This is a genomic window from Lentilactobacillus sunkii DSM 19904 (assembly GCF_001435575.1).
In the GTDB taxonomy this organism is placed as follows: Bacteria; Bacillota; Bacilli; order Lactobacillales; family Lactobacillaceae; genus Lentilactobacillus; species Lentilactobacillus sunkii.
On record NZ_AZEA01000001.1, the window covers coordinates 1 to 57,671 of the forward strand.

Sequence of the window (57,671 nt, forward strand, 5' to 3'; positions counted from 1 at the left end):
AATTCATCATAAGCTTAGTCTGTTTCAGCTATGTGAAAGTGGATTGATGGACGTTGCTCGTCCGTCAGTTCATTTTTTATTTCCACAACAATTAATCCAATCCTCAACACCACCCAAGTTTTCCTTTCAGCTGTCTATTGTTCCACTCTGCACAAAAGGGGTGTAAAATCAAGTTGATAGAAAGATAAGGGGAGGCTTTACAATGTTTTCATCTAAACACAGCAGTTGTACCACGATTCTAGTCGGCAAGAAGGCCAGTTATGACGGCTCAACCATCATTGCCCGAAACGAAGATGCAGGGGATGCCGTCAACCCGAAAAAGTTTGTGGTTGTTGAACCTGAAGATCAGCCACGTTCTTATCATTCAAAGTTAACCAAGTTCTCTGTCAAATTACCAGATGACCCATTGAGATACACGTCAGTGCCCGATGCTGTCCCGGACAAGGGTGTTTGGGGAGAAGCCGGCATCAATGCCCATAATGTGGCAATGAGTGCCACAGAGACGATTACAACCAATTCCAGAGTGATGGGTGCCGACCCGTTTGAAAAGGATGGTTTGGGCGAGGAAGATTTGCTCACCATTACTTTACCTTATATCAATTCTGCCAAAGAAGGGGTTCAACGGGTTGGTGAACTCCTCGAAAAATATGGCACTTATGAATCAAACGGGATTTTGTTCTCAGACGTTAACGAAATTTGGTATATGGAGACTGCTGGCGGCCATCACTGGGTTGCTCAACGAATTCCTGATGATGCCTATGTGATTGCGCCTAATCAGACCGGTATCCAAGAAATCGATTTTGATGATCCGGACAGCTTCATGTATTCAAAGGATTTGCGTCAGTTTGCTCAAGATCATCATTTGAATCCAACCAACCACTTCAACTTCAGACATATATTTGGTTCGAATACGCAGCTTGATCGTCACTACAACACACCAAGAGCTTGGTACGGTCAACGTTATTTTGATCCGGAATCTGTTGAAGACAAGACACCGATGAGCAATGATCTGCCATTTATCTGTCACGCAAATCGAAAGATCACTATCGAGGATATTAAATTCGTTTTGGGTTCTCATTACGAAGATACTCCTTATGATCCATTTGCCCCTGGTGCCGACTACAAGAAGATTCCATATCGACCAATTGGGATTAATCGAAACCAGGAATTGTCAATTCTTCAATTGCGTCCTGGAATGCCTTCGGGTTATTCTGCCATTCAATGGCTGACATTTGCTTCCAACCCATTTAACACGCTGACACCGTTCTATACCAATGTTGTCAACACGCCGGACTGCTACCGGGATACGACCGGCACGCTGGACAGCCACAATGCATACTGGGCAAACCGATTGATTTCCTTAATCGCTGCTGATCATTATCAGGAGGTCATGCAGGATATTGAAGATTATCAGCTCAAGGAAATGGGATATGCCCACGAACGAATTGCTGAAGTTGATAAGCTGATGGCTGAACGAGAAGCCTCAGGGTCTCACGTTGTCAGAGCCCTTGGTCAAGCCAATGCTCGAACTGCCGATCACATTATGGCCGACACAGAAGCATTGCTTACCAAGTTGGTTGTTAAGGCCAGCCAGGATATTCCTGGTTCGTTTAACCGTGAACACTATTAATGTTTGCTGGAAGGGTGATAATTACGTATAAAAATCTTGTTATCCGCACGACGGTTGGCTTTTTGGCATTTATTGGATTGGGTGGAATTGTTGAAAAGACAGTTTCAGCCGAACCTTATGTCCAAAGAACGACGGCTAAGATGATCAAGTCAAATGGCCAAACAAATTTATACTTCAAATTTCAAAAACCTTACCGAGCGAGGTTGATCCTTCATAAGACAACAGGTAATTATATTAAAAAGACTGTTACCCTTCCAAAGGGGACGATTGTCAGTGGTGTTCCGGATCGTGACGGACACAAATTTACAACAATTCATAACGGCGCAGTTGATGTTAGTTACCAGTTAAAAAAGCGGGTTGTAAAAGGTTACCAGAGTGCCACATTAAATTTTGCCGTGAAGTATTCGTCTGGTATCCTGCGACAGGTTAAGAAGCCGGCTTACTCGTTACCATATGGTCACAATATACTGTGGACTGGTAAGCCTGTTAACTTGTGGCCCAAAAGAGCCGTTACAAGCCCCAGTCAAATTAAAATTACCTCTGATGGCTATGTTGAGTCTTATCACTACCATTCTGTTACCGCAGGCGATACAACGATTAATTATCAGGTTAAGCCAAATTCATCAGTTAAAATCAATCACGTTCTAAAACGCGGATCTAGTATATATTTTTACTACCGTGATCATTTGAAAGGGGTTAGCGACAAACGCGTTCGAAAAGCAGGCCCATATCAATATCGATTGACCTTGACGAACAAGCACACGCCGTATGCTTTCGGTGATCCCGATAATGACATGTTTCAATATGCCAGCTTTTACTCTGTTGGCAATCGATCATATTGGACTGTCGATGGGGCAAGTGATGTATATGATCCTGCGACGGGGACTGATTAAGTAGATAAAAAGCCACGCATTTTCGCGATTGCGTGGCTTTTTGTCAAAATTTTTAAAAACAGTCATTGTCTGATACAGAAAAGGTTTCGGAAAATAATCATTCCGAAACCTTTTCTTTTTTGTTCTTGTGTATCAATCGACAAGATACATTAAGTGTTTAATCTTACTTAAAGATTCATATCTTGGGTAAAGTTAATTGGCGAAAGATCGGTCGAGTTCGTAATCACATCACTGATCAGTTTGTTGTAGGCTTCCAAACCGATTTGGGCGTTCTTGAAATTAACTTTGGTCAGATAATCGCCCAGTTCGACATTTGATAAGCCTTCGATTGACGCATCGGCGTTTTTAACAGCCTGCTGGAATTTCACGCGCAAATCTGCTCGAGTGTCGTTTAATTTTGGCCCGAATTTGACGAAGTGTGGGTCAACCAGGACGCCTGCAAGCTTGTAAGTCCAGTATGCCTGGTTAGGTGCATAAGTACCGGTCGCGTTTTGATAGCTTTCTGGAGTATCGTTTGCGCCAGCATAAAATGGCACAAAGCTACTTTGAGCACCAACACCCATCGATAACCACTGGATCCCGGCGGCAGGGGTAGGCATATTTGGCCGAATTTGGAGGATATGGGCCTCTTGAGTCTTGGCGAGACTAATTGGTCGGTACAGATGCTTCTCGTGCTCAGAGCCTTCACCAATGGGGTCAAATGGAGTTCCCTGATAATGAGAACTCAAGAAATCCTGAACATCAAAGAGACTCAGCTTTCGGTTGGCTTTATCAATGAATGGGATGTCCTGGCTTGTTGGTTCATAATTCTCCTCAGGATTAAACATTTTATGGCCATACCAAACCCGTGGTGTGTTGTAGTAAGTATCGGATAAATCGGCGGTACCGAATGTTTCTCGAAAATTAAAATGGTGTTCCGAAGAATTTTGACTTGGATCGAGATGGTTTTCCTTAATAAATTCTTGAATGTTTGTCGACCACATAAAATTATCGGGGTCATCAAAGTTAACATCTTGGATGGCGCTTTGATTGGCAATTACTGCATAGCTGTCATCGGGAATCCTTTGGGCTACCCAATTGTGTCCACCACCGGTTTCCATATACCATGCTTCATCGTGATCCGCGAATAAAATACCGTTGGATTCAGAAGTCCCATAATATTCAACAATTTCTCTCAGACGTTTAACGCCTTCACGGGCAGTCTTCACGTATGGAAGAACAACAGTGACCATCGCTTCTTCGCCGATGCCGTCTTCTACCAGGGGATCAGCACCCAATGCAAGCTTGTTGGTATAGGTACTTTCAGTCGCACTCATGGCAACGCCTGCTTCATTAAACCCATCTTCTTCAAATAAGCCGAACTTGTCGGTCCATTCGGGAGTGGCGGAATACTTCAGGCGGATCTTTGGCAGAGACATTTTAAAACCATTGTCTTTTGAAACAAATTCTTGTTCATCATCAAACTCTTGATGTTGATGGATGACATAATTTTTTGGCCAGGATGATTTACTGTCTTCGTTTCTGGCAATCATAATTGAGCCGTCAATACTGGCGTCTTTGCCGACAATCATACTGGTACATGCTGAAAAGTTTTTGTAAGGTATCATGTTATAATCTCCTGTTCACTGGGAATATACTTCTGTAATTGTATCATTTTTTGTGCCTGAACGGGTTATGAGACATTTGAAGGTGGATGAACATATTGCAGGGCAAAAAAATTTACGGTATACTTTCTCCATTCAAATAAATGGAGGAATTCAAATGCCAATTGTAGATATTCATTTAATTGCCGGCCGTTCTCAAGATCAGTTGAAGGGCTTGGTTGAAGACGTTACCGCTGCTGTTGTTAAAAATACCGGTGCACCTGCAGAACACGTTCACGTTATTTTGAGTGAAATGGAAAAGAATCGTTACAGTGTTGGTGGCGTTTTAAAAAGCGACGAAAAATAGAGTGATTTAAAAAGATTTGCAAATTAATTATTGCGAGTCTTTTTTTCTGTCGTTGGTTTTTATTTCTGATCATCGAATTTCTTTTGCTTTTATAAAATTTTGCTGAAGATTGGTTTGGCAATCGATATTATTGTATACTTAACAAAGACAAAAGGCGTATAAACGCACGAATAATAAGAATGGAGACCTTTACATGAATGATCAGCAATACATAATGTCCATTGATGAGGGAACAACGAGTACCCGGGCAATATTGTTTAATAATGATGGTGATATCGTTGGTAAAGCACAACGGGAATTCCACCAGTATTTTCCAAAATCCGGCTGGGTTGAACATGACGCCAACGAGATTTGGAATGCGGTTCAGTCAGTAATCTCAGAGGCATTAATCAATGCTGATGTTCAGCCATATAAAGTTCGAGGGATTGGTGTTACCAATCAACGGGAAACCACGGTTATTTGGGATAAAAATACCGGCGAGCCGGTTTATCACGCGATTGTTTGGCAGTCTAAGCAGACCGCGGCATTAGCCAATCAGTTGAAAAAAGACGGCTATGATGACATGATCCACGAAAAGACTGGGCTCATTATTGACTCGTATTTTTCGGCAACCAAGATTCAATGGATTTTGGATAACGTTGAAGGTGTCCGCGAAAAGGCTGATAACGGCGAGCTCTTATTTGGGACAATTGACACGTGGGTTCTTTGGAAGCTCACCGGCGGCAAGGTTCACGCTACCGACTATACTAACGCCAGTCGAACGATGTTGTTTAACATTCATACTTTGAGTTGGGATAAAGACATTCTGAAATTACTCAATATCCCTGAAAGCATGCTCCCTGAAGTTCATTCTTCATCAGAAATATACGGTTACACTTCTGGATATTCATTTTCTGGTGTTCAAGTACCAATCGCTGGCATCGCAGGGGACCAACAGGCTGCTCTATTTGGCCAAATGGCGCTTCAGCGTGGCATGATCAAGAATACGTATGGAACCGGTGCCTTCATTGTCATGAATACCGGTGAAAAACCAACGCTTTCCAATCGGGGACTTTTAACCACAATTGCCTATGGTATCAACGGCAAAGTCAATTATGCCCTTGAAGGAAGTATTTTCGTGGCTGGTTCAGCGATTCAATGGCTTCGGGATGGGATGGAAATGGTTAAATCATCCCCCGATTCCGAGCAGATGGCAATTGATGCCAAGAGCAGTGACGGCGTCTATGTTGTCCCGGCATTTACCGGTCTGGGTGCACCATATTGGGATCAAGATGCCCGTGGTGCCGTGTTTGGTTTGACCCGAGGGACGACTAAGAATCAATTCGTTAGAGCCACTTTGGAATCATTGGCTTATCAGACCAGAGATGTTGTTGACACCATGGCTGCCGAAACCGGGATTGATTTGAAGTCTCTGGCTGTCGATGGAGGAGCTGCCAATAATAATTATTTGATGCAGTTCCAGGCTGACATTTTGGGAACGCCGATTCACCGAGCTTCAATTGCCGAAACAACGGCATTGGGTGCTGCCTATCTGGCCGGTTTGGCTGTTGGGTTCTGGGATTCGATTGAAGAAATCCGACGAACAGTCAAATCACGAGATGATTTTGAGCCAAAGATGGATGAAGAAACGCGAACTCAATTATACTCTGGTTGGCAGAAGGCCGTTCAAGCAACCATCCAGTATCATCCAAACGAAGATTAATTCACAACAAAAAAGCGATTGAACAAAACAACCAAGTTTTGTTCAATCGCTTTAATACTGAATTACTGTCCAACCGCAATATCCATGTGATCTTCGAAGTAATTGGCAATGCCGTCGTCATCATTGGTAAAGTCGGTGACATCATCTGCCAAATCTTTAATTTTATCAATTGCGTTTTTCATGGCAACGCCGGTACCCGCATACTGCATCATCGTGAGGTCGTTTCCTTCATCCCCAAATGCAATAATGTCTTTTTGAAGAATACCATAGTAATCGGCTAAAAATTTCAAACCGGTTGATTTATGCACGCCTTTGGTGGCAATTTCCACAATTGGATTTGGGCCACCCCAAGGAGATACTTCGACTTCATCACCAAATTGTTGTTGAACGAAGTTGATGAGGCCGGCTTTAAGTTCAGGTTCCACTTGAACAGTGATACTGATCGGGTTTTCCTTCAAACTTTTCCGATTTAGAACCTGGTTGGTTTCCAAAGTACTTGGGAAAAAGCCAAAACCGGTACTTAACCCACGGTTAGCTAGAAACATGTTGCGGCCTTCAACAGCAATCAGTGAAAGGCCAAGCGGTTTGCTCTTTTCCAATAGTTCCGTCACAATTTCTTTATTAATGGTGTACTGGTATTCACGATCCCACTCTTGATGTGGTAAAATGCCAAGGTTGCCATTGAAATTGATCATTGGCGTTGTTAGATTTAATTCATCATAGAAGTTTTCTGAGAGCCTGTTAGGACGGCCAGTTACGATACTGACTATGTATCCTTGTTGTTCAGCTGCGTGGATGGCTGCAGCAGTCTTTGGACTGATTTGACTATCATTATTCAGCGTTGTGCCATCCAAGTCGAGTGCGATTAGTTTTTTAGTAATTGTAATCACTCCTTACTAACATATCCATTCATATTATCTGAAAAGTTATAATCCGTCAATTATTAAGATCCAAAAGGGAGAGTCAAATGAAATTACCAACCGAATTTGTAAATAAATATCACAAACTGATGGGGGATCAAGAAGCTGCCGAATTTATCAGTAGTTTTGACCAGCCAACCACCCCAGGGTTCCGGATCAATCCCTTAAAAGCGGTTCAACCAAGTGACTTGGATCTGAGTTCGCCAACCGAGCACTGTCAGTTTGGATATCATGGACAGGTCAGTGGGAAGACCGTTGACCATCAAAGCGGGGCAGTTTATAGTCAGGAACCCAGCGCCATGTATGTGGGCGAAGTTGCTCATCCCAAGTTGGGGGAGAAAGTTCTTGATCTATGTGCCGCGCCTGGTGGGAAAACAACTCATCTTGGCAGTTATTTGCAAAACACTGGTCTTTTGATTGCCAACGAAATTGATAGCAAGCGTGCCAAAGCATTGGTCGAAAACGTTGAGCGATTTGGGATGACCAATACAATTGTGACCAACACCAATCCCGACCGAATGGCGGCCCAACTACCGGAATTTTTTGACCGGATTTTAGTCGATGCACCCTGTTCTGGCGAAGGGATGTTCAGGAAAGATCCAGACGCCATCCAATACTGGAGTTTGGATTATCCGGTTGAGTGTGCGGAACGTCAGCGGACAATTTTGACTCAAGCTGTCAAAAATTTGAAGCCGGGTGGTGAACTTATCTATTCAACATGTACGTTTGCCCCAGAGGAAGATGAGCAAATCATCGCTTGGCTGGTGGAGACCTATGGTTTTGAAATTCAACCAATCAAAAAGTATCCAGGGATGGATGACGGCCAACCACAGTGGGCTAATGGTAATCCCGATCTGGCCAAGTGTGTCCGAATTTTCCCTCATCATTTTGATGGTGAAGGACACTTTATTGCGAAATTAAAGAAACCGGAAGTTGAAGAGCAATCCAAAGAACCACGACGTTTTCGTGGCATTGGTAAGAACATTGAAATGCCGACAAAAGACCAAAATCAATTATTCAATGAATTTGCAAAATTGGATTTGAATGGGACCCATTTCCAAAAATTGGTGGTCTTTAAAGACAATCTATATTCCATTCCAGAAGAGACTCCTAATCTAACCGGCATCAAGATTGTTCGACTGGGGCTGGAAATTGGCGAATTCAAAAAGAACCGTTTTGAGCCGAGTTATGCGTTGGCATTGGCCATGCACCCGGAACAAGCTTTGCGAAATGTTACAATTGATATTGAAGAATGGAAAAAATATGTCCATGGCGATACTTTTACAGTTGATCCAAAATTAAAAAAAGGCTGGTATTTGCTGGTGTGTGAGCAACAGCCGGTTGGATTTGCTAAAGTCGTGAATGGAACGGCGAAGAACTTCTTTCCAAAAGGTTTGAGATTTTCCGTTTAAAAGACAAAGGAGCTGTGACAAAACTAACGTTTTGTTCACGGCTCCTTTTGCGTTTTTATTTTATATAGTCATAACGTGTTCCAAAAGGCCACTTCCTATGCATAACTACGAATAACTTTCCGAGCTTTCAGCTCAAAAAGTTATCCTAGGTTATGCTATGGAAGTAAAACCGCCTTTTGTCGCACTCCCCTTTAATAGTCTAGATTTCTTTGTTTTAAATAACTCAGTAATTCAGGGGTAAGGATCAACCGTTTTTCTTGCAGGTCGGCGATTGTCCGACAATTCAGCATGACCATAATCGATTTCAAACCGGATTGCCATTCGTTAATATCACGAATGATCTGGTCATTGTCTTTATGAATAATTTCGTGAAGAAAATAACCGGCAACTCCAACGGCAGATGCACTCAAGGCAATACACTTGGCTGCGTCCAGTGGTGATTTGACCCCGCCGGATGCAATAACGGTGAGTTGGTTCATAAGCGAACGGGATTCCAATAAAGATTCCACGGTATTGAGCCCCCAGTCTTCAAGATAATTCATATCTTTAGAAGGCCGGCGGAAATTTTCAATGGCAGCAAAGTTCGTTCCGCCATGACCGCTAACGTTGACATATTGAACGCCAAGCGATAGTAATTGCTCGATGGTTTCTTTACTCATCCCAAAGCCGACCTCTTTCACAATGACCGGGACCTGAAGGCTTGAGACAATGTTTTTAATATTTTTAATAAAATGAAATTCCCGATCGCCCTCCGGCATGATCAACTCTTGAGCCGTGTTGACATGGACTTCCAACGCATTGGCGGAAATGAGATCAACTGCTTTTTGAGCATCTTCAACGCCATGATTAGCACCGATATTTGCAAACAGGATACCATCTGGATTTGTTTCGCGAACAATCGTAAAAGAATCACTCACGGTCGGGTCACTTAAGCCAACACTTTCGGAGCCGACAGCCATGGCAAGTCCACAAGATTTCGCAATTTCTGCCAAACGGTGATTGATTTCTTTGGTATGGGCACTGCCACCAGACATTGCTTCGATATAGAAGGGGATTTTTAAAGTAAGAGGGCCAATTTTTGTGGATAGGTCAATATCATTCAACGCATATTTTGGCAGACCTGTACTGACAAATCGCAGACCGTCAAACAGATGATTGTCGGCGTAAAACTTTTCAGCCAAGGAAACATGTTCATCTTTTCTGTGTGAATGTTGTGAAATCATGGGCTACTCCTTATCCAGGTCGATAACAGGGTGAACGCTGAGCGCCAACTGTTGGATACCGTTTTGCTTCCAATGTTCGATCATTGATTCAATATCAGTATCTTCATCGGCAACCACAATTCCACAGTCACCACCGCCGGCACCGGATGATTTGGCAGCTGCTGAATGAGCCACAGCGATATCACACATCTTCTTCAAAATGGGCGTTTCAATGGGTACTTTTGTAAATTCAGCCAAATGCTGAAGAATCTCGCGATTACGTTGAATACCATGTTTGATTACTGACAGACTGCCATCTTTAAAGCCGTCGATCAATTCGTCCAAACATGCTTTACTTTCTGCTAAAAATTGGGCGTAAGTTTCATGTTGGTTACTTTTTTGGATGGCAACCTTATCTACTAAATGTGAGGTAGAAGCAGGGGAGCCGGTCCAGCCAATAATCAGTTTCAGATTTTTGGGTGGTGTTAACTGGGTAATCATCAAGTGTGGCCACGGCTTATTCACAAGCTCAGTTAAATCTTCTTGTGATCTGGCTGCCATTAACCAGTTACGGTCAAATGACCGATAAGCAATCCAGCCACCATAAACACTGGCAGCAATGTCACCCAACGAACCATTACCCTGAACATCCAGGTGGGCGATGGCTGATAACTTGAATAATTTGGCCTTCGTTAACGGTAATTTGTAGAACTGACAGAGGGCTTTGACTGTCGCAACGGTGACGGCAGCTGATGAACCCAAACCGTATTTCTTGCCGTTTGGACTGTCCAAATCGCTGTTAATCCGGAGATCATAAACTTCCATTGCTCTACCAAGTGATTGTGCGTACTCCTCGGTAAGTTGAATGGCGGAAATTATGTAGTTAAATGTATTATCACGATTGTCCAGTATCATTTGATCGCCACGACGGCGCCAATAAACGGAATCCTCACGATACTGTTTTGAAACGATGCTGCCATAAGATTTACTCCGAGAAATTTCTACTGTTACAAATTGGTTTAAAGCCACAATAATAGAAGGGTAGCCGGTTTCGACCACCGCATATTCACCAGCGATATATAATTTTCCCGGCGCTTTAACCTTAATCAACGGATCATGTCCTTTCATACTTACAGATATTTTATTCCAGGTCCCGGTTGAGCAACAATCACTTTATCCGGACCAAATAGTTTACTGAAGGTCGTGGTGATTTCTTTAACATTTTTAGTTTGGCAGATCACCTTAACGTTTGGCCCGGCGTCAATCGTATAGTAACACTCGATTCCTGAATGTCGAAGCCGTTTTACTTCATTCATTGCATCCAAAGTACTGCCATTAAAATACAGAAAATCAGGGTCGGAACTGAGTGTCAGCGCATGCATCCGCATGGCGTTCAATTCGCTGATTGTCCCAAAGCGGGTGAAATCATCTTGGTTAATGGCACTTTTAATGCTTTGAAGATCTGATTCAACCACTTTTACCCAAGTTGGGTAATAGGGAGAGGTTGTGACAGATAATGCCATTCCGCGACGGCTTGAAATTGGTTTTTGGTGTTTTTCAATTGTTAAGGCCACCACCCGAATGTCACTTAGATGAGGCGTATCAATCGGAACTGCGTATGAATCGGCATCATCTGTTCCGCGCTGCCACTCCACAAAGCCGCCAAAAATTGAACGGCAGGCAGATCCGGAACCACGCCGCGCCAATCTAGAAAGTTCCTGATTATTCAGATTCATTCCAGCTGCTTTACTTGCCGCAGCTGCCAAAGCGGCAAATGCTGAAGCTGATGAAGCCAACCCTGCAGCGGTCGGAACGTGGTTACGGGAAACAACCTTGGCATTCAAATGCGCACCTGATTTTTCACGGACGATTTCAAGAAAATCATGGACCCGCTGCCAGCTGTTGTTTGCCGCAGACTGATCATCGATGGAAACTTCATCACGGTCCAAGTTCTGATCAAAATTGACGCTGGTTTCAGTATAAAATTGATCAAGGGTCAGCGATAAGCTTCCTGTGTATGGGATAATGAGGTTTGCATCCCGTTTTCCCCAATATTTTATTAAAGCGATATTTGTATGGGCAACTGCTGTCACCACATTATCTGACGAGGTTGTCATGGGCTTCTCCTGTTGAAAATTGATAATTCTTAAATGATTGAATCCAAGTTTGGGTGGCACCTGCTTTTCTCAATGCAGTGGAAATCTGTTGGGCGTCGGCCTGGTTTTTAGCCAGTGCGATCACACAGCCGCCAAGGCCACTGCCTGTCAGCTTTGCACCCAACGCGTGATTGTCGTTGGCAACCCGACAAAATGTATCTAGGGTCCGGTTGCTGACTCCAAGCCTGCTAAGGTCGTGTTGGGATTGATTCATCAGCTCACCCAACAATTCATCGTCTGCAGTTGCCAGGGCATCACGAGCAGTTTCGGCAATGCTGCCAAGATGGTCAATTAACGGTTCAGCATTCTCTGGTTCGTCGACGATGTTGTTGTGTACCAGAGAAACAGCTTCTGAGGTCTTGCCTTTGATGCCGCTGTCGGCGATGACCAGGGATGATGTCGGCAGATTAAAGTCGATTTGTTCATTGATTTCATTTTTAATAAACCAGATTGGCATATTGGAGCTCGCAGTTGCCGAGTCCAATCCACTGGGATTTCCGTGGGTAATTTTTTCTTCAATATTGGCTAATTTCAGCAGTTGATCTCTGGTTAAGTTAACTTCAAAAAAGGCAAAAAAAGCCCGCACAATTGCAATTGCGGTTGCGGCCGACGAACCCATTCCGCGTTCAGCCGGCAGCTTGCTTTGAATGTCAAGGTCAAAGGCCACATTCTGGGCACCAAACAAATTGATCAGATGGCTGATCAGCGTTTTGACACCGAGCAGGTTTTCTTCCAGTTCGTCAATCGGACCATCAAAGTATCGACAATGGATTTGGTGGCCGTCAGTTATTTTTTGAATAGTGGCAGTAACGTCCACTGAGTAGATTGGAATGGCGATTGCGGGTTTGCCATAAACGACGCTGTGCTCACCAAACCAAATTATTTTCGCATAACTTTTTCCAGTTGCTTTATTTTTCAACTTTATCCGCTCACTTTCAACATTCCAATTTTATCATAGTTGACTGTTTCGAGAACGTTTTAACGATATTTTTAGAGATTCATAAATAATTCCCCGTCTTTCCATGGTAGATTATCACATCTCGCTTGTAGTATGATTAAAGTTAGTGAATATTTAATAAACGTCAGCTAATAAACACAGATTGGTGAATGACATGAATTCAAAAACCACCTTTGCAGTTGTTGACATCGAAACAACCGGAACGGATATTTCCGCTGATAACCGGACAATTCAGTTCAGCTGCTGCTTGGTTTCCAATAATAAAATTATAAAAACTTTTGTAACCGATATTAATCCACAACGCGAAGTGCCCAACCGGATTGTTCAACTAACCGGGATTACCAATGAACGCCTTAAAAAAGCCAAAACTTTTGATCAGGTGGCCGCAACCCTTTATTCTTTGTTGAATAATACTGTCTTTGTTGCCCATAACGTCAATTTTGACTTTCCATTTTTAAACGCCGAATTTCAAAGGGTAGGGTATCCTGAATTACAAATTGAGGCAATTGATACCGTTACTTTAAGTCAAATTCTATTGCCGACTCTTTCCAGTTACCGGCTGCAGGATCTCAGCGCCTACTTCAATATCGAACATGACCATCCCCATACTGCAGACAGTGACGCATCTGCAACGGCCAAATTGTTATTGATTCTCCTAAGACAAATTCAAATGCTGCCAAGAATAACTTTGGAGCAGATTATCAAAATCAATCCATCACTGCCTCAAGATACGATGCAGGTCTTTTTGGACGCTGATGAAACCAACCGCAGACGAGCACATACACCCAAACTGCCGGACCAGCTGCGAATTTCATCAGGCTTAGTCCTTCGAAAGCATGAAACACTGGATGCCAGTGACGAACAAAGCAAAAAAAATTTTCGATACCCAAAAACCAAAAAAGCGAAACAAAAAATTCTTCCCGACAATTTGGAGTCTCGTCTCGAACAAAATAAGATGATGAATCTGATTTATAACAACTATGCGGATCCCGCCCATCATGCTGCTAAGACTTTATTGATTGAGGCACCGACTGGAATTGGTAAGAGTCTGGGATACTGTCTGCCATTAAGCTATCTGGTTACCCGCAAGAAGCCTGCTGTTATCAGTACATCAACGACTTATCTGCAGTTTCAGCTACAGAATCAGACGCTTCCATTATTAAATCAGGGGCTCCCATTCAAAGTTCGAAGTGTTATTTTGAAAGGTGCCAGTCATTATATAGACCTATATAAATTTCGTAATCTGCTGTTTGTGCCGGACAGTTCCAGCCAAACGGCGTTCATCAAAGCTCAGATTTTAGTATGGCTGACAGTTACGACAACAGGAGATCTGGATGAACTCCACTTAAACGTGGACCAAACCCCGTTTGTTTGGAAAATTCAGCATACGGGCGTTAAGTGGCTTGACCCAAATGAGCCGTTTTACGACGATGATTTTTTGCGGTACAACCTGAAAAAGGCGGATAGTGCCGACTTTGTGATTGTCAATCATAGTTACCTGATCAAAAATTGGCAGTATTTTAAGGATCTACCAACCAAGCCGTACTTATTGATTGATGAAACCCAACAATTTTCAGAGACAGCTATCCGTAACAATCAGGAACGAATCAACCCATTGTCATTGATTACTGCAATCAATAAAATTTTGGGCAATATTAACGGAACCCATGAAGACAATATCAAAGAAATTGTTGAAGATGATGCTATTTTAGATCATGCGATCAATGAACTGGACACCGAACTTAGACAAGGCAAACAGTTGGTATCACAGGTTATCCAGAACTTCTTTTCGATGGTAGTAAAGGGCAAACGGCTTCATCGAAATGCCGACTTCTTTGAACGTTTGATTCCGATTAATGAGATGAAAGCTGTGATTGATGCTAATCGGGAAGTTGTCGACCGGCTGCATGGGCTCCATGATCGATTGGACCACTTACTTGCGACATTGAATGCGCAAATTGATCATAATGCTGACGTGTATACCAATCATGACTTTTTAAACATTTATTCTTTCTTTGAAAACTACAACGAATTTAATCATCATTTGAAATTACTGCTGGCGATCATTGACGTGAACGATCAATCAATTGAGCAGCATGTGACTTGGGTAACCGTCAACAGTGTCAAAGACGTTAACAGCCTGACACTGAACCGGGGGATCTTAAAAACTGAGGATTATTTAAAGGGCCACGTATATTCTGCTTTTGAGCCGGTCACTTTTACCGGGGCAACAATTTTTTCTTCTCGGCGCTCACAGTTTATCTATAATCTGCTTGGCATTGATCGGGATGATGCATCTATTAAACGTCTCAAAAGTGATTTCAATCCTCAAGATCAGGCCCGATTGTATCTGGTAACGGACGACGATGATCAACAATTTGCGACCAATTCAGATACCTATCTTCAAAAAGTAGCTGCAGATATTGAAACCATTTATAAAAACGAACCAAGACAGACGATGGTCCTGTTCAATTCACTTAACGCAATCGAAAGGACTTATCATCTACTTCAGGAGAGCGGCTTTACCGCTACGCATTTTGTGCTGGCACAGGGGGTTCATGGAACTGCTTCGAAGATTAGCAAGCAGTTTGTTCACCATGAACCGGCAATCCTTTTGGGAGCCAATACGTTTTGGCAGGGAGTTGATTTTCCAAAAAACTTATTGGAAAATCTGATCGTTGCGCAGTTGCCGTTTGATACGCCATCTGACCCGTATAATCACGCACTGTACTCGATTGAACGCAGCAAGGGTAAGAATCCCTTTTACAGTATTACACTGCCAAAGGCGACACTCAGGCTCCGTCAGGGGATGGGGCGCCTATTGAGAACCAAAGAGGATTTTGGAACGATCTTTATCTTGGATCCGCGGCTGTTGTCTAAGCGATATGGCAGCACAATTCTGGCCAATCTCAGAAATGATATTCCTGTTATCAAGGGCAACATCGAGAAATGTGTTTTAGACATGGTTAAGTTTTTTGAAAGCAGGAATTAATGTGCTTCTGTCGCTCGGTTTATTTGCTATAATTAGAAATAACGAAATTTGAGAGGAAGATAACATGCAACGGCATCGAAGAGTTAAAAAACAATCATATGTTAAAATTTCCTGGATCGTTATCTCCGTTATTTTAATTCTATGCTTCTCCTTTTTTATTATCATGCATACAGCCGAGCGACCAATGACGATTGCCCGGGCTCAGACTGAAACGATTGCAAAAAAGTATGCGGGCGTCCGGGATGTCAATTCGTTTTATACTTCAAATCTGGGTAAAACTTATTACTCTGTTTCCGGAGTTGATAATAAGAATAAAAATGTTTTTGTGATTGTCGCCAAGAAGGGCGGTACGGTGACCGTGATTAACGCTGCCAGCGGCATTAGCGAGCAGCAGGCAAAAAATGTCATTTCGCAGCGCAAGCATCCCTCCAAGTTCAATGGAATCAGCTTGACACTCATCAAGTCCAAACCGTACTGGGTTGTCAGCTACATGAATTCCAAAGGCCGGCTCTGCTTTACCACGATCAGCTTCAAGAATGGAACGATTTATAAGTCGATTGAGAATATTTAACCGTAATGAATAAGGAAAGGATACTTCAATGAAATTTTCTGACAGGGCGATGCGGGTAACACCTTCAGCGACCGTGAAGGTATCAAATACTGCTAAAGCAATGATGCGTCAAGGAATTGACGTTATCAATTTGGGGATTGGTGAACCGGATTTTACGACTCCCAAAATGATTGCGGATGCTGCAGTTCAGGCGATTCAATCCGGTAAAACCAGCTTTTACACCCCAGCCAGCGGGTTACCGCAACTAAAAGAGGCGATTGCCAATCGAATCAAAAAAGATTATGGCGTTGTCTATCCTGCCGATCAGATCAGCGTAACCAGTGGGGCCAAAATGGCGCTCTTTGTGTTAATGCAGACATTGGTTGATGACGGTACGGAAGTATTGCTTCCCCGGCCAAGCTGGGTGAGTTATAAGCAACAGGTTTCACTAGCTGGCGGCAAGCCGGTTCTGGTTGAAACCGGAGCTGACTTTAAGATTAATACTGATACGCTTGACGCCGCGGTTTCCCGCAATGCTAAAGTGCTGGTCATCAATTCACCGCAGAACCCAACCGGAACCGTTTATTCAAAGGATGAGTTAGCTGTCATTGGTCAATGGGCGGTTCTTCATAACATTACTTTGATTGCTGACGATATCTACGGCAAACTGGTTTATAATCAAAATCAGTTCATTTCGCTCGTTCAGATTAGTGATGAGATCGCTGCTTCAACTGTCTTGGTGAATGGCGTATCAAAAGCCTATTCAATGACCGGTTGGCGGATCGGGTACATTGCCGGTGCTCCTGAATTGATTAGTCGGGTGAATTCAATTCTGTCTCATTCAACCGGTAATCCGGCGACGGTTAGCCAATATGCAGCAATTGCTGCGTTTGAATCGGATCAGTCGGAAGTTGAAACGATGAGACAGGCTTTTGAAGAGCGGCTGAATACGATTTATCCGTTGGTTCAGCAGATCCCGGGTTTTAAATTAACAGCGAAGCCGGAAGGGGCCTTTTATTTGTTCCCGGATGTCCGTGAGGCTGTCAAGTTGGCAGGCGTTGATTCGTCGGGTGACTTGGTCGATCTTTTGTTGGACAAAGCTCACGTTGCTGTGGTCGATGGGGATGCATTTGGTATGCCCGGCTTTTTAAGAATCAGTTATGCTGCCAGTTTGGAGAACTTGTTAACGGCAGTGGAACGGATGACTAAATTTATGAATCAATTTGTAGAAAAACAAGTATCTGGAGGAATCGAAATTGAAACAGATTAACATGGTTGACGCCCCAAAGTATGTGAACGAAAAAGTCAAAATTGGCGTTTGGCTCACTAACAAACGTTCCAGTGGTAAAATTGCCTTCTTGCAGCTGCGCGATGGTTCAGCATTTTTCCAAGGAGTTGTTGTGAAAAACAATGTAACTCCGGAAACGTTTGAACTTGCAAAAGAAGTCAAACAGGAAACAAGTATGTGGGTTACCGGAATTATCCATGAAGATTCCCGTTCAAAGTTTGGCTACGAAATTGAAATTGAAACGATAGAAGTTATTTCTGAAACGCATGATTATCCCATTACACCCAAGGAACATGGGGTTGATTTTCTGATGGACCATCGTCATCTTTGGTTGAGATCCAGTCGCCCACACGCAGTGATGCGCATTCGTAACGAAGTCATTAAAGCGACTTATGATTTCTTCAATGACGAGGGATTCATCAAAATTGATGCGCCAATTTTGACTGGTAGTGCACCGGAGGGCACAACAACCTTGTTCCATACAGAATATTTTGATCGGGATGCCTATCTTTCACAAAGTGGACAATTATACGAAGAAGCTGGTGCTGAAGCTTTCGGCAAAGTCTTTTCATTTGGACCGACTTTCAGAGCTGAAAAGTCTAAGACCCGTCGCCATTTGATTGAATTTTGGATGATTGAACCTGAAATGGCCTTCATGCATCAAGAAGAGAGCTTGGAAGTTCAAGAGCGTTATATCGCCTATTTGGTCACCAGAGTTCTTAAAAACTGTGAGATGGAATTAAAGACCCTTGGCCGTGACCCTGAAGTCCTCAAGAAATACACGGTATTGCCTTATCCACGAATTAGTTATGATGAAGCCATTGACATGCTTAAAAAGGGTGGCTTTGATCTTGAGTGGGGCGTTGATTTCGGGTCGCCGGAAGAAACTTTCCTGGCTGATCAATTTAACCAGCCTGTCTTCGTCATCAATTATCCAAAGGCAATTAAGCCGTTTTATATGAAGCCGCATCCAACTCGGGATGATGTTGTTATCTGTGCCGACCTGTTGGCTCCTGAAGGATACGGTGAAATTATCGGCGGTTCGGAAAGAGCCACCGATTACGATTATCTGTATGATCAAATCGTTAAAGCCGGATTGGATCCAAAAGAGTACTCATGGTATCTGGACCTGCGTAAATATGGCAGTGTTCCTCATTCTGGGTTTGGATTGGGTCTTGAACGTGCTTTGACCTGGATAACCGGTGAAGACCATGTTCGTGAAGCAATTCCATTCCCAAGACTGCTTAACCGGATTTACCCATAAATTGAATGTGTAAAATTATTTTGTGATGATCCGAGGTGATTTGAATGGATGATTATGCACATCATATTCTTGATGATGGACAGACAACAATTAACAATTACTTGTTGAATCATTATCACAAGATTGGCATCAGCAATCAGGAACTGTTTATTTATTTGTTGATCAAGGGCAATCATGATCTGCTCATCCCGATGCCGGAAATGGCTGATCTCCAAAAACAAACCGGTTATTCCGAACAACAGTTATTTAATTTATTTCATCAAATGATTGAAAAGAAACTAACCAGAATTACACAGGTTTCAATTGAAGGCCAGCAGGTCGATGCCTATGATTTCACGCCGATGTATGAAAAGCTCGCACTTGTAAAGAGCTCTGAAACTGATGATTCATCGGACTCGCCGGCAACTCATAAGATAGTTGACAGCACTCAGCGACAGGCAGTTTTTGAAAGCATTGAAAAGGAGTTCGGTCGAACCTTATCGCCGATTGAGATGGAGTCCATCAGCCAATGGCTGGACATCGACCATTACTCACCGGAACTTATCCTGATGGCATTAAAAGAAGCTGTTTTAAATCAAGTTTATAATCTTAAGTATATGGATCGGATTATCAGCAATTGGTATAAGAAGAATCTGAAATCACCCCAGCAAATCGAAGCGTATAAGAAGACTCGTCATAATAATCAGTCAACCGACATTTCCAATGAATATGACGGTCCTGACATTCCATTTATTAATTTATCTGGAAATTCTGATAAATAGTAAAAGATCGACAAAAAAATTGTCGATCTTTTTTCGTATATAAAAAACGATAGTCAAAACCGAACCTCGTTTTGACTATCATTCATTAACAATCTATTTGGTTCAGAATAATTATTGTGTGTTGTTATCGCCGTTATCGGTTGTGTTACCGCTATTATCAGTGGTTCCTCCACCGTTATCACCAGTATCCGTTGAGCTGGAGGTAGATGAATCGGTTCCTGAACCACTATTACCACCGTCGCCACTAGGCTTTTGTTCGGATGGGGTTGATTCAGAGGTACCACTGGTGCTTTCAGAGCTACTTGAACTTTCATTCTCTTTTGGCTGAGTGACAACCGCGGAGCTGGAACTCGAACCGCTCTGTGTCGTATAACCGCTGGTGGTTTGGTTGGAACTGTTATCAGTGACGGTTCCAGGATAGCCGGCAACATAGTATTCTGTCTGACCGCCACGATTGGTTGCCACAACGTCACTTGGCTGTGTCCAGTCGCTATTGGGTTTATTTTCTGATATATAACCCATGACATTCTTATAAATTTGTTGGGCAATTGTTGTTTGGGCCGATGTTACATAGGAGTTTGCTTTAAACTGATGATCATAACCTGTCCAAACAGCCAGGGAATAGTTTTTGGTGTAGCCCGAGAACCATGAGTCCATGGTTGACATTGCAGGAACTTTGTTTAAATAGTCATCCGGATATTGGGTTGTCCCGGTTTTTCCTGCTTCATACAGGCCTGAAACTTTCGCTGCTGTTCCGGATCCATCTGTACTGGTCATAACACCTTTGAGCATATTGGTAATCATAAACGCGGTAGCAGGCGACATAGCCCGTTTACCTTTTTTATGATATTTATGAGTCACGCCGTTTGGCTGAACGATTTTGCTAATAAGATAAGGTTTGTAGTACGTTCCGCCATTAGAGAATGCGGCGTAGGATGCAGCCAATTGTTCTGAGGAAATATATAAACCAATTCCGTTTTGAATTTCCAATGGTTTACTAAAAGACATCCCCAGATTCTTCAAAAATGTGGTTGCCTTAGGAACACCAACGTTCTCAAGCGTTCTAATGGCTGGAATATTTCGTGATTCAACCAAGGCTTTTCTCATGGTGATGGTTCCCTGATACTTGTTATCAAAATCATAAACCGATTTATCCGTACCTGGATAAACATAAGGCGTATCCTTCACAGGCTGATAAGTTGGGTACTTGAGGTATTGGATCGCTGGGCCGTAATCCATGATTGGCTTGGCAGTTGATCCTGATGACCGGCCCGTCTGAACTGCGCGGTTGAGCCCAAAGGCGACTTTAGTCTTTCGGCCACCCTGCATTGCGACAACTCGCCCATTGTTCACATTAACCACTGTTGCCCCAACCTGAAAACGATTGTTAGGGTAGGCAATTGTTGGATCGTTGTTGCTGACTTGGTAGAGCTTTTTTTGGGCACTCATATTCAAATTAGTATAGACCTTCAGACCACGGTTGGGTTTATAACCTTTTTCTTCCAATTCTTCGATGGTTTGTTTTAAATAAGAATCAATATACTTCGAAGTTTTTACTGAGGTTTGAGCTTTCGAATGAGTCGAAGAAAGGTGACTCTTTACACTTGTGTTTTTTGCATTTTGGGCTTGCTGCTGAGTGATCGCTTTGGTTTTAACCATGGCATCCAGGACTTCGTCCCGTCGTTTCGTTGCATACTGAGGATATTTATACGGATTGTACAAGGTTGGCGATTGCGGCATCCCGGCTAGCAATGCAAATTCGGGTAGTGTGAGGTGCTCAAGTGTCTTGTTATAATAGTATTCAGCCGCTGTCTGCATCCCATAAACGCCATTGCCCATATAGACCTTATTAATGTAAAATTCCAAAATTTGGCTCTTGGAATAACGGTTTTCCACTTTAATTGCCAACCAGGCTTCCTGTGCCTTGCGTTTTAAAGTTCGGTCGCTGGCAGCAGTAGAGAAGACTGAAAGCTTGACCAGCTGTTGGGTAAGGGTACTTCCACCTTGAAGCCCTAAAGAAGATCCGGTCAAATTTGACACAGCAGCCCCAACAATTCGAATGGGGTCAACGCCATGATGCTTATAAAAACGTCGGTCTTCAATAGAAACAACTGCCCGTTTGAGGGTTCTGGGGATCTTATTTGATTTAACGTAGTCCCGATTTTGACTTCCCAATCGTGAAATCACTGTTCCGTTGGCATCGTAGAACTTGGTCGAGTTGTCGCTGGTTAAAGCGGAGTGGGTAATTCGAGGAGCACTGGCCGCATAATATGTAAATAGACCGGCACCAAAAAGAAACAATGCTCCTACTAGGATTAAAGCCCATTTAAAAATTCTACGAAATGGACCTTTTTTATGGGTGTTGCTGAACTGTCGGCCACGTCGTTTTTCAGCGCGGGAGTTCTTAGGATTGTTCTGTGACATAGGGTTCTCCTTCATAACTTATTCGATGAAAGAATCAACCGCCTGAAGATATGGCAATAACGGATTGATCCTGTATTGGATCAAGGAACCTTTTTGCTCAATGATTTTTCGCGGAATGGATTTACGACCGCCGTTTGACTGACTGTCCCAATATTCTATCAAATCAGTTGCTTTGAGTACATAGACGGTCTGGTCAGAAATGAACTTGATCACGGCAAAACAGATTCCCTGCTGTTCAAGACATTGTCTCATATGTTCAACTTGGTGTTTGTGGAAGTTTTTGAGTGGGAACGATGTTTTATTCTTGGTTTCTTTGGCATCAAAATCAATGTACTTTCCACGGTAAACACCATTGTAGTCGGTAGTTGAGGCTTTACGAAAATAAGCCTCTTTAATTCGGGCAGCACTTCTCTTTGGATAATCAACGGAAACAATTTGAATTGGCGTCGGCTTTTTATGAATAACCGCAATTCCTTCACGTAGGTAGTATGCATTGCTCCTGTTGATTTCGTCTTCCAAAGTCATTCCCCGATTTGAAAAATCAATCGAGTCATTGTGCATCGACGAAGAGGCTGGCTGTTCATGGAACTGATTTCCATTCGGGTATCTAATCGTCATTGGACTTTAGCTTCCTTTGTTGTGAATAGTTATATTGTACTTCATTTAACTTAATAATAACTACAATAATGTTATTATACCAAGTAGAGTGTCTATTTAAAATCTTTTATCATAAGGGTGATATCATGAGCCGTTTGTGGATAACCGGCTACCGCAGCTATGAATTAGGAATCTTTAAAGATGATGATCCAAAGCGAAAAGTCATCGATTCGGTTTTAAAAAGCGAAGTATCACAGGCGATCGTCGATGGAATGGATTGGCTGATTTCCGGGGGTCAGCTTGGGATTGAACAATGGTCCCTGGAAATGGGGCAGGGTCTGAAGAAAGAATACCCCGGTGAATTTCAAACGTCAATGATGCTGCCATTTGCCGAGTTTGGCAATAACTGGAATGAAAACAACCAGGCCAAGCTTCAAGCGCTTAAAACCAAAGTAGATTTTTCAGCTTCAGTGTCTGATAAGCCTTACCAATCACCCCAACAGTTAAGAAATTACCAAGAATTCATGCTAAGTCATACTGATCAAGCATTATTGATATATGATTTAGATAATCCAGGGAAATCGCAATACGATTATGACAAAATAAAAAAATTTGCAGAGAATCATCCATATCCGTACAAGCTGATTACTTTCGACGATTTACAGAGCGCTGCGGATGAATATCAGGAAAACTTGAATAATAGTGTTCAAGATGACTAATTTATGATATTATTTTAGGTGGTTTGTTGCAAATAGTGAGGTGTAACCCATAAATGGAAAACATTAATTATACTCCGAAGGACATTCTTCAAAAAGAGTTCAAACAAAAGATGCGTGGATATGATCCCAATGATGTCGACAGTTTCTTGGACGACATTATTAAAGATTACGAAACTTTCAACAAAGAACTCCAGTCTCTCAGTGATGAGAATGAACGCTTAAAAGTCCAAGTTGACGAATTAAACAAGCAGATTGCTGTTTCAGGTTCACAGCCAATGCAGTCAACCGGCACTGGTACAGCTCCAACCAGAACTGCACCAAGCCAACCAATGTCAAGTGCCACCAATATGGACATTTTAAAGCGTCTTTCCAATCTCGAAAGACGTGTCTTCGGATCACAGCTTGATAATAATACCAATGATTCACACAGGCTTTAAAGCTTGCATATAACTAACTGGTGTAAATCCTGAGTAATTGCGGTCGTATTTTTACGGCTGAGGAAAGTCCATTCTCGCACGGGCTGAGATGCCCGTAGTGTTCGTGCTCGGTGAAAAAATAAGCCGGGGGACTCTTTGTGAGTTACGGCGGATATTAAGGCTAAGGCTTTGCTATGCTTTAATTCCCTAAGGTGCCACAGTGACGAACAGCATAGGAAACTATGCTGATGGAACGCGGTAAACCCCTCGAGCGGGAAACCCAAACTTTTGGTAGGGGAGCTTCACACACGGTAAATGAACCAAGTGTGGGGGAGAAGTATTTCGGTATTTCTCAGATAGATGATTACTACTTGTTACATCGTCCTGGGATGTAAGAAGCACAAAACATGGCTTACAGGGATTTACACCAAACAGGTTGAGTGGGAGCTTGCTCCCACTTTTTTGTTACCCAGAAAATGAAATGAGATGGATGATATGAAATTTAATTTAATCGCTACCTGTGCTGCAGGAATTGAAGCACTGGTCGGCAAAGAAATGCGCGATTTAGGATATGATGTTCAGGTTGAAAATGGCCGGGTAAGATTTACTGGTGACGAAAAAGATATTATTAAAACCAATCTTTGGTTGAGAACAGCTGATCGAATCAAGATCATTGTTGACGAATTTGACGCTCAAACATTTGATGAACTTTTTGAACAAACGACAGCAATTGCCTGGGACAAAATGCTGCCCATGGACGCAGCTTTCCCAGTTGAGGGTCGATCCCGCAACTCAAAACTTCATAGTGTTCCTGATTCTCAGGCAATTGTTAAAAAAGCAATTGTGAACGAATTGAGCACTGCCTATCACCGTCATACCAGACTTCCTGAAACCGGCGCCGAATTTCCACTTGAAGTTGCCATTAATAAGGATCACGTCATGCTCACGATGGATACGACTGGCTCAAGCCTTTTCAAACGGGGTTATCGAGTGGAGAAGGGAACTGCCCCTCTTAAAGAAAACATGGCTGCAGCCCTGGTAATGTTGACCAGCTGGTATCCTGACATGCCATTTTTAGATCCATTCTGTGGTTCAGGGACCATTCCAATTGAAGCGGCCATGATTGGTCGTAATATTGCCCCTGGATTTAACCGTGACTTTATTTGTGAGCAGTGGCCCTGGATCGATGGCGACATGGTTCAAAAAGTTCGGGACGAGGCTGATTCCAAAGCCGATTACGATATCGAATTGGATATCTCCGCAAGCGATATTGACGGTAATATGATCGAAATATCCAAACGCAATGCCGAGGAGGCCGGCTTATTGGCCGACATTCATTTTAAACAATTGGCGGTTGCTGACTTCAAAACTGACAAAGTTAATGGTGTTATTGTCGGAAACCCACCATATGGTCAACGAATGAGTGATGAAGAACACGCCCATGAATTGTACAAACAAATGGGGAAAGTCTTTAATCCGTTAACCAGTTGGTCAAAATATTTCTTAACCTCTGATTTGGATTTTGAAAAGTATTATGGTGCCAAAGCTACTAAACGACGAAAACTGTATAATGGTTCGATAAGAACGGACTATTTTCAGTTTTGGGGTAAAAAAGTTCGAGATTTGCGCAGCTTGGACCAAATTCAGGCGAAATAAGCGCCAATATATGCTAAAATAAGAACAACTTGGTGAAAAGAAGTGGGCAGATGGTTAGACACATTGCAATAATCGGTGGTGGTATTATTGGAGCGACTGCTGCCTTTTATTTGAGTTATTTGCAAGGCAACAAAGATGTTCAGGTGACATTATTTGATGATGGTCATGGTCAGGCAACCAAAGCTGCTTCAGGTATTATTTCTCCCTGGCTCTCAAAGCGGCGAAATAAGCGCTGGTACGCGTTAGCCAAGCGAGGTGCGGAATTATACCCAAGCCTGGTTAAAGCAGCTCAGCTGAGCGATAAGGCCTATCGTAAAACCGGTACGATCGTTACGCGGAAAGCTGAGACAGATTTACTGAATCTTTACCATGAAGCTCTGATTAAGGCTGAGCATACACCAGCAATGGGCCAGGTTGAATTACTTGATTCCAAGACAGTTCAACGAAGAATGCCTATCCTAACTCATGCCCCTGCAGGAGTTATGGTGAGCGGAGGGGCGAGAATTGACGGTGCTGATTTTGTGACCGAACTGCTGAAGCGCGCAGAAAGCAACAACGTTGAAGTTGAACGTGAACGAATTTCGGTGTTGCCGGATGGAACTATCAAAAGTTCATCTGGAGTTCAAAAATATGATGTTGTCATTGTTGCCACCGGAGCATGGATGCGCGAAACACTGAAACCTCTCGGATTGGATGTTAAAGTACGACCTCAAAAAGGCCAATTGATCGATATGACAATTCATACCGCCATCAAATGGGATAATATGCCCGTCATGATGCCGGAAAGCATGAGCGATATCATCCCATTTAATGGTGGTAAATTGGTTGTTGGTGCAACTCACGAGAACGACGAAGGATTTGATTTAACGCCAAAAGCAGAAGCACGAACCGAGCTTTTTAACAATGCGAAGGCGTTTATTGATACCTTATCAGAATCTCAGATTACCGGAATGCGGGTTGGCACCCGAGCTTACACTGATGATTTTGCTCCTTTCTTCGGGTCGATTCCCACAATGGGATCCTTCTTGGTTGGAGGAGGATTGGGATCATCAGGTTTGACGACGGGACCAATTATTGGTTATTTTCTTGCTCAAGCTGCACTGGGGAATGTAACTGACGATTGGAATCTTTATACCAAACCGATTAGTTTCTATATTAGTTAGACGCGTGTAGTGCCTGAATAGCCAGATTGTGAGCACCTGTATTTTGGTTGTCGGGGATCCATGTGTTGACGACGGTATCGAAATGGCTTTGTAAATCCAGCAGTTCATCAACGTACTTTTCGAAGTGCTTTGCATATTGTTTATTCAAACTGTCGGCAACAATTTTGCTGTCAGTATTGAAAAAGATGATTTCAGAGGGATTGATATGTAGTTCAATCAGTTTATTGAATCCGGTAATTGCTGCAATGAATTCCGCTTCATGGTTATTGGTCGGCGCTATGACCTCTTTTAGTTGAAGCTGTTTGCCGTTATGGACAATCAGAAGCCCAATTGCGGTATGACCTGTATGTTGATTCACTGCTGCATCCGTATATAATTTAATCATTTATCTACACTTTCTTTAAGGAGTTTACTCATGATAACCCAAAAGCGTCACTTCTTTTATCAGCCAAGCCCACTAAGCAGTATTATTTGTTGGAGTTGGACCTTTGTCATTTTTTTCATTGGCGTCATTATTTGGCTTGAAATAACCCATTTTCAATGGATTACGTTATTTTTCTTCGTGTTATTTGCAGTGATCGTCTGGGCCGAGGTACATTTCCGGAGTATCAATGTTTACGACCATCAATTTGTTGTCAGCAGAATTACCAATCCTCACTGGCTGACAGTTAATTTGGATCAAATCACTCATGTGACAACGTCAAAATATCAGTTGGCATTTGTTGTTAACACGAAGATTTACAGTTTTATTTTACCTGCCAATTCGGTCATTGAACTAAAAGAATTGATTTCCAACAAATAATTCTGCCGTTGTTGTCCGTCGATAGTTATTTTAGGAGGGTCATTATTCATTATGAAGAGCGATGTTGAAATTTCCCAAGAAACTGCTATGGAACCAATTACAAAGATTGCCGGTAAGATTGGAATCACTGAAGATCAAATAGAACAATATGGTAAGTATAAAGCAAAAATCAATTTTGACCCCAGAACTGAAAAAGCAAAGGGCAAACTTATATTAGTCACGTCTATTAACCCGACTGCCGCCGGAGAAGGCAAAACTACGGTTACAATCGGACTTGGTGACGCTTTAAACGAATTACATAAAAAGGTGGTTTTGGCACTCAGAGAACCATCCCTTGGCCCAGTCATGGGAATGAAGGGTGGCGCTACCGGTGGTGGTTATGCACAAGTTGTGCCAATGGACGATATCAACCTGCATTTTACCGGTGACTTTGACGCCCTAACTGAAGCTAACAACACTTTGGCTGCATTGATTGATAACCACATTCAACACGGCAACCAGTTGAACATTGATCCACGTCAAATTACTTGGAAACGTGTGATGGATGTTAACGATCGGGAATTGCGGCAAGTGGTTGTTGGCCTTGGTGGCCGGACTTCGGGAGTTCCCCGTCAAGACGGTTTCGATATCACTGTTGCCAGTGAGTTGATGGCCATCTTATGTTTGGCAACAAGCATGAAGGATCTCAAAGAACGGATCAGTAAAATGCTGATCGGCTATACCTATGATCGTCAGCCCGTTACAGTAGCTGATTTACACGTTCAAGGTGCGTTGACCCTTTTGCTGAAAGATGCCATTAAGCCAAACCTGGTCCAGACAATTGAACATACACCAGCCTTCATTCACGGCGGGCCATTCGCAAATATCGCCCATGGCTGTAATAGTATTTTGGCAACCCAGGCTGCGCTTCACTTTGGCGATTACGCTATCACTGAAGCCGGTTTTGGATCTGACCTTGGCGCCGAAAAGTTTATGGACATTGTGACACCACGACTTAAACAATCCCCTGACTGTGTGGTGGTTGTTGCAACTGTCCGGGCATTGAAGCTCAATGGTGGAGCAGACAAGAAATCATTAAATGAAGAAAACCTGGACGCCCTCAAAAAAGGTGTCGTCAATTTGAAACGGCATGTTGAGGGTATGCAGCAGTATGGTAAGCCAGTTGTTGTTGCCATTAACAAATTTGCAACCGACAGCGATGATGAACTGACTTATCTTCAAAATTATGTCAGCAATGAATTAAAAGTGACCGGCACAATTATTAACAGTTGGGCAGAAGGAGGCAAAGGCGGAATTGATCTTGCAAAAGAAGTTATTGATGCTTGTGAACAGTCTGCCGACTTCCATGAATTATACGCCGATGATGATGCAATCGAAGACAAAATGAATCAAATTGTTACCCGTATTTATGGCGGGGATGGCATTGAGTTATCAAGCAAGGCTATGAATGCCTTAAAACGGATTAAAAAGTTAGGGTACGACCATTTACCAGTCTGCATGGCTAAAACTCAGTATTCATTTACTGATGATGCCAAACAGCTTGGTGCACCTGAAGATTTCAAGATCCATGTATCGGATTTACAGTTAAAATTAGGGGCAGGCTTCATCGTTGCCTTGACTGGAAAAATTTTGACCATGCCAGGACTGCCAACTCACCCGGCAGCGCTGGACATGGATATTGATGAAGACGGGCGAATTACCGGCCTGTTCTAAGAGGAGCGAATATTGTGCCAGTACTTTATATCATAGGGATTATCGTTTTAATTGTAATCGATCAGTTGGTTAAGCATTTTGTGGTTGCCAGCTTAGCTCTTGGGCAATCAGTCTCGGTTGTTAATGGGGTACTCTCAATTACCCGGATTAATAACACCGGCGCTGCTTGGAGTATTTTGTCCGGCCATCAACTTGTTTTCGTTGTTATCGCAATTTTGGCGGCTGTTCTTGTGACATACTTTATCTTTAAGTACTGGTCCAATGTTCAATATCGATTTGGGCTGGGACTCCTGCTCGCAGGGACCCTCGGGAATGTGATTGACCGAATTTTTAATAATCACGTTGTTGATATGTTTCAATTGGATTTTATCAATTTTCCCATATTTAACTGCGCTGATATGTATTTGACGTTTGGAATATTGATTTTAGCAATTGCTATTATCAGGGAAAATTAATCCGAGGTAACCAGTAATTTTGAAAGAATATGTAATTAATGACACGACGGGGCGTTTAGATAAAATCATCTCCGAACTTGATCCATCAATCAGCCGTTCACGGGCCAAAAACTTGATCGACGATGGCCACATTCTTGTAAATGGAACGGTTGAAAAGCCCAAGTACAAAGTAAAACAGAATGATCGGATTTCAATTGAAGATGCAAAACCTCAGCCAATTGATTTGGTACCAGAGAACATCCCCCTGGATATTGTTTATGAAGATGACGATGTCATTGTTGTCAATAAGCCCCAGGGAATGGTGGTTCATCCTTCGCCTGGTCATCCGGATCATACGCTGGTTAATGCATTGCTGTACCATAGTCCGCTTTCGACAATCAATGGCGAGTATCGTCCCGGAATTGTTCATCGAATTGACAAAGACACGTCTGGACTACTCATGGTTGCCAAGAATGATGCGGCCCATAAGTATTTGTCTCAGCAGTTGAAAGAACAGAAAAGTCTGCGCAAATATGTTGCGTTGGTTCATGGACGAATAGGTGAGGATTCCGGTGTGGTTAATGCCCCAATCGGACGGTCTCCAAAAGATAGGAAAAAGCAGGCAATCGTTTCCGATGGGCGTCATGCCGTTACTCATTTTGAGGTCCTGGAACGGTTCTCGGACTATACGTTGATTTCATGCCGATTGGAAACCGGTCGGACCCACCAAATTCGAGTCCATATGAAGTATATTGGGCATCCGATTGTTGGTGATCCGTTATATGGACCCCGAAAAACAATTAAGGGCAATGGACAGTTTTTACATGCACAGGAACTGGGTTTCGAACATCCCAAAACCCATGAATTAATGATCTTTTCAGCACCGCTACCACCAATATTTGAAAAAACACTGAATAATTTACGATTAAACAACGCTCTAGGATCTTGACAATCCGGCGTTGTTTTCATATTCTGAAGTGGTATAGCATTTTGATGCATTCTTTACGAATATACGTTACTCAATTAAGGAGCTTTTATTAATGGGAAAGATAATATTAGATAAAATGGCTATGCAGCGGGCCTTAACCAGAATCACATATGAAATCGTTGAAAAAAATAAGGGTGTTGAAGATTTAGTTTTGATCGGTATCAAGACCCGGGGAATCTTTTTGGCAAATCGGATTGCCGACCGGCTCCAACAATTAGAGAACGTCTCAATTCCAGTCGGTGAACTTGATATTACGAACTATCGCGATGATATTGAACATGATGCAATGAGTAGCGATGTCAAAATGTCCAACAACAAAATCAATTTTTCGATCGAAGGAAAACGGGTTATTCTGGTTGACGACGTATTGTATACGGGCAGAACCGTTCGGGCTGCACTTTCTGCAGTGATGGACTTAGGTCGCCCAAAGAGTATTAATTTGGCAGTATTAGTGGATCGTGGGCATCGAGAGTTGCCAATCCGCGCTGACTTTGTTGGGAAGAATATTCCCAGTTCTCAAAAGGAAAAGATCAAAGTTTATGTATCAGAGATTGATGACAAGGATGCTGTTGAACTCATCAAATAATCTTGAATAACGAGGAGTCAGCATGACGGAAAGATATTTAATTTTAGAAGATGGATCCGCATATGCTGGAAAGGCATTTGGATCACTCGCCACAACAACTGGTGAAATAGTGGCCAACTCAACGATGAACGGTTACCAGGAGATTATCTCCAACCAAATCTATCATAACCAAATCATTGTTTTCACTCAGTCATCTATCGGAAACACCGGACTCGACCAAAATGCGTACGAGTCCATTTTGCCATCCGCTAAAGGCGTCATTGTTAGAGAATATGAAAATTTGGCAACCGATCACTTTAAACGAATTTCTTTGGATAGATATTTGAAGCAGCATAAAATTCCCGGAATTTACGATGTGGATACTCGAGAGATCCGTCATCACTTACAGAGACGTGGAAATATGAAGGCTAGTATTGTTGATGTGGCTGATGACCATGCATTTGATCAGCTTCATGCGACAGTTCTGACCAACCAACAAGTTGCCCAGGTGGCAACTCCCAAACCATTTCCTAATCCTGATGAAGGTGCCAATGTCGTTGTCGTTGATTTTGGATTAAAAAGTGGAATTTTGCGGGAATTATCACACCGTGATTGTAATGTAACGGTGGTTCCCTGGAACTTTTCTTCGGCTCAGATTTTGGACCTTGATCCGGATGGCATCGTTTTATCAACTGGACCGGGGTCACCGGCTAATCTTCCAAACTCTGTCTTGGATATGATTACGGACGTCCAATCTCAAGCACCGCTTTTTGCAATTGGTTTGGGCCATGAATTATTCGCATTGGCCAATGGTGCAAAAATTACCAAATTAACGGTAGAACATCATGGCAGTAACCATCCGATTCGCGAAATTATTACAAACGAAATCTTTTTCTCTGGTCAGGAACAGGGTTATGCCGTTGACCCAAAGTCAATCGACCACGCCAAATTGTTCATTACCCATGTTGACCTTGTAAATGGGACTGTTCAAGGGCTCAGGCATCGGGATTACCCTGCATTCTCAGTTCAATTTTCACCAGATGGCGCTCCCGGTCCCAAAGACAGCGTTGGTTTATTTGATGACTTTGTGGAAATCATGGCAAGAAGAAGGGACAGCAATGACGATAGATATTAAAAAAGTACTGTTACTCGGCGGCGGTCCCACAAATATTGGTCATGAAAATGAACTGGATGCTGCGGCGTTTGAACGTTTAATGGCTCTAAAAAAGACTGGCGCAAAAATTATTTATGTAGATGATAATGCCTTTTCAGTCACGACAGAAGAAATTCAACCTGCCAATGTTTATGTCCAAGAAGTCAGTTTCCAGAACGTTGTAACAATTATTGATAAAGAGCACCCAGACGCAATTATGGCAACAACCGGTGGCCTCAACGGCATGCAGATTGCTTGGCAGCTTGCAGAAAGTGGCATTCTGGCCTCAAACAATATCACGTTATTGGGAATTAAGCCTGCCGACTTACGAAAAGTTATGGACAATCAAAAGTTACGGGATACATTGACTGAAATCAATGAAAAGGTCATTGCATCAAAAATCGTGGCGGATGATGACGAAGCAATGGATTTTGTAAGGGAAGTGGGTTTCCCGGTTATTGTTAAACCAATGTCTTCCAGCCATGATACAAGCCGTTTTATCTGTAACAATACCGATGAATTGGAAGATGCATTGGATGTCAGCTTTAAGCGAACATACATTAAGCGCTGCTCGATCGAACAAAGTATCGTTGGTTACAAGGAAATTGAGATGGTTGGGATTCGTGATGCTAATGGGAATAAAATCCTGATTTCCGGTATGGAGGATATGGATCCAATCGGAATTCATTCTGGAGATTCCATTATTTTTGCCCCAACTCAAACGCTAATAAATGAAGAGTATCAGGCACTTAGAACTGCCACGTTCAGGATTATGGATTCTCTAAATATTACCGGAACTTGTCATGTTCAATTTGCACAATCCAGGACAGACTCCAACTATTTTGTCACAAAAGTCAGCCCGTTCTTTACACGAAATACAATTTTAGCTGCAAAGGCCACAGGCTATCCGTTAACCTATGTCTCCAGTTTTCTTGAGCTTGGGTATAATCTTACCGAGATCAAGTTGCCAAGCCGATACAGCAAATTTTTGGCGTTTATGGAGCCAACAATGGATCATGTAGTGGTTAAGATTCCGTTGTGGCCGTTTCGGGATATCACAGATGTTGATCAACACCTGAATACGTTGATGAAATCCGTTGGATCGACAATTGGAATTGGCCGGACGGTCGAAGAGGCCATTATTAAATCAATGCATAGTTCTCAATTCTCACCACGAGACATTCTACCAAGTGTTTCTACGGTTGACGATGATGATGTCATTAATCAGTTGATTCATCCATTAGCCAGTCGAATACTAATTTTGATGGAAGCATTGCACCGTGGCTTCTCAATTGATGAGTTATCCGAGTTAACGCAAATCGACCGTTTTTATTTTTACAAGCTCAATCAACTGCTGAGAGCCCAGGACTTTGTTGTTAATAATCCATTATCACCGCAATCAATTGAGATTGGTCATAAATATGGCTTTGGTGATGGAATGCTTGCTGAGCTATGGAAAGTTAACATATCCAAAATTCAGCAAATGAATGAAAATTATAAAAATCATGTGACATACAAAGCAATAGAACCCAGCGCTGGAGAGTTCTTGGAATGTACAAATGTTTTTTATAGCAGCTATGAATTGGAGAATGAATCGCGTCCGTTCACCGAAAAAAGTGCACTGGTGATTGGTCGTGGAGGTAATCAGCTCGGGCCAAATTCGGCTGCGGATTATTACACATCGCAGATTCTCAGGTCTCTTCATAAATGCGGCTATAAAACGATTATCATGAATACAAATCCGAATGCGGTCTCACTGACACCTCAGCTGAGTGACAAACAATATATCGAACCCATTCAGCTTGGAAATATTTTGAATATTATCGAGCTGGAAAAGCCGGATGTGGTTATTCTTCCGGGAAATCGTCACTATTTATCTAAACAGTTGAAACAGTTCAAAGCATTGAATATTATTGTATTGCCGCCAGATCAAAAAATTGCAACATACAACCAAAAGAAAGCCACAACTGCAGTTGATTTGTTTATTGAAGGCAATGAAATATTACCCGTCACCACGATTTCGTTCGTCGGTAAAGATCAATTGACAGATTTAAGATTCATCAACGACTATAAGGAACCAATGGATAACTGGGAAAGTGACGAAGACAAGTTAATTGCCAACGCTTCTAAGAATATTGATACACATGAATGGCAGGGGCTTGTTCAGGTCTTGTATAATACAAATGGTGACTCTAAATACGAAATGACCGGGATCCGGCCTGTTCGGATCACCGAAACTGCCTTCCTAACGAAGACCACCGGCATTAATTGGATTAATGTCCTGGTTCGAAAGTATTTGGGAAAGTTGGATATGGTTTCTTTGAGAGAAGACTGGCAGCCAACAGAACACAAACGGTCGGCTATTATGACCGCTCATTTCCCATTTAGGGAGTTGCAATCCGGCCGTTCTGAAGGCACTACCAAACAGGAAGTCGGATCATCACTTTCATTTAAAAATTTTGAATAGTCAAAAAAGCATTTCGACTAAGTGGCTTATCAGCCAATATTGTCGAAATGCTTTTATTTTCTTAATTTATCAACCAAGTCTTCATCTGGTGTGACAAATAAAGTTGTTTGGTTATCATAAATGACATACCCGGGTTTTGTTCCATTTGGTTTGCGAATATTTTTAACCTTTGTATAGTCGACCTGTACTTTTGAAGACTCACGGGCTTTGGAGAAGTATGCCGCCAGATTAGCCGCCTCTGCCAACGTCTGTTCGGATGGATTAAAGCTGCGAATAATAACGTGAGAGCCTGGAATGTCCTTGGTGTGCAGCCAGGTTTCCCGTTTATCGGCAGTGTGCATGGTCAGTTTTTCGTTCTGTAAGTTGTTTTTACCAACAAGAATTTCTGTGCCGTCAGTGGATTCAAAACGTTCCGGTTTGGCGATCTTCTGACGTTTGTTCTTCTTCTTTTTATTTTGTTCATGGTCACGCAGGTAATGTCCCTGTTCCAATTCGTAGCGGATATCCACGAGGTCTTGTGGGTTAGCCAGTTCAATTTGTGACTGAATATTTTCGAAGTAATCAATCTCTTGTTGAGTTAGCTTAATTTGTTCACCAACAAATTTCACTGCATTCTTCAATTTTTGGTATTTTTTGAAGAACCGTTGCGCATTTTGAGAAGGGGACTGTTGATTGGAGAGTTGAATGGTGATCAACTTGTCTTCATCATAATAGTTGGGAAGTTCAATTGATTTCATCCCGCGATCAACTTTGTTAAGGTAGGTCGTTAAAATCTCACCCTTGATCCGATAATCATCCGCATTCTCAGTTTCTTTCATATCTCTTTGAAGTTTCTTCAACTTGGTTCGGTTTTTTTTGAGCTGTTTTTTTACAACTTGAATTAAAACCGATCCTTGTTCACGCACCCGATCCCGTTGCGCTTTGCTGGCATAAAAAGCATCCAATAATTCACTTAATGTCGAGAAAGTTTTATTTTTCGTTGTATCTGGATAGGGAAATGCGGTAAAATTAATCTTGTTACCTGCAATATGGCTAAAGGTTGGCTTTGGATTATTGAATTGTTCAAAGAAATCGTGAAAGTTTTTCTCAATATTTTCATCTTTATGCAAACTACTTGCTAATGCCAAGGATGTGTCATTACCCAATCCTTGGATGGTCTTTCGTAAATTATCAGCTAGCATGTCCACATTAGGAAAATCTGTTATTAGACTCTTTATTTTCGCGAATTCAGTTATCGTAAATGGATTTTGTAGATCCTGCTTGGGTGGTTTTACATAGGTTGCGCCTGGGAGCAATAATCGGTACCGATTGACATCTGAGCCAACGTGTTTGATTGCGTCAATAATTTTCCCTGAAGCTTGATCAACGAGAATAATGTTGCTATGGCGTGCCATAATTTCAACAATCAGGTCCAACTTTGTTTGATCACCCAGTTCGTTTCTCGATGTGAACGTGAATGTCAAGACTCGGTCGTTCTCTTGTTGAGAAATATCAGACAGAATACCGCCACTCAAATGTTTCCGGACGATCATTGTAAAATTGGTTGGGACTGCCGGGTTGACATATGGGACTTTTGTAATCTGAACCCGTGCATAGGTTGGGTTTGCCGATAGCAATAGCTGTTGATTCTTTCCATGTGCGCGGATTGTTAATATCAATTCATTAGGATAGGGTTGATTAATTTTGCTGATTCTTCCAGTTTGCAGAAGATCAGTTAATTCATTTTTCATAGAATGGGTAAAAGAACCATCAAATGACATCTTATCACTCACTTTCGTATAAGTAGCATGTACTAGTATAGCGCACTTTCTTGGCTGATGCTAAGGAAGACACATGTTATTTGTATGTAATTATCAAATAGCGTATACTAATTTTTCGGAGGTCTTTTCATCATGAAGGATATTCTTGTGGCACTCAATTCTGCTGCTCAAAATCATCGGTCTCAACTATTTAACATAACCAAGGCAACCGGATTGACCATTTCCGAATGGAAGCTGCTGACTCAAGTTATTGCCGGCAACACCACCCAGGAAATGTTGTCTGAGACAACTAAGTTGGATATCTCCACTTTATCTCGGCAACTGAAGCGACTGTTGGAAAAAGAAATGATTGAGAAGACCGCAGTGGGACGTGACAAGCGCCAACTGATTTATAAAGTAACCGAAAAGGGCAGCAAGTCCAGCCAATATGTTCAGACAGAGATCGATCAGCTGACTGATCGGGTTTTCAATCATTGGACAGAAGAAGAAAAGAACTTACTGAAGATTTTGATTAATCGTCTTGAGAAGAGTTTGAATCGAATTTGAATTTAATTATGAGCAGGTGAACTTAATGAAAATTGCGATCGTGACCGATAGCACGGCGTATCTGACTAAAGAAGAACAAGAAAAGTATAATATAACGGTTGTACCAATTCCCGTTATCATTGATGGCCGTGAGTATAAAGAGGGCGTTGATCTGACAACGGAGGAATTCTACGATAAGCTCAAGAACTCACAAGCTTTCCCAAGCACGTCTCAACCACCTATCGGAGAAATGATTGATCTATACAGCTCGTTGGCAGCAAAGGGTTATGATGCAGTTATCAGTATTCATCTCGCCAGTACAATTTCTGGCTTTTATAGTTCTTTAACTCAAATCTCCCCGACCATCGAAAATATTAAAGTAATCCCATATGACTCTAAAATTACTGTGAAACTAATGGGTTATCTTGCGATGCAGGCAAGTAAAATGGCACAACTTGGTCGTACTCCCGAAGAGATTATTACATATCTTGATGGACTCCGAAAGACAATTGATGAGGTCTTTGTAGTTGATGACCTGCAGAATTTGGTGCGTGGCGGTCGTCTTTCCAATGCCTCAGCTTTCATTGGCGGGGTATTGAAGATTAAGCCATTATTGACTTTTGATGATAAAAGCAATGAGATTGTTGCTTTTGAAAAAATTCGTTCCCGTAAGAAGGCATTAAAACGGGTTGAAGAAATTTTCTCCTCTGTTCAGCAGAAGGTTGATTACCCACTTCGAGCCTTGGTCATCAACGGCAATGACCCTAAAGCAGGAAATGAATGGGCGAATAAAATTCACGAACTTTATCCAGACATTAAGATTGAACAAAGCTACTTTGGTCCAACCATCGGAACCCACTTAGGTGACAAGGCATTGGCACTTGCTTGGATTAGAGACTTTGATCGCGATAATCTGTAATGTGAACTATTTTAATAGGCAGTCGCTTATCGTTCAGTAAAACACGAACTAAGCGATTGCTTTTTTTAATTCATGTGATAAACTTTAATAGTTACATAAATTAAATATGGGGTAGGATTCAATGCGTTAAGTGTCGAAGGAACGGAATGTGAACTTCGAACGAAAAATGACTGGCTGCGACTTGTCAGTCTTTTGCGGTATTGTTTCCGCATTCACTATGCTATTTAGCATTAACTAAATAATGGTGAGCTCCTTTAGGGAGATGCTTTATCATGAAGTCATTATCATTAAGTGGTCGGAAGTTGAGAGTGGTCGATATTGTTGTACTGGCGATATTTATGTCACTGTTGCTGATTCTCAGTCGTTTTACTGTAGGCGTTCGAATCTGGCGCCTTAGTTTTGGATTTATTGTAATGGCAATTGCCAGTTCGTTGTATGGGCCATGGTGGTCCGCATCCATCGCAGCAATGGCAGACGTTATCGGAACTTTGACATCTGGCTCTGTTTATTTTCCAGGTTTTACTCTTTCTGCGATTCTTGGCGCGATGATCTATGGCTATTTCTTTTACGGTAAGAAAGTTACCGTGAAGCGAGTCGTCATCGCACAGTTGCTCATTATGATTTTTGTCAACACTATTTTGAACACATATTGGCTCACAATTCTCTACAAGACACCATTTTTAGCAGCTTTACCAATCAGAATTATAAAAGAAGTTGTTATCACACCAATTCAAATGGCGATTATTTATTTTGTCTTAAATTCTAATACATTAAAGAATATTCAAAACCGTTTATCCAGATAATTTTGTGCGACACATTGGCGTTTACGTTCAGTGGGCCGCTTTTTGTATTGACCGAAAGGAGTCTGTATATGTACCATATTCGAATGAATAATATGCAATTTCATAGTCATATCGGCGTTCTTCCAGAAGAAAAAGTCGTTGGCCAGGACATTCAAATTGACCTCGATGTTGAGGCGAATACCCAACCTCATGACGATTTGCTGACAACAACAGTATCGTATGCTGATTTTTACGACATTGTTGACCATATTGTCAGCAACAGCAAAGCTGATTTGATCGAAACCTTGGCCCAGAATATCATGACACAAATTAAGAAAGCCGATGCCCGAATCGGGACCGTCAAAGTGACAATTCGTAAGTTGGGACTGCCGATTGATGGTGTTTTGGACAATGTTGAAATAGAAATGGAGCAATAATTAATGAATGACGTTTATCTTAGTTTAGGAAGTAACATTGGCAACCGTGAGCTGTTTTTGCATGAGGCAATCGAAGCCCTTGGCAATGATGCTAACATTTTAATTGATAAAACAGCGGGTTTTTACGAAACCTCACCGGTTGGAAACGTTGAACAGCGGCCATTTGTCAATACTGCTGTTAAAATTGCAACCACATACACGCCACAACAACTGATTCGATTTATTCATGAAATTGAGCAGGGCTTGCATCGGACTCGAACCATTCATTGGGGCCCAAGAACCATTGATATCGATATTGTTTTCTTTGGTGATCAGCAAATTAACACAAAAGAATTGACCGTTCCGCATCCAGAAGCATTTAACCGTTTATTCGTTCTTGTACCCATCTTGGAAATCATCGATAAAGGATTTCCTTCATATCAGAAAATTGAATCGACAATTTCTGCTCTTAAAGATAAAGATCAAACCATCCAAAAGTTGACATCCAATGAAAATTACAAGGGAACACTTCAAGCTTCTGTTCGACAATTATTGACAACAGTTGGTGAAAATCCGGATCGGCCGGGTCTGGTGGAAACCCCTGATCGGGTTGCCAGAATGTATGGTGAAATCTTTTCATCGATCGGAATTGAAGATTTTGATGACTACAAGTTATTTGATGCCCCGGTCAGTCAAAGTTCCAAGATGGTCATGGTTAAAGATATTCCATTCTATTCCATGTGTGAGCACCATATGATGCCATTCTGGGGAAAGGTCAGCGTTGGCTATATTCCTGACCACGGGAAAATCATTGGATTGAGTAAGATCCCGCGCCTAGTTGATTTTGTATCACACAAATTAAGTTTACAGGAAAAAGTGACGAATGATATCATCACTCAAATGAACAAGATTCTGCAGCCTAAAGGGGTTGCTGTGTTAATTGACGCCCGTCATATGTGTGTCGAGATGCGTGGTGTCAAGAAGACCGGTTCTGTGACTCGAACTACAAGTTTCTCAGGTATATTTCAAACCGATGAGCAGCTGCAAAGCGAGTTTATGAGTTCAATTTAAGGTGATTTGATATGGCAGAAAATAACAATGAAAGTAAGCAGGGGTTTTCCGGATTCTTATATGACCAAGGTGACCGGATTGCCTTACTGAAGCGGGTTTTAAAAGCATTAGGAAACCCTGATACTGATTTTTTGATCATTCATGTTTGCGGTACTAACGGCAAAGGCTCCACTGCGAAAATGATTGCTAATTTATTGGCCAACCTGCATCATCACGTCGGCTTATTTACCAGCCCGTTTATTGGTGACGTTACTAACAGCATCCAAATCGATAGCCAGAATATTGGAAAATCGGATCTCAATCAAATTTTGGGTTCTTTAAAGAAAACAATGAGTTCATCAGAATTTTTAAATGATGAATTATCATCTTTTGAAGCCCAGTTTGTTGCAGCGATGGTTTACTTTTCCAAGCAGAGCGTAGATTTTGTTGTGCTGGAATGCGGACTTGGTGGGGAACTTGATGCCACCAATGCGGTTACAACCACACTGTATTCAATCTTTACGAGAATCGGCTTGGATCACATTGGTATTCTCGGTGACACGATTGCCGAAATTGCGACTACCAAGTCAAAAATTATTCGTCCAGGGAACACGACAATTGTGGCGCCCAATCAGCGCGCAATATCGATGGAAATCTTAAAGAACGAAGCTCATATCAAAGGTTCTGGCCTTATTGATGCTTCTCAAGTGAAGATCTCCCAGAAGGCTAACGCCGATGGCAGTTCAATTATCAATTACAGGTACGGAAAGATCTCAGGATCTTTCAGGTTTAGTCTGCTGGGGACTTATCAGCTCGAAAATGTAGCAACAGTCCTGACTTGGCTGTTTGACTTTGCTCGAAAGAATCGTTTGGAATTGGACTATGATCATTTATTGAGTCAAACACTTGGCAGCATGATTGTTCCTGGTCGGTTTGAAGCCATTTCGTCTTCACCAAAAATCATTCTTGACGGTGCTCATAATCTTGATGCGATCGGGGCGTTTGTTGATACTGTTCAGTCAAGATACACTAACGAGAACAAAATATTTGTCACCGGATTTTTAAAAGACAAAGACTACCAGGATAATATTCGGTTATTAACGACCATTAATCACGCCGATTTTAAAATTACTCAACCCAACAATCCTGATCGAGCTTTGTCCGCCAAAAGTTTGGAAAAGGTGATCATTGAAGAGACCGGGAATGTTTATCAATCCTTTGACGATCCAATTGCCGCTTTAAAAGATGCAATATCAGAGGCGAACCAACGTCCGAACACAATTGTTTTTGTCGTCGGTTCATTTTATCTGTTAAATCCGATTCGAACATACTTAAAAACTAGGAGTGAGCGTTGATGAATAATACGGAGACAGCAATTCATTTTAAGGGAAGCAATTTTGACTTTGACATTACCAACGAACCAATTATTTATTCAATTTTGAACTTAACACCCGATTCATTTTTTGATGGTGGGGTGAATTCAAGTGTCGATAAGGTTCTCCACCGAATTGAAACCGAACTTTCATATGGGGCCAAGGTATTTGAAGTCGGTGGGAAATCATCCAAACCTCACTTTGATGATATTAGCCCGGAAGCAGAATGGGGGCGTATCACGCCTTATCTCAAAGCAATTAATAAGGAATTTCCCGACTTAACCCTCGCAATTGATTCAAATACGCCAGAGGTGATTAAGTGGGCACTGGATGCCGGCATTCAAATTATTAATGATATCGATGGATTTAATTCGGATGAAAAACTGAAGTTGGTCCAGGAATATCATCCATCTGTGGTAACAATGTTTAATGGCCGGAATTTTGATGAGCAGCCGGAAACCCTTGATCAAACGATGAACGACTTTTTCACTCAATCAATTAGCGATCTTGAAAATGCCGGCTTATCAAAAGAAAATATTGTCATTGACCCAGGTGTCGGGTTCTCTAATAGCAATACTTTAGAATTTGATATGATCAAGATGAAAGCAACCAAGTTTATGCAGAAGTTTAAGACGCCAATTATGATTGCGATTTCACGAAAGAGTTTCGCAAAACGGTTATTTGACGCCGACCTTGCCGATCGTTTAGTACCAACCGTGTTATTTGAAGCATATATGACCCAACTTGGTGGTCGGGTTATTCGTGTCCATGACGTGAAGGAAACTCACGAATTAATCGAAACTTTCAAAATTTTCCGAGATATCCTTAATTAGGGAGGAAAACAATTTTGTTGGATGAATTAATCAAAGAAATTGATGAATTGAATTCGCAATCTTTGCCATGGATTAATCAGGTAAAGCTCGATCATATTAAATTGATGCTTAAAGATTCTGAGAGCAAACTGCGGAATCGAAAGTCAGATCTTCATCTTTCTGCAAGTGCCATGGCATTTACTGATCAAGCAGGTATCTTTATTCGCCATCCATATCTGCATACAATTTTGTTGCCGGCGGGCCATGTTGAAATGGGTGAAAGTCCATTTGAGTGTGCTTTAAGAGAATTCCATGAAGAAACTGGGTTGAATGCCGATCCAAAGTTCCGACGGCTAATCGATGTTAATTTGATTGATATTCCGGCAAATCCAATTAAGCATGAAGGCGTTCATCAACATATCGACTTCCGTTACTTAATTCACTTGTTGCCAGAATTACCTGGTACAGCGGAACTTCCTGTTTTTTATTTAGATGAAGCGAAAAGCCCAAATGAATTTTCAAAATACTTTTTCTTAATAAAGTAGCATAGTTGTGGATGCTTGGCATATACAAGTAAATATGTATAAATAAGTGCCGCATAAAAAAATGTTCGGATCGACTACTTGGTCCGATTGACTAGAGGTGGATGAATATCATAAGTTATCAAAAAAATACGGCTATCTCTTTAACTGATTTGGTTCATTTATACGGAAGCGTTGGTTGGAAAGAATATACCATTGATTCAGCAAAACTCCAACAGGCTGTCAATCAGTCACTATTTGTCGTTTCGGCTTGGCATGGTGATAAGTTGGTTGGATTAATCAGGTGTGTCGGAGATGGCATATCGATTGTCTATATTCAGGATCTGTTAGTTTTACCGGATTATCGACGTCAGAAAATTGGAACAGAATTAATGAAGATGGTTGACACTGAGTATTCGGATGTTAGACAAAAAGTGTTATTGACCGAAGAAAGTCCGGTCACTCGAAAATTCTATCTATCGTGCGGCTATCATTCTGCAGACCACGGCGATGTGGTCGCATTTTATCATTTTCAATAAAAAGCATCCAACTTAATTGGATGCTTTTTATTTGTATTTAATTACCAACAAACAAATGGGAGAGGGACAATAAAATACCCAAGATTATGATTTTCGCTTTCTACTTTACATAATATATATTATACGAAGTAGTGTTGAAACAAAATAAATCAGCGATCTGACACCGTACTCGGTAACTGATCACTGATCATCTTTTTTTATTTTATTTCTTAATTCATTTAATTATCAACTTGCTGCTTGTTCCCAGTTATTTCTCAGTTCATTTTGGGTTCCTAGTTGGTAATTATCCACCTTTACTTCTAAAACGTGACGCTGAATGCGTTTCTCAAGCGGTGGTAATTTCATATAGTTTCCATACAGCCTCGTCAAGTATCCGTTATAGTCCGCAAGTATTGGAACCAACAAGTTTTCAAATTTCATTCGAATAATGTGATGAAATTCCCACGGTTCGATTAATTCTTGACCATATTCATATGGCGATGACATATTGATGAACGGCAGATTGTGATGACCATCATATTTAGTCATAACTGACAATCTTGTCTCATATAATTCATTTAAGGACATATCAGCATACTTTGACTGAAACAATTGTTGTGGTTCTGCATTTGGATAAAGTCGCTGTCTAATTTCTGTTAGTATCTCTGTTAAAGCAATTTTTTGCTGTTGTTGCTCACTGGCTTGTTTTGGCATCCGATCGAACGGAAACACATCAATGAAGATGCCATTTCGCGCTTTTGTCGATTCCCGACCATGTTCGATGATATGCGTACCAGCTGCCATAACTTTTGCAAAATCGTATTCATATTTTGGATCAAGGCGGTTTTCTTCAACAAAATACCCTGAATGATTCAATTTATGTGGTGCAATTCTTAAGAACTTTTCGAAATCTGTCCTGGTAAGACCAATGTCAATATCGTCGTCCCATGGAATAAAGCCGTGATGCCGTGCAGCGCCAATTGCTGAACCACCGGTTAAAACGTACGTTAGATGGTTCTTTGAGTTGACCTGGTCTACTTTTGTCAAGATTTCTAATTCAATACGATGAATTAAGTCTAAATTGATCATGATAAAACCTCCTTGATCAAACGATTATTTCATATCCAAACCTCTTTTATATTGGACTGTTCAACTCTTATCTTAATCCGAACAAGACCTTGGTCAATGAATACTGTTGATTATGCTATAATTAACTTAATAAAATAGACGTTTTATTAAGTTATGCTTCTCAAAATTATAAAACCCTCCCAAATAGCAAAATTAAATTAGATCATTAAGGAGTCATTAATTGTGAATAATCAACAATATCTAAAGCACAACGAGCAACTCATCAAACAACTTCCCAGCTATGTTAACGAGTATTATTTGGATAAATCCACGGTTCCGCTATCCCCCGCTACCTTATACCAGTATTTAAACGAGTTCCACCGTTTCTTTAGCTGGATGATTGATGTTGGGATTGCTGATGTTGATAAAGCAGAAGACATTCCACTTTCATCACTGGAACACTTCAAAAAGCAAGATATGGAGCTCTATAAGTCCTATCTGCTTAATCGTGGCAAACAGACAGCCAGTAATCCACAGGGAACAATTTCTCATCGAACAGTCAATCGTTCATTGAACGCACTTTCGGCCCTCTTCAGGTATTTAACCGAAGAAACTGAAAATGCTGACGGTGAACCGTATTTTTATCGCAATGTCATGAAAAAGATTGCTTTAGTGTCGGACACTGAAACTTATCAAACCAGAGCTAATAATATCAAGGATCAGTTGATGCTTGGTGATGCGGATATGAAGTATGTTGAGTTCATTAAAACTGGCTACCCAGCTGAGATCACCAACAAACGGACGATTGCATTGTACCGGCGTGACTGTGAACGAGATGTTGCAATGAACGCATTAATGCTCGGGACCGGTATCCGGGTTTCGGAATTGACCAATGCAAACATCAAAGATTTAAACTTGCATAAAGCAACAATCTCGGTGCGGCGCAAAGGTGGTAAACGCGATTTAGTGCCGATTGCGGCCTGGGTTATCCCATATCTAACGCAGTACCTGGAGATCCGAAAAAGCCGATACATGGCAAACAAAGACACCCCTGCCCTCTTTTTAACGAAAGGGGCAAGCCAACCTCGACGGATTTCCACTGCAACCGTCGAATTGCTGGTCGCTAAGTATTCTCAGGCATTTAACCATGTGCGGATTACACCGCACAAATTACGCCACACTTTGGCCTCCAAACTATACTTAGAGACAAATAATGAACATTTGGTAGCTACTCAGCTGGGCCAGACTTCAACAAAAGCAACCGGATTGTATACTCATATCATTGATACCAAGCAACGAAAAGCGCTTGATAATCTGCACAAAACAGATGACAAAGAGTGACGGTTGAGACAAGGAAACCACTTCATCGAAACTTTAAGACGAAGTGGTTTTATTTTGATTTGACTGCTTTTTCATATGTTGCCCACATCTTCTGTTGAACTTTTGAAAAAGCGATTGTATGGAAGTTTGCAGTTTCGATCCACTTACCCGGAAAATAGCTCAGGTCTGAGTCGAAAGATAACGTTCCTTCCAGTAACGTAATATGCCATTGTTGGTGCGTAAATGTATGAGTAATTGGTTTGGCATTTACTTTGTGCAGATGCACAGGCAGTTGATACTCATCATGTATCTCATTTTCAGCCCGGTTGATAAGGATTCCCTCTGAGTCGGATTTATCTTTTATCAATCCCTGCTGATCAAATAATGGAAACATCCAAAAATTAGCAAGAATCCCAGTTGTGGGTCGCTTTTCAAATAGATAATTGTTATCAGAATGCAGAACAATTCCAAAGTAATCGTGAGGGACAGGCCTTTTTTTCTTGGTCTTCACAGGAAATTGATCTTCAATCCCATCACGATAGGATTGATTAAATGCTTTCACTGGCGACTGATTTGTATCATAATTTGTGGCCGTCATATAACTTGCACCCAAATCCATGATGGCCTGATTGAAGTCCCCTGGGCGATCTTTTGAGATAATCTGATTCACAACGGTTTCAAATATCTTCCTGGTTTGAGGCTTTGCAACATCGTCGTCAATTTCCAGCAATCGCGAAAAGACGCGGAATGCATTCCCATCAATTGCCGCAACTGGTTGGTTAAAAGCAATACTGGCAATTGCACCAGCAGTATACGGCCCAATTCCACTTAGTTCCTTTAAGCCGCTAACCGTTGTTGGCCAATTACCATGATAATCGTTCACAATTTGTTTTGCCGCTCTTTGCAAATTCCGTGCTCTGGAATAATAACCCAGTCCTTCCCAGGCTTTCATGAGGGAACCTTCATCTGCTTCCGCTAATGCTTGGACAGTCGGAAACTGCTTCATAAAGTTTAAGTAGTATGGAATCACTGTTTGGACTTGGGTCTGCTGCAACATGATTTCGGAGACCCAAATATGATAAGGATCGTGATCCTGACGCCAGGGAAGAATTCGCTTGTGGTGATCGTACCAGTCGAGTAAGGTTGCTTGAAATTTTTCAATTGTATCTTCTGACCATTCGATCATCCTGAAGCCCTTTCTTTCTGAATAATATTTTGAATAAAATGATACGAAAAACAGCAAGCTTTCCATGTGTCGGCTTGCTGTTTGACATGATTATTGTTTTTGCCAATTTTTCTTGATGAACTTTTCTCGTCCACCCATCTCTTCCATTTGATATCTAAGGGGATTCTTTTTGTAGAATTCTTGATGTTCTTCCTCGGCTGGATAAAAAGGTTTGGCATCTTCAATCTGAGTCACAATTGGGCTGTCAAATTGTTCACTTTCGGCTAGCTGCTTCTTGGAAGCTTCAGCGATTTTTCGTTGGGCTTCATCTTTCACAAAAATAACTGGTCGATAGTTATCACCACGATCCTGAAATTGACCCATAGCGTCGGTTGGATCAGTTTGGTGCCAGTAGATTTCAACCAATTGTTTATAACTGATGACATCGGGATCATAGACAACTTCAACCGCTTCAGTATGTCCGGTCGTGTGGCTTGATACCTGTTCATAAGTTGGGTTTGGCACGTGACCGCCTGTATAGCCGGAAACGACTTTGTTAATTCCAGGCATTGTATCAAACGGCTTAACCATGCACCAGAAACATCCACCTGCAAAAATTGCTGTATCTTCCATTCAATGCACCTCAATTTCGTTTATTCAAATAATTGTTTATATTTACTGTATCCCTTAGCGTCCAATTCATCAACTGAAATAAACTTTAAGGCTGCTGAATTAATACAAAATCTGTGGCCGCCGGCGTCCTTTGGTCCATCTGGAAAGACATGGCCAAGATGTGAGCCGGCTTCCTTGCTGCGGACCTCTTCACGGATCATGCCATGTGACATATCCAGATGATTGTCGATATGCTCCGTGTCAATCGGTTTTGTAAATGATGGCCAGCCACAGCCTGCATCATATTTATCCTTAGATGAAAATAGTGGTTCTCCGCTCACGACATCAACGTAAATACCTTCCTTGTAAAAGTCATCATACTCACCGCTAAACGGTGCCTCAGTGGCCTTTTTTTGCGTTACGGCGTACTGTTCGGGTGTGAGCTTGCTCTTGAGGTCTTGTTTGTCCATATGAACCCTCCATTCAAAAATAGGTTGTACACAATATAACTGATTTTATTATAGGGGTCAATGCTTTGAAAGTAAACAAAAACGGCCACACTAATCCAGTTGATTAGTTGTGGCCGTTCAAATAATAATGTGATTAGCTTAATGCATCTGTCAATGGAGGCACAATTTGTTTCTTACGAGAAACAACGCCTGGAAGTGACAGGGTATCGTCAGCCAACTTGCTGTTAAATGCTTTTTCAACAGCAGATGCTGGTTCGCCGACAACAATCATCTTTGAATCACTGTTCAATACATTGGTGATTAAAACTAAGAACAAGTCGTAGCCTTTATCAGCAGCTTCAGCCTTCATGGCCTTTTCAATATCATCTTTACGTTCATTGATTTCACCAAACTCAACCACGTTGATTTGGTCAATTCGAACACTCTTACCACCCATGGTGAAGGATTTAGCGTCACCATCGATCAATTCCTGGTCACTCTTAGCCGAAACGTTGGTACCTGCTTTGAGCATTTCAATTCCATACTTTTCGTAATCAATGTCGGCAATTTCAGCCAAAGTCTTAACAGCAATCTTGTCTTCATCGGTTGTGGTTGGTGACTTGAGCAATAAAGTATCAGAAATGATTGCTGATAACATTAATCCGGCAAGTTGAGCTGGAATTTCAACTTTATTTTCATCAAACATTTTGACGATGATGGTGCTGCAGCAACCAACTGGTTCAGCACGGTAGTACAAAGGCTGGTCAGTTTGGAAGTTTGAAATTCTGTGATGGTCAACAACGTGGGTAATCGTTACATCTTTGATATCACTGACACTTTGTTGGAATTCATTATGATCAACCAGCATAACAGAATCAACTTCATTTTTAGCAGTTTTGATAATCCGTGGTGTTGGTTCGTCAAAATAATTAAGGACAAATGCGGTTTCTGAATTAGGTTCACCCAGGGCAACAGCTTCTGTATCATATCCCAACTTGTTTTGAAGATATGAATATGCTTTAGCAGCAACGATTGCATCTGTATCAGGACTTTGATGACCAAAAACTAATTCTTTACTCATTTAAATAATCTCCTTTTGTCTTATTAATTTATTCCCCTAAACGGGCTAAATAATCTTCTTTAGAGAGAAATTCATCAAATTTTTCCAAAAATCTTTCAATTCTCGGAATTTCGTTTTTGCGGTTCCGATAGACGAAGTTCAAGTCGAACTTCACTTTCGGATCCAATTCTGTTACCCAAATGTCATCATCGGTCAGCTTTTTGAGATCAATGTTCAACATGTACGATTTTGGTAATGCGGTATTGGTGTGTGAATTAATCGCAAACTTCAAAATCTGCTCAGGCATCGTGTAACGAGCAGCTACTTTTGGCCAGTCAACCATTTGATTTTTGAACGACTCACGTAAAGTTTGGTTCAAATAATAATCTTGTGGATACATGACCCAAGGCCGGTCGTTAACGTCCTTTAAACGAACTCGCTTGCGCTTAGCCAAGTTCGGATTGTGATGGATGAACAATAAGTCGTCGGAAATAATCTTCTTAGTGCTGTATGGTTTCCAATTCTTAATCGATTCATCAGGCAGATACATGATTGCCAGGTCGATTCGATTATTCTCCAGGCTTTCCCAAATTTCCTTACGTGTCAGCATATGAAAGTTGACTTCCAGATCAGGGTTTTCTTTATACAGTTCCAAAGCGAAATCTTCAAATACTTTGGTTTCGATTGAAGCCAGAATTCCCAAATTGATCTGTCCAGTCGTTGAACTGGTAGCTTGTTGGATCTGGTCGTTAGCGTCATTTAACAGGTCGTAAATTTGCCGTGTGGTCTTTAGCATGATCACACCTGCGTCAGTCAACCGTAACTTTTTGCCAACTGAGTAGAATAGTTCTGTTCCCATTGTCTTTTCAAGCTTTTTAATTTGTTGGGTCAGCGCAGGCTGAGTAATTCCCAAGATTTGAGCAGCTTGTGTGTAATTCATTGTTTCGGACAATTGGAGGAAATACGATAAAGTCTTAGATGCAAAAATATTTTCCTGAGTGGTTTTCATTCGGACTCTCCTTATCGATTGGTCCCTTGCGACCTTTAAATAATTAACAGGATACTGCTATTATGATAATTCTTATTACTAATACAATCAATTAATATGGTAAAAATTTAATCAATTGATAAGTCAGCAAATTTTGGTCGAATGGAAACAGGTGTCCCTTCGCTGTCAACGTCAATCACAAACGAGCCGTTTGAGTATCGGCCACCCAGTGAGTAATCGCTTGGCAGAATGTCATGGACCCGACGGTGATCAGTTCGAACTTCAAGGGGTTGATCTTCACTTGCAATGGTGGTGAAGTCAACAATTCGATGGGGATTATTTTTAAGTTCGTGAAGAATCATAACACCCTTGCGAGCTCTCGAAGTAACTGGAATTTCTTTGATGGCCAGCTTCTTAAAGGCACCTCGTTGAGTCACAATAGCAACGACACTTTTATCGTTAACCAACTGGAGATCGGTAACCTTGTCTTCACCGCGTAGCCCCATTGATTTAACACCGGTTGTCCGGGCACCGTTGACAGGTATTTCGTTAATGTCATAACGGAGCGCCAATCCATTTCTGGAAATCAATAATATTTGGGCAGCATCTTCCGGTGTCGGCAAATAATGAATTGAAACGACTCGGTCACTGTCATCCTTGAGCTTCTCGTATGTGTAAGCATGGCTCTTGTACGTTCTTCCCGGCTTCATGTCTTCAAATTTGGTTTGCTTAATATGACCTTCATCAGTTGTGATGAGGAATCGCCCTTTTTCTTTAAGGGAACTGAAAGCATAAGTGCCAATGATTTCTTCATCAGCATCAAGCCCAATCGTTTGAGAAATATGTTCTCCGGTATCTTTCCATTTGACATCGGCGAGTTCATAAACCGGTCGGTAAATCAGATTGCCTTTGTTGGTGAACATAAACAAGTGATCACGGGCATTTAACTGCTCCATAAAGATTGGATAATCTTCATCCTTCAAGCCGGTATCAGTTGATGAGGCTTTATATGAGCGAATGCTGCTGCGCTTGATGTAGCCATCGTGACTGACCATCACAACAACGTCTTCATCCGGAACCAGGACATCGGTATTGATCTTAATGTCTGATACTTCATCCTGAATTTCAGTTCTCCGCGCATTGCGGTAAGTCTTTGACAGAGCCCTTAATTCGTTGGCCAAGACTCGATTCAGTTCTTTTGGACTGTCGAGGATTTTGTTAAACTTGGCAATTTCATCTGAAAGGTGTTTGTGCTCATTTTCGAGTTCGGTCACATCTGTATTTGTTAAACGATACAATTGTAAAGCGACAATTGCGTCAGACTGCTTTTCAGAGAAATCGTATTCTTTCACCAAATTATCGCGAGCGTCTTTACGGTTCTTGCTGGCACGAATGGTCTTGATAACTTTGTCAAGAATTGAAAGTGCTTTGATCAGGCCTTCAACAATGTGTTGTCTATCCTGATCTTTCTTGAGGTTATACTTTGTTCGTTTCTCAATAACCTCCTGTTGGAATTCCAGATAGGCAACTAAAATTTTTTTAAGTGATAACCGTTCTGGCCGCATGTGTGAAATAGCGACCATATTAAAGTTGTAAGAAACTTGTAAATCAGTATTTTTGAATAAGTAGTTTAATATTCCTTTAGAATCAACGTCACGTTTTAATTCAACAACGATACTCAGGCCGTTTCGGTCACTTTGGTCACGGACTTCTGAGATACCGTCAACTTTTTTATTCAGCCGAATTTCGTCGATTCGTTTAACCAGCTGAGCTTTGTTGACTTCATAAGGAATTTCGGTAACGACAATCTGAGACTTGTTGCCCTTTAATGGTTCGATCGATGTTTTCGAGCGGACAATAATTTTCCCATGACCAGTCTCGTATGCTTTCTTGATGCCATCAATTCCTTGGACGATTGCGCCCGTTGGGAAATCAGGACCTTTAACGAACTGCATCAAATCGTCCAAAGTTGCATCGGGATGCTTCTGCAGGTACAAAATGGCATCGATGACTTCGCCAAGATTATGGGGTGGAATATCCGTTGCATAACCAGCTGAAATACCGGTTGACCCATTTACCAGCAAATTAGGAAATCTGGCTGGCAGAACGGTCGGCTCATACTCGGTATCATCAAAGTTGAGAACCCAGTCAACCGTGTCTTTTTCGATGTCTCGGAGCATTTCACTAGAAATTTTGCTGAGACGGGCTTCGGTATACCGCATGGCAGCAGGCGGGTCGCCATCCATCGAACCATTATTACCGTGCATTTCAATTAATGGCTCTCTGACTTTCCAGTCCTGGCTCATTCGAACCAACGCCTCATAAATCGAACTATCACCATGGGGATGAAAATTACCCATGACGTTTCCGACTGACTTGGCAGACTTCCGGAAAGCTTTATCGTACGTGTTGCCATCCTTGTTCATGGCGTACAGGATTCTTCGCTGAACAGGTTTTAGCCCATCCCGAATGTCAGGGAGCGCCCGTTCTTGGATGATTGATTTGGAATATCGGGCAAATCGTTCGCCCATAACATTTTCAAGCGTTAAGCTTTCAATTTTACTCATATTTTAGTCGCACCCCCTAATCATTGGTATTGTCCAAAATGCTGCCTTCTTCTTCCAAATTGAACTTGACGTTTTTTTCGATCCATTTTCGACGTGGCTCAACTTTATCACCCATTAATGTTGTCACGCGTTTTTCAGCAAGTGCAGCATCATCGATTCGAACGCGGATTAAGGTTCTGGTATCCGGATTCATTGTGGTTTCCCACAATTGATCGGCGTTCATTTCGCCAAGACCTTTAAACCGTTGAAGACTATATCCCTTTCCAAATTCTTTGGATACCTTGGTTAGTTCTTCATTTGTCCAGGCATACTGAACCTTTAATTTCTTGCCGGCACCCTTTTGAAGTTTGTAAAGTGGTGGCAACGCAATAAACACCCGGCCGTTGTCGATCATTGGCCGCATGTATTTATAGAAGAAAGTTAACAGCAGAATTTGAATATGAGCACCATCATCATCGGCATCGGTCATGATGATGACCTTGTCGTAGTTGGCGTCATCAATATTAAAGTCAGCACCGACACCGGCACCAATCGTATAAATCATTGTATTGATTTCTTCGTTTTTCATAATTTCAGGCAGCTTGGCCCGCTCAGTGTTCAGCACTTTGCCTCGGAGCGGTAAAATAGCTTGATAACGTCGGTCACGGCCCTGTTTGGCAGAACCGCCGGCAGAATCACCTTCGACTAAGAAAAGCTCATTGCGGCTGTAATCCTTCGATTGAGCTGGGGTCAGTTTACCGGATAATAAACGTTCCTGCTTCTTATGGCGTTTACCGGTTCTGGTTTCGTCCCGGGCTTTTCTGGCAGCCTGTCGCGCTTGACGGGCACGGAGCCCTTTGTGAACCAGAGTTTGAGCGAATTCACCATTTTCCATCAAATAGTAGCCCAGCTTTTCGCTGACGACACTATCCACGATAGACCGGGCTTCTGGTGTTCCAAGCTTCTCCTTTGTCTGACCTTCAAACTGAAGAATTTCTTCTGGAATTCTCAAAGAAAGGACAACGGAAAGGCCTTCACGGACATCACTGCCTTCAAGGTTTTTATCTTTTTCCTTGAGCATCCCGACTTTTCGGGCGTAATCGTTAAACGCTTTTGTCCAAGCGTTTCGAAGTCCGGCTTCATGAGTTCCACCGTCTTTGGTCCGAACGTTGTTAACAAATGACAGCATCGTTTCGGAGTAACCGTCGTTATATTGCGCAGCAACCTCGACCTCAACTCCGTCCTTTTTGCCGTCAAAATACATGACATCGCCCAAAGTATGCTTATCTTCATTGAGATATTGGACAAATTCTTTGATACCGTCTTCATAATGGAAGACTTCTTCTTGTTCTTGCCCGGTGCGTTCGTCGGTGAGTGTAATCTTGGTCCCTTTAAGCAGGAATGCAGATTCTCTCAATCGCTCCGAAAGCACAGAGAAGTTATAAACCGTACTCGTAAAAATCGTTGGATCCGGTTTGAAAGTGAGCGTTGTACCGCTATGAGCGCGTGTTTTACCAATCTTTTTTAATGTGCCAACCGGATGGCCACCGTTTTTGAAGTCTTCTTCGTAACGATAACCGTCACGGACAATCACAACTTTGAGCCAAGTCGAAAGAGCGTTAACAACACTTGCTCCAACTCCGTGAAGCCCACCGGAAGTTTTATAGCCCCCCTGGCCAAACTTTCCGCCTGCATGCAGCATCGTCAAAATGACCTCAGGGGTTGGTTTCCCTGAAGCATGCATACCGACTGGCATTCCTCTACCATGATCGACAACGGTGATACTGTTGTCTTTATGAATTGATACTTGAATCTCGTCCCCATAACCGGCCAAGACTTCATCAACGGCATTATCAACTATTTCATACACTAGGTGATGCAGGCCGCGTGAATCTGTGGATCCGATATACATTCCGGGACGCTTTCTAACTGCGTCGAGTCCCTCAAGAATTTGAATCGAGGAATCATCATATTTTTGTTTTTGCTTTACCATTCGTTATGACTCCTTTTTTTGCAATCTACTTCATAATAACCTAAATTTGCGGTTATTGGAATGAAATTTTATTGGCTGAATCCAAATTACATGCTAAAATGAGAATCGCTATTATGTTTATTAATTGCGATTACTGAGAGGTTTAAGATGAATTCTAATATTGAACAAATTATAATATTGTTAGTGGTAGCTTATTTGTTGGGCTCCATTCCAAGTGGGGTTTGGATCGGAAAAGTTTTCTTCCACGTTGATATTCGCCGCCATGGTTCAGGAAATATCGGGACTACCAATACATATCGGGTGCTGGGACCAATAGCCGGATCCATCGTTATGGCGTTGGATATCTCCAAAGGCGCACTCGCCACTCTGCTACCCACATTTTTCCATATAACAACAATTAGCCCATTAGTTTTTGGACTAATGGCAATTCTGGGCCATACATTCTCCATCTTTGATAAGTTTAAAGGTGGCAAGGCTGTTGCAACCAGTGCAGGGATGCTGCTGGCATACAAACCGGTCCTGTTTTTTGTGGCAGCTGGAATCTGGATTTTAGTGATCCTATTAACCAGCATGGTTAGTCTGGCGAGTATGATTGGATTTACCCTTATTACGATCGTCATCTTCTTTACCCACGACGTATTCTTGAGTATTTTAGCTGCGATCTTAACAGTGTTCATTTTCTATCGTCACCGATCAAACATCAGTCGAATAAGAAACGGCACGGAAAGCATGGTGCCCTTTGGCTTGGGAAACATGATCCGTAACAAAAAAAGTCCAACTAAGTAAATCAAAAACGAGTGATTCTGATTTTAAGAATCACTCGTTTTTTACAGTTTGTTAGAAAAAGCTGATTTGATATTTTCCAGCAAAGGCATGTCTGCCTTCCAGCCGGTTGATGGCAAACTTGTTTCCAAGCTGGCCATCTGAATTGACAGTGTCTGCCAATCCCCACCATGGCTCGATACAAGCAAATGGGGCCTGCTTTGGATATGGTGACCAAATGCCAACGTACGGCGCGTTCTCAACCGTTAATGAAATGCCATGATCATTTTGACTGTTTGCCAGCATAACTGTTGTTTCCTTACGATCAAGGTCAAGAACGATTGCATCGCTGTTAAACAGGTCATGGTTCAATGGTAACGGCTTGGTCAGGTCAAGCGTCTTTGGATCGTTAGGATCGCTGTAAGGCGGTTTTAATGGGATTTGCTGATAGGACTTCTTTGGAGCAACTCTGATAAATGAATCCTCAAAACTACCCTTACCCTTTACCAGTGGAACATTAAAACCGGGATGGGCTCCGATAGAAAAAAGAAGTGTTTCCTGAGAGGGATTGATGACGTTAAGACTCACCTTCAATTGATGATCAACCAGTTGGTAAATAATCCGCAATTCAAATTTGAAAGGATATTTGGCTAAAGTCTCTTCAGTTGGTCGCAGTACCAAGGAAACTTTGGTTGGCAGCTGAGATTCAACCTTAAACTGATTGTCCCGGGCAAAACCGTGTTGAGTCATCTCGTATTGCTTGCCGTCATACTCATATTGATTGTCCTTTAGCCGGCCAACGATTGGGAATAAAATTGGCGCATGACGTTTCCAATAATTAGGATCAGCCTGCCAGATATATTCCAACCCTTCGCTATCCTTGACACTGGTCAATTCAGCGCCAAACTCGTTAATTAAAACTGTCAGATATTGATTCTTTAAAGTAATCATCTAATCTATTCCTCCAACTATTAAAGGATGTAACGTGAAAGATCCTTGTTTTGAGCTAATTTTCCAACTTTATCATCAACGTATTTCTCGGTAATTGTGATATCGCCCATCTGCATATCTGGTCCTTCATAAAGGATGTCCTCAAGGAGTTTCTCGAGAATGGTGTGCAGACGACGAGCACCAATGTTGTCGGTATTGTGGTTGACGTCGGTAGCAATTTCCGCAATTTTGTTAATCGCTTCAATTGTGAAAGTGACCTTAATGTTGTCGGTCCCAATCAAAGCGATATACTGTTTGGTTAAGGAATTTGTCGGTTCGGTTAAGATACGCACGAAATCGTCTTTGGTTAAATCGTTCAGTTCAACCCGGATTGGGAATCTTCCTTGAAGTTCTGGGATTAAGTCTGATGGTTTATTTTCTGCGAACGCCCCGGAACCAATAAAGAGCATATGATCAGTGTTGACCGAGCCATACTTGGTATTGACTTGCGATCCTTCAACGATTGGCAAAATATCACGCTGAACACCTTCACGGGAAACTTCGCCACTGTTTTGCGACTTGCCAGGGGCAATCTTATCAATTTCATCAATAAAAATGATCCCGGTATTTTCAGCCCGAACAATTGCGTTGTGATATAAGTCGGCTTTGTTAATCAAGTCTTCAGAAGCTTGACGGGTCAAAATTTCACGGGCTTCGCTGACTGGGACCGTCCGTTTGATCTTTTTCTTCGGCATCAAGCCTGACAAAGTATCGTTCAAATCGATACCCATCTGGTTGAGCATTGTGCTTTGGCCGGCAGCTTGTTGAGAAGGATCATCCATTTCAATATCTACCTGGTCGTTTTCCAACAAACCAGCCTTTAATTTTTCGGCCACGGACATCCGCTTTTCACGGATATCGTCAGTCACTTCTTCTTTATCTGCATCGTTTTCGGAAGGTGCTTGGCCGTTTTGCATCTGGCTAAACATATTCATCAAATTTTGCATCTCGTTTTGACGGTTTTCTTTTCGCTTGGCAGGTACTAAAAGCTTAACCAGCTGATTGTTGGCTTTCTTTTCGGCTTCAACGTGAACCTGCTTATATTGGTCAGCACGTTCGAGCTGGATTGCGTTTTCAACCAGATCTCTGACCATTGATTCAACATCACCGCCGACGTAACCGACCTCGGTGAATTTAGTGGCCTCGACCTTTACGAATGGCGCATTGACGATTTTGGCAAGACGCCGGGCAATTTCAGTTTTACCAACACCGGTGGGTCCGATCATTAATAAGTTTTTTGGCGAAATTTCGTCCTGCATATCCTTTG

At 41.9% G+C, this 57,671-nt stretch carries 52 protein-coding genes, 1 other RNA gene and 1 riboswitch (1 of these 54 running past the window's edge); of the genes, 33 read left to right on the plus strand and 20 right to left on the minus strand.

Translation table 11 applies throughout. The features are described 5' to 3' along the window. Positions 1-202: 202 nt before the first annotated feature. Positions 203-1,630 (plus strand): C69 family dipeptidase, encoded by a 1,428-nt coding sequence (locus tag FD17_RS00005; protein ID WP_057822568.1) that lies wholly within the window; start codon positions 203-205, stop codon positions 1,628-1,630. 14 nt (positions 1,631-1,644) lie between these two features. Continuing rightward, a complete protein-coding gene (locus FD17_RS00010) occupies positions 1,645-2,523 on the plus strand; it encodes a hypothetical protein (RefSeq protein WP_156653595.1) in 879 nt (292 codons plus the stop codon). 167 nt (positions 2,524-2,690) lie between these two features. Here the strand turns inward: FD17_RS00010 and FD17_RS00015 are convergent, their stop codons facing one another. Next, positions 2,691-4,130: a C69 family dipeptidase gene (locus tag FD17_RS00015; protein WP_057822570.1), complete on the minus strand. Its 1,440-nt coding sequence runs from the start codon at positions 4,128-4,130 to the stop codon at positions 2,691-2,693. Between the two features lie 154 nt (positions 4,131-4,284). Here FD17_RS00015 and FD17_RS00020 point away from each other — a divergent pair, with 154 nt between their 5' ends. After that, complete coding sequence (locus FD17_RS00020) at positions 4,285-4,473, plus strand: 2-hydroxymuconate tautomerase (protein ID WP_013727873.1); 189 nt, start codon at positions 4,285-4,287, stop codon at positions 4,471-4,473. 193 nt (positions 4,474-4,666) lie between these two features. Further along, positions 4,667-6,175 carry a glycerol kinase GlpK gene (gene glpK, locus FD17_RS00025; protein ID WP_057822571.1) on the plus strand — a complete coding sequence of 503 codons (1,509 nt, stop codon included), beginning with the start codon at positions 4,667-4,669 and terminating at the stop codon, positions 6,173-6,175. Between the two features lie 62 nt (positions 6,176-6,237). Here glpK and FD17_RS00030 read toward each other — a convergent pair whose 3' ends face one another. After that, entirely contained in the window at positions 6,238-7,065 is an 828-nt protein-coding gene (locus tag FD17_RS00030) for a Cof-type HAD-IIB family hydrolase (RefSeq protein WP_057822572.1), read from the minus strand. Between the two features lie 77 nt (positions 7,066-7,142). Between FD17_RS00030 and FD17_RS00035 the strand changes: the two genes are divergently transcribed. After that, on the plus strand, positions 7,143-8,507 hold the full coding sequence (locus FD17_RS00035) for an RsmB/NOP family class I SAM-dependent RNA methyltransferase (RefSeq protein WP_057822573.1): 1,365 nt from the start codon (positions 7,143-7,145) through the stop codon (positions 8,505-8,507). A 191-nt stretch (positions 8,508-8,698) separates the two neighbouring features. Here FD17_RS00035 and fni read toward each other — a convergent pair whose 3' ends face one another. Genes fni through mvk form a run of 4 tightly spaced genes read right to left on the minus strand, consistent with a single transcriptional unit; the run spans position 8,699 to position 12,784 of the window. Further along, positions 8,699-9,730, minus strand: a complete 1,032-nt coding sequence (gene fni / locus FD17_RS00040; RefSeq protein WP_057822574.1) for a type 2 isopentenyl-diphosphate Delta-isomerase — start codon at positions 9,728-9,730, stop codon at positions 8,699-8,701. 3 nt (positions 9,731-9,733) lie between these two features. Further along, positions 9,734-10,819, minus strand: coding sequence for a phosphomevalonate kinase (locus tag FD17_RS00045; RefSeq protein ID WP_338092475.1), 1,086 nt, complete (start codon positions 10,817-10,819; stop codon positions 9,734-9,736). A 20-nt stretch (positions 10,820-10,839) separates the two neighbouring features. Beyond that, positions 10,840-11,826 (minus strand): diphosphomevalonate decarboxylase, encoded by a 987-nt coding sequence (mvaD, locus tag FD17_RS00050; RefSeq protein ID WP_057822576.1) that lies wholly within the window; start codon positions 11,824-11,826, stop codon positions 10,840-10,842. Next, the gene (mvk, locus tag FD17_RS00055; protein WP_057822577.1) at positions 11,807-12,784 is read right to left on the minus strand and encodes a mevalonate kinase; all 978 of its coding nucleotides are present in this window, start codon (positions 12,782-12,784) and stop codon (positions 11,807-11,809) included. The genes mvaD and mvk overlap by 20 nt, the downstream gene beginning before the upstream one ends. Positions 12,785-12,977: 193 nt before the next feature. Between mvk and FD17_RS00060 the strand changes: the two genes are divergently transcribed. From FD17_RS00060 to FD17_RS00080, 5 genes are all read left to right on the plus strand, one after another. Next, positions 12,978-15,815 carry a helicase C-terminal domain-containing protein gene (locus tag FD17_RS00060; protein WP_057822578.1) on the plus strand — a complete coding sequence of 946 codons (2,838 nt, stop codon included), beginning with the start codon at positions 12,978-12,980 and terminating at the stop codon, positions 15,813-15,815. 64 nt (positions 15,816-15,879) lie between these two features. Then, the gene (locus FD17_RS00065; protein WP_057822579.1) at positions 15,880-16,386 is read left to right on the plus strand and encodes a cell wall elongation regulator TseB-like domain-containing protein; all 507 of its coding nucleotides are present in this window, start codon (positions 15,880-15,882) and stop codon (positions 16,384-16,386) included. Positions 16,387-16,414: 28 nt separating this feature from the next. Continuing rightward, positions 16,415-17,635 carry a pyridoxal phosphate-dependent aminotransferase gene (locus FD17_RS00070; RefSeq protein WP_057822580.1) on the plus strand — a complete coding sequence of 407 codons (1,221 nt, stop codon included), beginning with the start codon at positions 16,415-16,417 and terminating at the stop codon, positions 17,633-17,635. Position 17,636: 1 nt separating this feature from the next. After that, positions 17,637-18,917, plus strand: coding sequence for an asparagine--tRNA ligase (gene asnS, locus FD17_RS00075; protein ID WP_404819266.1), 1,281 nt, complete (start codon positions 17,637-17,639; stop codon positions 18,915-18,917). 44 nt (positions 18,918-18,961) lie between these two features. Next, positions 18,962-19,678, plus strand: coding sequence for a DnaD domain-containing protein (locus FD17_RS00080; protein WP_057822582.1), 717 nt, complete (start codon positions 18,962-18,964; stop codon positions 19,676-19,678). Between the two features lie 111 nt (positions 19,679-19,789). On the opposite strand, the gene FD17_RS00085 is transcribed toward FD17_RS00080, so the two are convergent. Both FD17_RS00085 and recU read right to left on the minus strand, forming a co-directional pair. Then, positions 19,790-22,102: a PBP1A family penicillin-binding protein gene (locus tag FD17_RS00085; RefSeq protein ID WP_057822583.1), complete on the minus strand. Its 2,313-nt coding sequence runs from the start codon at positions 22,100-22,102 to the stop codon at positions 19,790-19,792. Positions 22,103-22,120: 18 nt separating this feature from the next. Further along, on the minus strand, positions 22,121-22,720 hold the full coding sequence (recU, locus tag FD17_RS00090) for a Holliday junction resolvase RecU (protein ID WP_057822584.1): 600 nt from the start codon (positions 22,718-22,720) through the stop codon (positions 22,121-22,123). 125 nt (positions 22,721-22,845) lie between these two features. Here recU and FD17_RS00095 point away from each other — a divergent pair, with 125 nt between their 5' ends. The 5 genes from FD17_RS00095 (at position 22,846) to FD17_RS00110 (ending at position 26,653) form a co-directional block, all read left to right on the plus strand. Further along, positions 22,846-23,418 carry an SLOG family protein gene (locus FD17_RS00095; RefSeq protein WP_057822585.1) on the plus strand — a complete coding sequence of 191 codons (573 nt, stop codon included), beginning with the start codon at positions 22,846-22,848 and terminating at the stop codon, positions 23,416-23,418. Positions 23,419-23,471: 53 nt separating this feature from the next. Then, complete coding sequence (gpsB, locus tag FD17_RS00100) at positions 23,472-23,855, plus strand: cell division regulator GpsB (RefSeq protein ID WP_057822586.1); 384 nt, start codon at positions 23,472-23,474, stop codon at positions 23,853-23,855. A 25-nt stretch (positions 23,856-23,880) separates the two neighbouring features. Next, positions 23,881-24,254: RNase P RNA component class B (gene rnpB / locus FD17_RS12970), an RNA gene on the plus strand. 66 nt (positions 24,255-24,320) lie between these two features. Beyond that, positions 24,321-25,490, plus strand: a complete 1,170-nt coding sequence (locus FD17_RS00105; protein ID WP_057822587.1) for a THUMP domain-containing class I SAM-dependent RNA methyltransferase — start codon at positions 24,321-24,323, stop codon at positions 25,488-25,490. Between the two features lie 50 nt (positions 25,491-25,540). Then, entirely contained in the window at positions 25,541-26,653 is a 1,113-nt protein-coding gene (locus tag FD17_RS00110; protein WP_057822588.1) for an NAD(P)/FAD-dependent oxidoreductase, read from the plus strand. Here the strand turns inward: FD17_RS00110 and FD17_RS00115 are convergent. Further along, positions 26,646-27,038, minus strand: a complete 393-nt coding sequence (locus FD17_RS00115; RefSeq protein WP_057822589.1) for a ribonuclease HI family protein — start codon at positions 27,036-27,038, stop codon at positions 26,646-26,648. The genes FD17_RS00110 and FD17_RS00115 overlap by 8 nt on opposite strands. Positions 27,039-27,068: 30 nt before the next feature. On the opposite strand from FD17_RS00115, the gene FD17_RS00120 reads away from it, so the two are divergent. From FD17_RS00120 to FD17_RS00150, 7 genes are all read left to right on the plus strand, one after another. Beyond that, positions 27,069-27,455 (plus strand): EbsA family protein, encoded by a 387-nt coding sequence (locus FD17_RS00120; RefSeq protein ID WP_057822590.1) that lies wholly within the window; start codon positions 27,069-27,071, stop codon positions 27,453-27,455. Positions 27,456-27,506: 51 nt separating this feature from the next. Beyond that, positions 27,507-29,168 (plus strand): formate--tetrahydrofolate ligase, encoded by a 1,662-nt coding sequence (locus tag FD17_RS00125; RefSeq protein WP_057822591.1) that lies wholly within the window; start codon positions 27,507-27,509, stop codon positions 29,166-29,168. A gap of 14 nt (positions 29,169-29,182) precedes the next feature. Further along, a complete protein-coding gene (gene lspA, locus FD17_RS00130) occupies positions 29,183-29,623 on the plus strand; it encodes a signal peptidase II (RefSeq protein ID WP_057822592.1) in 441 nt (146 codons plus the stop codon). Positions 29,624-29,642: 19 nt separating this feature from the next. Next, a complete protein-coding gene (locus FD17_RS00135; protein ID WP_057822593.1) occupies positions 29,643-30,551 on the plus strand; it encodes an RluA family pseudouridine synthase in 909 nt (302 codons plus the stop codon). Between the two features lie 91 nt (positions 30,552-30,642). Further along, entirely contained in the window at positions 30,643-31,176 is a 534-nt protein-coding gene (pyrR, locus tag FD17_RS00140) for a bifunctional pyr operon transcriptional regulator/uracil phosphoribosyltransferase PyrR (RefSeq protein ID WP_013727896.1), read from the plus strand. A gap of 22 nt (positions 31,177-31,198) precedes the next feature. Next, positions 31,199-32,290: a carbamoyl phosphate synthase small subunit gene (locus FD17_RS00145; RefSeq protein WP_057822594.1), complete on the plus strand. Its 1,092-nt coding sequence runs from the start codon at positions 31,199-31,201 to the stop codon at positions 32,288-32,290. Continuing rightward, positions 32,274-34,775, plus strand: coding sequence for a carbamoyl phosphate synthase preATP-grasp domain-containing protein (locus FD17_RS00150; protein ID WP_057822595.1), 2,502 nt, complete (start codon positions 32,274-32,276; stop codon positions 34,773-34,775). Before FD17_RS00145 ends, FD17_RS00150 begins: the two co-directional genes overlap by 17 nt. 53 nt (positions 34,776-34,828) lie before the next feature. Here FD17_RS00150 and FD17_RS00155 read toward each other — a convergent pair whose 3' ends face one another. Continuing rightward, entirely contained in the window at positions 34,829-36,535 is a 1,707-nt protein-coding gene (locus FD17_RS00155; RefSeq protein ID WP_057822596.1) for an NFACT RNA binding domain-containing protein, read from the minus strand. Between the two features lie 132 nt (positions 36,536-36,667). Between FD17_RS00155 and FD17_RS00160 the strand changes: the two genes are divergently transcribed. From FD17_RS00160 to FD17_RS00200, 9 genes are all read left to right on the plus strand, one after another. After that, a complete protein-coding gene (locus tag FD17_RS00160) occupies positions 36,668-37,081 on the plus strand; it encodes a MarR family winged helix-turn-helix transcriptional regulator (protein WP_057822597.1) in 414 nt (137 codons plus the stop codon). Positions 37,082-37,106: 25 nt separating this feature from the next. After that, positions 37,107-37,979 (plus strand): DegV family protein, encoded by an 873-nt coding sequence (locus FD17_RS00165; protein WP_057822598.1) that lies wholly within the window; start codon positions 37,107-37,109, stop codon positions 37,977-37,979. A 105-nt stretch (positions 37,980-38,084) separates the two neighbouring features. Beyond that, positions 38,085-38,199, plus strand: a riboswitch (THF riboswitch). Positions 38,200-38,251: 52 nt separating this feature from the next. Beyond that, positions 38,252-38,782 carry a folate family ECF transporter S component gene (locus FD17_RS00170; RefSeq protein ID WP_057822599.1) on the plus strand — a complete coding sequence of 177 codons (531 nt, stop codon included), beginning with the start codon at positions 38,252-38,254 and terminating at the stop codon, positions 38,780-38,782. Positions 38,783-38,850: 68 nt separating this feature from the next. Further along, positions 38,851-39,198 carry a dihydroneopterin aldolase gene (gene folB, locus FD17_RS00175; protein WP_057822600.1) on the plus strand — a complete coding sequence of 116 codons (348 nt, stop codon included), beginning with the start codon at positions 38,851-38,853 and terminating at the stop codon, positions 39,196-39,198. Between the two features lie 3 nt (positions 39,199-39,201). Continuing rightward, positions 39,202-40,248: a GTP cyclohydrolase I FolE gene (folE, locus tag FD17_RS00180; RefSeq protein ID WP_057822601.1), complete on the plus strand. Its 1,047-nt coding sequence runs from the start codon at positions 39,202-39,204 to the stop codon at positions 40,246-40,248. 11 nt (positions 40,249-40,259) lie between these two features. Beyond that, positions 40,260-41,582 carry a bifunctional folylpolyglutamate synthase/dihydrofolate synthase gene (locus tag FD17_RS00185; protein ID WP_057822602.1) on the plus strand — a complete coding sequence of 441 codons (1,323 nt, stop codon included), beginning with the start codon at positions 40,260-40,262 and terminating at the stop codon, positions 41,580-41,582. Further along, a complete protein-coding gene (gene folP, locus FD17_RS00190) occupies positions 41,582-42,433 on the plus strand; it encodes a dihydropteroate synthase (protein ID WP_082617091.1) in 852 nt (283 codons plus the stop codon). The genes FD17_RS00185 and folP overlap by 1 nt, the downstream gene beginning before the upstream one ends. Before the next feature lie 14 nt (positions 42,434-42,447). Then, on the plus strand, positions 42,448-42,957 hold the full coding sequence (locus FD17_RS00195; protein ID WP_420864812.1) for an NUDIX domain-containing protein: 510 nt from the start codon (positions 42,448-42,450) through the stop codon (positions 42,955-42,957). A gap of 101 nt (positions 42,958-43,058) precedes the next feature. Further along, complete coding sequence (locus tag FD17_RS00200; RefSeq protein ID WP_191983112.1) at positions 43,059-43,472, plus strand: GNAT family N-acetyltransferase; 414 nt, start codon at positions 43,059-43,061, stop codon at positions 43,470-43,472. A gap of 225 nt (positions 43,473-43,697) precedes the next feature. Here FD17_RS00200 and FD17_RS00205 read toward each other — a convergent pair whose 3' ends face one another. Beyond that, entirely contained in the window at positions 43,698-44,540 is an 843-nt protein-coding gene (locus tag FD17_RS00205) for a LicD family protein (RefSeq protein ID WP_057822605.1), read from the minus strand. A 222-nt stretch (positions 44,541-44,762) separates the two neighbouring features. Here FD17_RS00205 and xerS point away from each other — a divergent pair, with 222 nt between their 5' ends. Beyond that, on the plus strand, positions 44,763-45,860 hold the full coding sequence (xerS, locus tag FD17_RS00210) for a tyrosine recombinase XerS (protein WP_057822606.1): 1,098 nt from the start codon (positions 44,763-44,765) through the stop codon (positions 45,858-45,860). Between the two features lie 49 nt (positions 45,861-45,909). Here the strand turns inward: xerS and mutY are convergent, their stop codons facing one another. The 7 genes from mutY to parE all read right to left on the minus strand — a co-directional run bounded on the left by mutY (position 45,910) and on the right by parE (position 54,652). After that, positions 45,910-47,025 (minus strand): A/G-specific adenine glycosylase, encoded by a 1,116-nt coding sequence (gene mutY, locus FD17_RS00215; RefSeq protein WP_057823153.1) that lies wholly within the window; start codon positions 47,023-47,025, stop codon positions 45,910-45,912. Positions 47,026-47,115: 90 nt separating this feature from the next. Beyond that, on the minus strand, positions 47,116-47,637 hold the full coding sequence (msrA, locus tag FD17_RS00220) for a peptide-methionine (S)-S-oxide reductase MsrA (RefSeq protein ID WP_057822607.1): 522 nt from the start codon (positions 47,635-47,637) through the stop codon (positions 47,116-47,118). Between the two features lie 20 nt (positions 47,638-47,657). Further along, positions 47,658-48,086, minus strand: a complete 429-nt coding sequence (gene msrB, locus FD17_RS00225; RefSeq protein WP_057822608.1) for a peptide-methionine (R)-S-oxide reductase MsrB — start codon at positions 48,084-48,086, stop codon at positions 47,658-47,660. A 133-nt stretch (positions 48,087-48,219) separates the two neighbouring features. After that, entirely contained in the window at positions 48,220-49,146 is a 927-nt protein-coding gene (locus FD17_RS00230; RefSeq protein ID WP_057822609.1) for a manganese-dependent inorganic pyrophosphatase, read from the minus strand. Positions 49,147-49,174: 28 nt separating this feature from the next. Then, a complete protein-coding gene (locus FD17_RS00235; RefSeq protein ID WP_057822610.1) occupies positions 49,175-50,134 on the minus strand; it encodes a LysR family transcriptional regulator in 960 nt (319 codons plus the stop codon). Positions 50,135-50,241: 107 nt separating this feature from the next. Then, a complete protein-coding gene (parC, locus tag FD17_RS00240) occupies positions 50,242-52,680 on the minus strand; it encodes a DNA topoisomerase IV subunit A (RefSeq protein ID WP_057822611.1) in 2,439 nt (812 codons plus the stop codon). A 16-nt stretch (positions 52,681-52,696) separates the two neighbouring features. Next, positions 52,697-54,652, minus strand: a complete 1,956-nt coding sequence (parE, locus tag FD17_RS00245) for a DNA topoisomerase IV subunit B (RefSeq protein WP_057822612.1) — start codon at positions 54,650-54,652, stop codon at positions 52,697-52,699. 147 nt (positions 54,653-54,799) lie between these two features. On the opposite strand from parE, the gene plsY reads away from it, so the two are divergent. After that, positions 54,800-55,438, plus strand: coding sequence for a glycerol-3-phosphate 1-O-acyltransferase PlsY (plsY, locus tag FD17_RS00250; RefSeq protein ID WP_057822613.1), 639 nt, complete (start codon positions 54,800-54,802; stop codon positions 55,436-55,438). 51 nt (positions 55,439-55,489) lie between these two features. On the opposite strand, the gene FD17_RS00255 is transcribed toward plsY, so the two are convergent. Next, positions 55,490-56,365 carry an aldose 1-epimerase family protein gene (locus FD17_RS00255; RefSeq protein ID WP_057822614.1) on the minus strand — a complete coding sequence of 292 codons (876 nt, stop codon included), beginning with the start codon at positions 56,363-56,365 and terminating at the stop codon, positions 55,490-55,492. 20 nt (positions 56,366-56,385) lie between these two features. Beyond that, positions 56,386-57,671, minus strand: the 3' portion of a protein-coding gene (hslU, locus tag FD17_RS00260) for an ATP-dependent protease ATPase subunit HslU (RefSeq protein ID WP_057822615.1). The gene runs 127 nt beyond the window's last position; 1,286 of the gene's 1,413 nt are visible here — the last part of the coding sequence; its start codon lies beyond the right edge, outside the window; it ends in the stop codon at positions 56,386-56,388.

Bases quoted from the DNA above. Each gene is read 5' to 3' on its own strand.
- FD17_RS00065 (WP_057822579.1), top strand. From the start codon at position 15,880: ATGCAACGGCATCGAAGAGTTAAAAAACAATCATATGTTAAAATTTCC.
- msrA (WP_057822607.1), bottom strand. From the start codon at position 47,637: ATGGAAGATACAGCAATTTTTGCAGGTGGATGTTTCTGGTGCATGGTT.
- FD17_RS00255 (WP_057822614.1), bottom strand. From the start codon at position 56,365: ATGATTACTTTAAAGAATCAATATCTGACAGTTTTAATTAACGAGTTT.
- FD17_RS00085 (WP_057822583.1), bottom strand. From the start codon at position 22,102: ATGTCACAGAACAATCCTAAGAACTCCCGCGCTGAAAAACGACGTGGC.
- FD17_RS00200 (WP_191983112.1), top strand. From the start codon at position 43,059: ATGAATATCATAAGTTATCAAAAAAATACGGCTATCTCTTTAACTGAT.
- asnS (WP_404819266.1), top strand. From the start codon at position 17,637: ATGGTTGACGCCCCAAAGTATGTGAACGAAAAAGTCAAAATTGGCGTT.
- mutY (WP_057823153.1), bottom strand. From the start codon at position 47,025: ATGATCGAATGGTCAGAAGATACAATTGAAAAATTTCAAGCAACCTTA.
- FD17_RS00235 (WP_057822610.1), bottom strand. From the start codon at position 50,134: ATGAAAACCACTCAGGAAAATATTTTTGCATCTAAGACTTTATCGTAT.
- plsY (WP_057822613.1), top strand. From the start codon at position 54,800: ATGAATTCTAATATTGAACAAATTATAATATTGTTAGTGGTAGCTTAT.
- FD17_RS00060 (WP_057822578.1), top strand. From the start codon at position 12,978: ATGAATTCAAAAACCACCTTTGCAGTTGTTGACATCGAAACAACCGGA.
- FD17_RS00120 (WP_057822590.1), top strand. From the start codon at position 27,069: ATGATAACCCAAAAGCGTCACTTCTTTTATCAGCCAAGCCCACTAAGC.
- FD17_RS00095 (WP_057822585.1), top strand. From the start codon at position 22,846: ATGAGCCGTTTGTGGATAACCGGCTACCGCAGCTATGAATTAGGAATC.
- parE (WP_057822612.1), bottom strand. From the start codon at position 54,652: ATGGTAAAGCAAAAACAAAAATATGATGATTCCTCGATTCAAATTCTT.
- FD17_RS00165 (WP_057822598.1), top strand. From the start codon at position 37,107: ATGAAAATTGCGATCGTGACCGATAGCACGGCGTATCTGACTAAAGAA.
- FD17_RS00110 (WP_057822588.1), top strand. From the start codon at position 25,541: ATGGTTAGACACATTGCAATAATCGGTGGTGGTATTATTGGAGCGACT.
- folB (WP_057822600.1), top strand. From the start codon at position 38,851: ATGTACCATATTCGAATGAATAATATGCAATTTCATAGTCATATCGGC.
- FD17_RS00155 (WP_057822596.1), bottom strand. From the start codon at position 36,535: ATGTCATTTGATGGTTCTTTTACCCATTCTATGAAAAATGAATTAACT.
- FD17_RS00125 (WP_057822591.1), top strand. From the start codon at position 27,507: ATGAAGAGCGATGTTGAAATTTCCCAAGAAACTGCTATGGAACCAATT.
- FD17_RS00080 (WP_057822582.1), top strand. From the start codon at position 18,962: ATGGATGATTATGCACATCATATTCTTGATGATGGACAGACAACAATT.
- FD17_RS00150 (WP_057822595.1), top strand. From the start codon at position 32,274: ATGACGATAGATATTAAAAAAGTACTGTTACTCGGCGGCGGTCCCACA.
- FD17_RS00005 (WP_057822568.1), top strand. From the start codon at position 203: ATGTTTTCATCTAAACACAGCAGTTGTACCACGATTCTAGTCGGCAAG.
- recU (WP_057822584.1), bottom strand. From the start codon at position 22,720: ATGACGATTAGATACCCGAATGGAAATCAGTTCCATGAACAGCCAGCC.
- gpsB (WP_057822586.1), top strand. From the start codon at position 23,472: ATGGAAAACATTAATTATACTCCGAAGGACATTCTTCAAAAAGAGTTC.
- FD17_RS00230 (WP_057822609.1), bottom strand. From the start codon at position 49,146: ATGAGTAAAGAATTAGTTTTTGGTCATCAAAGTCCTGATACAGATGCA.
- FD17_RS00070 (WP_057822580.1), top strand. From the start codon at position 16,415: ATGAAATTTTCTGACAGGGCGATGCGGGTAACACCTTCAGCGACCGTG.
- FD17_RS00145 (WP_057822594.1), top strand. From the start codon at position 31,199: ATGACGGAAAGATATTTAATTTTAGAAGATGGATCCGCATATGCTGGA.
- pyrR (WP_013727896.1), top strand. From the start codon at position 30,643: ATGGGAAAGATAATATTAGATAAAATGGCTATGCAGCGGGCCTTAACC.
- FD17_RS00160 (WP_057822597.1), top strand. From the start codon at position 36,668: ATGAAGGATATTCTTGTGGCACTCAATTCTGCTGCTCAAAATCATCGG.
- folE (WP_057822601.1), top strand. From the start codon at position 39,202: ATGAATGACGTTTATCTTAGTTTAGGAAGTAACATTGGCAACCGTGAG.
- FD17_RS00185 (WP_057822602.1), top strand. From the start codon at position 40,260: ATGGCAGAAAATAACAATGAAAGTAAGCAGGGGTTTTCCGGATTCTTA.
- fni (WP_057822574.1), bottom strand. From the start codon at position 9,730: ATGATTTCACAACATTCACACAGAAAAGATGAACATGTTTCCTTGGCT.
- msrB (WP_057822608.1), bottom strand. From the start codon at position 48,086: ATGGACAAACAAGACCTCAAGAGCAAGCTCACACCCGAACAGTACGCC.
- FD17_RS00205 (WP_057822605.1), bottom strand. From the start codon at position 44,540: ATGATCAATTTAGACTTAATTCATCGTATTGAATTAGAAATCTTGACA.
- FD17_RS00020 (WP_013727873.1), top strand. From the start codon at position 4,285: ATGCCAATTGTAGATATTCATTTAATTGCCGGCCGTTCTCAAGATCAG.
- FD17_RS00035 (WP_057822573.1), top strand. From the start codon at position 7,143: ATGAAATTACCAACCGAATTTGTAAATAAATATCACAAACTGATGGGG.
- mvaD (WP_057822576.1), bottom strand. From the start codon at position 11,826: ATGACAACCTCGTCAGATAATGTGGTGACAGCAGTTGCCCATACAAAT.
- FD17_RS00105 (WP_057822587.1), top strand. From the start codon at position 24,321: ATGGATGATATGAAATTTAATTTAATCGCTACCTGTGCTGCAGGAATT.
- FD17_RS00115 (WP_057822589.1), bottom strand. From the start codon at position 27,038: ATGATTAAATTATATACGGATGCAGCAGTGAATCAACATACAGGTCAT.
- FD17_RS00170 (WP_057822599.1), top strand. From the start codon at position 38,252: ATGAAGTCATTATCATTAAGTGGTCGGAAGTTGAGAGTGGTCGATATT.
- FD17_RS00015 (WP_057822570.1), bottom strand. From the start codon at position 4,130: ATGATACCTTACAAAAACTTTTCAGCATGTACCAGTATGATTGTCGGC.
- folP (WP_082617091.1), top strand. From the start codon at position 41,582: ATGAATAATACGGAGACAGCAATTCATTTTAAGGGAAGCAATTTTGAC.
- parC (WP_057822611.1), bottom strand. From the start codon at position 52,680: ATGAGTAAAATTGAAAGCTTAACGCTTGAAAATGTTATGGGCGAACGA.
- glpK (WP_057822571.1), top strand. From the start codon at position 4,667: ATGAATGATCAGCAATACATAATGTCCATTGATGAGGGAACAACGAGT.